A 57671-nucleotide genomic window follows, 5' to 3' on the forward strand; every position below is an offset into this window, starting at 1 on the left:
GTCGCCGCCCAGCTAAACCGCCGGCCCCGCAAGCGCCTCGACTGGCAGACACCAGCCGAGGCACTCGACCAACTACTATCCGAACAAGCAGCATAGAGCCGTGTTGCGCTAGCCTCTTGGATCCGCCTGCGGGTTCGCCCTCCATAACGGTGTTCAATCGGGAGTCGGTCAGTTGCCGGCGAGCTTCTTGTACATCTGCCCGACGATCGGGGCCATGATCGCGCGTGGCGTGTAGTGGCCGGCCATGGACATGCCCTTGGACAGCAGCCCGGGGACCACGCGCATCTTGTTCTTCTCGAGCGCGTCGAGCGTGACCCGCGCGGTGTACTCGGTGTTGACCCACAGGAACTCGGGAACGACCTTCTCCACCGTGGAGCGATCCTCGGGATCGGGGAGTTCGGTGCGCACGGGGCCGGGGGCGAGCAGGGTGACGTGCACGCCGGTGTTCTTGAGCTCGCCGCGCAGCGACTCGGAGAAGGTGTTGGCGAAGGCCTTCGACGCGGCGTAGGTGGCGTTGTTCGGGATGGGCATGTTGCCGGCCGCGGAGCCGGTGATCATGATGCCGCCGTTGCCGCGCGCGACCATCTGCGGCAACACCGCCAGGGTCAGGTCGTGGACGGCGTTCGCGTTGAGCTCCAGCTGCGCGCGCTCGTAGTCGAAGTCCAGGTCGATGACGCGGCCGAAGGTCGCGGTACCGGCGTTGTTGCACAGGATGGAGATCTCGCGCGAGGCGAGCTCCTCGCAGAGCACGGCGCGGGCGGCGTGGTCGGAGAGGTCGACGCCGCGGACCTCGGCCTCGACGCCGAACTCGGCGCGCAGCTTCGCGGCCAGCTCCTCCATGGGGCCGGTGCTGCGGGCGACGAGGATGACCGAGTGGCCGCGGCGGGCGAGCTCCGTGGCGAGGGCGACACCGATGCCGGAGGAGCCGCCGGTGACGACGGCGCGGGCGGACTGATGGGGTGCGGGTACTGGCATGGGTCAGATCGTACGGGAGGGCACCCGTGGGTCGACATCGCGAAGATCGCACTGTGACCACCGTGGTCGCGTAGTGGCGCCGGGCGACTTCGCGCACGCTGGACCTGCGGATATGTGTTTCGAGTGGCGCCCACGGCGTACTGCAATTAGGTTAGCCTCGCCATTGTCGTGAGCTGAAGGTGGAAGACATGAACCGTTATGCGGCAGAGTCTGCGGTATGACCGCAGACATTCCCGAAGCCGCCCGCGCACTCCTCGATCAGGCTCTCGTCGTCGACCTGGCGACGGTGCGCCCCGACGGCGGCCCGCAGGTCAACCCTATGTGGTTCCTCTTCGAGGACGGGCTGATCTGGTTCACGCACACCGACTTCCGGCAGAAGTTCCGGAACATCCAGCATGAGCCGCGAGTGGCGATCTCGATCCTGCCCGAGGGGAATCCGTACAACTACTTGGAGATCCGGGGCGAGCTCGACCGAATCGAGCCCGACCCGACGGGTTATCTGTACACGCGTCTCGCGGAGCGGTACGGCCAGGGCTCGGTCGTGCCGCCGGATGCGGCGGATCGCGTCAAGATCGCGATCCGCCCCACCCGATTCAGCGGTAACGCCCTGAAGTAGGGCGCTACAGCGCCGCGGCCACCTCGGTGCCCTGCCGGATCGCTCGCTTGGCGTCCAGCTCGGCGGCCAGGGCGGCGCCGCCGATCACGTGCGTCTTCACGCCGCGGTCCGCGAGCGCCTCGTCGAGGTCGCGCACCGACTCCTGGCCGGTGCACAGGATCACGGTCTCGACGTCGAGCACGCGCGCGTCCTTGCGCTCCTCGCCGAAGGTGATGTGCAGGCCGGCGTCGTCGACCTTCTCGTAGTTGACGCCCTTGAGCTGCTCCACCCCCTTCATCTTCACCGTGGCGCGGTGCACCCAGCCCGTGGTCTTGCCGAGGCCGATGCCCTGCGGGGTGCTCTTGCGCTGCAGCATGTACACCTTGGACCGGGTCGACGGTGCGGGGACGGGCTTGGTGATGAACCCGGGCACGTCGCCCTGGCGGGTGACGCCCCACTCGGCGTTCCACTCGTCGAGGTGCAGGGTGGGGGACTTGTCGGTGGTGACGAACTCGGCCACGTCGAAGCCGATGCCGCCGGCGCCCATGATGGCGACGGTGTCGCCGATCTCCTTGGCGCCGCTGATCGCTTCGGCGTACGTGATCACCTTCGGGTGGTCCACGCCGGGGAAGGACGGTACGCGCGGCACGACGCCGGTCGCGATGATCACCTCGTCGAACTTGCCGGCCAGCGCCTCGACGTCGGCGCGCGTGTTCAGATGCACGGTCACCTGGTTCCGGTCCAACATGGTGGTGTAGTACCGGATGGTCTCGTTGAACTCCTCCTTGCCGGGGATCTTCGCGGCGTACCCGAACTGTCCGCCGATCTTCTCCGAGGCCTCGAACAGCTCGACCCTGTGCCCGCACTCGGCGGCGCTGACGGCGGCGGCGAGGCCCGCCGGACCGGCGCCGACCACGGCCACGTGTTTCGCCGAACGGGTAGGCGCCAGAACGAGATCCGTTTCGCGACCCGCTCGGGGGTTCACCAGGCAGGAGACCTTCTTGTGCACGAAGGCGTGGTCCAGGCAGGCCTGGTTGCAGCCGATGCAGGTGTTGATCTCGTCGGCCCGCTCGTCGCGCGCCTTGTTCGCCCACTCGGGGTCGGCGAGGAGGGGGCGGGCGATCTGGACCAGCTGCGCGTCGCCGCGCTCGAGCAGTTCCTCGGCGGTGCCGGGCATGTTGATCCGGTTGGCGGCGCAGACGGGGATGTTCACGGCGCGGGTCACATCCGCGGTGAACGCGGCGAACGCCGCCCGCGGTACCGAGGTCACGATGGTGGGCACCCGGGCCTCGTGCCAGCCGATGTCGGTGTTGAGGATGTCCACGCCGGCGGCCTCGAGCTTGTGCGCCAGGGAGAGGATCTCGTCGCGGGTCTGGCCGTCGGGAACGAAGTCCGCCATCGACAGCCGGAACACGACGATGAAGTCCTTACCGCACCGCTTCCGGATCTCCTTGACGATCTCGACCGGGAACCGCTGCCGGTTCTCGGCGGAGCCGCCCCACTCGTCGGTGCGCTTGTTGGTGTGTGCAGCGAGGAACTGGTTGATCAGGTAGCCCTCGCCGCCCATCACCTCGACGCCGTCGTAGCCGGCCTTCTGCGCGGTGCGCGCGGCGTTGCCGAAGTCGCGGATGGTCTTTCGGACCTCGAAGCCCGACATCGCGCGGGGCTTGAACGGGTTGATCGGCGCCTTGATCGCGCTGGCGGAGGCGCTGAGCGGGTTGTACGAGTAGCGGCCCGCGTGCAGCAGCTGCATCGCGATCTTGCCGCCCTCCTTGTGCACCGCGTCGGTCACCCGCTTGTGCAGGAGGGAATCGATCGGCGACGACATCTTCGCGCCGGCGGGCAGCAGCCAGCCGGTGATGTTGGGGGAGTAGCCGCCGGTGATGATGAGGCCGACGCCGCCCTTGGCGCGTGCCGCGAAGTAGGCCGCGAGCTTGCCGATGTCCCAGGGCATGTCCTCGAGCCCGGTGTGCATGGAGCCCATGACGACGCGGTTCTTGAGCGTCGTGTGGCCCAGGTCGAGCGGCTCGAACAGATGGGGGTACTTGGCTGACATGGCTGATCCTTAATCCGCTGATTCAGAGCTGTGGCTGGGCAGGGCACGGAGAACCTCGTCGAGCCAGTCGACGGTGCCCTGTTCGGAGAGCACGCCGCCGCGCAGTACGAGGTACTGCTGCAGCTGTGTGCCCGTGAGGGTGGCAGGGGTGGGGTAGTCGCGGGTCTCCAGGGTGCGGAAGAGTTCCGCCCGCTCGGCGTGCAGGTCCCGGACGCGCCGGACCTCGTTCGCCAGGTAGGGCAGGTCCGACGGTGCCGCACCCCGGATTCGGGTGGCCAGCTCGCGCCGGTCCGGCGAATCCTTGCCCGGCGTGCGGATCCATTCCGACAGGGCCTTCCGCCCGGTGTCGGTGATCGAGTAGACCTTCTTGTCCGGCTTGCCGTCCTGTGCCTGTTCGACGTAGGTGACGAGGCCGTCCTCGGTCATCCGCGCCAGCGTCTTGTAGATCTGCTGGTGCGAGGCCTGCCACCAGTGCCCGATCGAGCGGTCGAAGCGCCGGGTGAGCTGATATCCGGTGCCCGATCGTTCGCTCAGGGAGACGAGCAGTGCATGTTCGAGGGCCACGCCGCCGACGCTACCGTCGCCTCGGAACTTATGCAACTAATTGCAGTGCGTGTTGATGCACAGGTCAGCTCCACGTGACCTTGCCGATAGGATGACCACCGCACCACCAGCCTCCGTAGCTCAGTTGGATAGAGCAAGAGCCTTCTAATCTCTAGGTCGCAGGTTCGATTCCTGCCGGGGGCGCACAGGCTCACGTTCGGATCACCGTCGCGGTACGGCGCGAAACGCGCAGAAGTGCGACTAACACGCACAAGAGTGCGCTGTGAACCCCATCACCCCCATGCTTCTCGTGTTATCCCGATCACTCACTCACGAGGAGAAACCCCATGTTGACAGTCCTGGGACTGACCATGGTCGCGGCGTTCATGGTCGTCATCATGACCCGCCGCGCGACGCCCATCGTCGCGCTGATCGCCGTTCCGGTGGTCTTCGGCCTGCTCGCGGGGGCGGGCACGGGCATCGGCAAGATGATCACCGACGGCATCAAGGATCTCGCCCCCACCGCGGCCATGCTGTTCTTCGCGATCATCTTCTTCGGGGTGATGATCGACGTCGGCCTGTTCGACCCGGTCATCCGCGCCGTGGTCCGCGTCGTCGGCGAGGACCCGGCCAAGCTCGTACTCGGCACGGGTGTCCTGGCCGCCGTCGTCTCGCTCGACGGTGACGGCTCCACGACCTTCATCGTCACCACGACCGCGCTGCTTCCGTTGTACCTCAAGCTCGGCGTCAGCCCCGTCGTGCTCACGGTGGTGGCGGGCCTGGCGAACGGCACCATGAACATCCTCCCCTGGGGCGGCCCCACCGCCCGCGCCGCCGCCGCGCTGAAGATCTCACCGTCCGAGGTGTTCGTGCCGATGATCCCGTCGCTGATCGCGGGTATGGTCGTGGTTCTCGCCTTCGCCTGGCATCTCGGGCTCATGGAGCGCAAGCGTCTGGGCAGCATCGTGATCCGTGATCGGGTCCTCTCCGGCGTGGGCTCCGGGGGCGGGGGCGGCACCGTCGGCGGTGATGCGGGCACCGGCGGGCCCGACGAGGATTCCTCGGGCACCAAGGACGGCGCGCTGACGGCGGCCCTCGGCGTGCACGGCAACCCGAAGCTCCTGTGGTTCAACGCCGCGATCACCATCGCGCTGCTCGCGGTGCTCGCGCTGGACCTGCTGCCGATCCCGGTGCTGTTCATGATCGCCGCCGCGATCGCGCTGGCCGTGAACTTCCCCAGGGTGGCGGAGCAGCAGGAGGCCATCACGCGGCACTCGAAGTCGATCGTCTCGGTGGTCGGAATGGTCTTCGCCGCAGCAGTTCTGACCGGCGTCTTCAAGGGAACCGGCATGGTGGAGTCGGTGGCCGCCTGGGTCACGGGCATCATCCCCACGTCGATGGGGCCGCACCTGGCAGTGATCACCGGCATCCTCTCGATCCCGTTCACCTTCCTGATGTCCAACGACGCCTTCTACTTCGGTGTCCTGCCGGTGCTCTCGGAGACGGCGGGCCACTACGGGATCAGCGCCGCCGAGATGGCCCGGGCCTCGATCACCGGTCAGCCCTTCCACATGCAGAGCCCGTTGGTCCCGGCCATCCTGCTGCTCGTCGCGCTGGCGGGTGTCGGACTCGCCGATCACCACAAGAAGGTGCTGTGGCGCGCGGTCGTCGTCTCGCTCGTGATGCTGGTCGTCGGAGTCCTCGTCGGCCAGATCCCGTTCTGAGCACGGATCGGATGACTAGGCTGAGGCGATGCCCAGGATCCGGCTGCGGACGCAGATCCTCCTGCTTCAGGTGGTGATCATCATCGTCAGCCTGGCGGCCGGATTCGGCATCGTGCTGCACCGTGTGGACGCGAACACCCGTACCGAGTACGGGCACCGGGCGGAGGCGATCGCCGAGACGGTCGCCTCCGACACCGATGTCCGGGCCGGCGCCGCAGCGCAGTCCGCGGCCCGGCGCGCGGGCCGTCCGGCCACGCAGGCCGAACTCGCCGCCGCACCGCTGCAGCGCCAGGCGGTCGCGATCACCCAGCGCACGGGAGTGCTGTTCGTGGTCATCGCCGATGACGCCGGCTACCGGATCGCCCACCCCGACCCGTCCCAGCTGGGTGCGCCGCTCAGCACCGACCCGTCGACCGTGCTCGGCGGTGACGTCGAACTCACCCTGCAGCGCGGAACCCTCGGCGACTCGGTCCGCGCCAAGGCCCCGGTCCTCGGTCCCGACGGGAAGGTCGTGGGTCTGGTCAGTGTCGGGATCTCCACCGAGACGGTCGCCGAGGCGGCGCGCCGCACCCTGCTCCTGCTGGCGGCGGTCGCGGCTCTCGCGCTCGCCGTCGGGATCATCGGCTCGGGGCTGCTGGCCCGACGGTGGCGGCGCCTGACACTGGGACTCGAGCCGGAGGAGATGGCGGAGCTGATCCGGGAACAGAGCGCCGTCCTGTACTCGGGCTCGGAGGGCGTCATCGCCATCGACGCCACGGGGATCGTCCGCGTCATCAACGACCGCGCCCGCGAACTGCTCGGCGTGACCGCCGAGGCGGGCACTCCGCTACCGGAACTGGGCCTCTCGGAACGGGTCTCGGCCGTCGTGGCGGCTCCCACCGAGACGCCCGTCGCGGCCGCGGTGAACGAGCGCGTCGTCCTCGTCGCCGCTCGTCGTGTGCACCGCGGCGAGACGGATCTGGGCACCGTCCTCACCGCGGTCGACCGGACCGATGTCGAGGCGCTCACCCGCGAGCTGGACTCCGTGCAGGCCATGAGTTCCGCGCTGCGCGCGCAACGGCACGAGGCGGCCAATCGCGTGCACGTCGTCGCCGGGCTGCTCCGCGACGGCCGCACCGACGAGGCCATCGCCTATCTCGACGAGATCTCCGGTCCGGCCGGGGTCCTGCCGGTGTCCGGGCTCGATCGCCTCGACGAGCCGCACTTGCAGGCCTTCGTCTCGGCCAAGGCCGCGCGGGCCCGTGAGCGGGGCGTGGTGCTGCGGGTCGGCGCAGACACCGCACTGGTCGGCGTGCTCACGCACCCCGTCGACACCACCACCCTCGTGGGCAATCTGCTCGACAACGCCATCGACGCCGCCGCGGACGGCGGCGAGCCCCGGGAGGTGGAGATCGACGTGCTGCGCGACGGCGACGACCTCGCGATCATCGTCGCCGACAGCGGGCCGGGATTCACCGTCGACGATCCCTTCGTGGAGGGCGTCAGCACCCGCACCGATCCGACGGTGCCCGGCGGGCGCGGTCTCGGCCTGGCGATCGCGCGGCAGGTGGCGCGCGGGCACGGGGGAGAGGTCACCGTCGTCGGGCGCGGCGGCACCGCCGCGGACGAGCCCACCACCGTCATGGCGACCCTGCCGCAGGGGGTGCGCGACGATGCCTCGTGACCTACGGATCCTCGTGGTGGACGAAGACTTCCGGGTGGCCGCGTTGCACGCCAAGATCGTGGACACCATGGTCGGGCTCACCACGGTGGGCTCCGCTCGGACGCTGTCGGAGGCGCGCGCGATCCTGGAGCGCGAGCGGATCGACCTGGCGCTGGTCGACGTCTACCTCCCCGACGGCTCGGGCATCGACCTGGTCCGCGAGATGCGCTGCGACGCGTTCATCCTCGGTGCCGCCGACGATGCGGCCGGTGTGCGCGCGGGCTTCGCCGCGGGCGCCCTGCAGTACCTCATCAAGCCCTTTCCGGCGACGGAGCTCGCGCGACGGCTCGGCGCGTACACGGCCTACCGGCGGATTCTCGACGGTCCCGAGGTCACCCAGGACCAGGTCGACGCCGCCGCGTCGGTGCTGCGCAGCGACCGCCCGGCCCCGCGCCGCGACGACGGCGGCTCGGTCACCGAGCGGCGCATCGTCGAGGCGCTGCGGGCGGCGGAGGGGCCGCTGCTGGCCGACGACATCGCAGGCCAGGTGGGGATCTCACCGGCGACCGCGCGCCGCTACCTCGCCGACCTGGTGCGGGACGGGACGCTGACGATGGCGCTGCAGTACGGCGCCACCGGGCGCCCGCGGCAGCGATATGCGCTGAGCTGAGCCCGTTTCCGCCCAGTGCGAGGCCCCTCGCCGAACCCCTCGGCCGCGTATGGCTGACGCCTGAGCGTCAGTCCTTCGGGCGGTTGTCGACCAGCCGGCGTGCCTTGCCGACGGTGCGCTCGATGCCGCCCGGGGGGAGAACGTCGACCTCGACCGAGATGCCGATCGTGTCCTTGATGATCCTGGTCAGGGTGCTGCCGGCGGTCTCGTCGACGGGGCGGTCGTGACGGTTCTCGACCCGCACGGTGAGCCGGTCCATGCGCTCGGGACGGTCCAGCACGCACTGGAACTGGGGTGCGAGGGAATCGATCCCGAGGATCAGCTCCTCGATCTGGGTCGGGAACACGTTGACTCCGCGCAGGATCATCATGTCGTCGGTGCGGCCGGTGACCTTCTCCATCCGCCGCATGGTGCGGGCGGTCCCGGGGAGCAGGCGGGTGAGATCCCGCGTGCGGTACCGGATGATCGGCGTCGCCTGCTTGGTGAGCGAGGTGAAGACCAGCTCGCCGTGCTCGCCGTCCGGCAGCACCTCACCGGTCATCGGGTCGATGACCTCGGGGTAGAAGTGGTCCTCCCAGATGTGCAGGCCGTCCTTCGTCTCGACGCACTCCATCGCGACGCCCGGTCCGATCACCTCGGACAGGCCGTAGATGTCGACGGCGTCGATGCCCACCTCCTGCTCGAGCTCGGCGCGCATCCGGTCGGTCCACGGCTCGGCGCCGAAGACGCCTGTGCGCAGCGAGGTCGCGCGGGGATCGACGCCCATGGCCAGCATGGTGTCGACGATCGTGAGCATGTAGCTCGGGGTCACCATGATCGCGTCGGGCTCGAAGTCCTGGATCAGTTGGATCTGCTTCTCCGTCTGTCCGCCCGACATGGGGATCACCGTGGCGCCCAGCCGTTCGGCGCCGTAGTGCGCGCCGAGGCCTCCGGTGAACAGGCCGTAGCCATAGGCGACGTGGACCCGGTCGCCCGCGCGGACGCCGGCCGCGCGGAGCGATCTGGCGACCACGTCCGCCCACGTGCTGATGTCCTCGGCGGTGTAGCCCACCACGGTGGGGCGGCCGGTGGTGCCGGAGGAGGCATGGATCCGCGAGACCCGTTCGCGCGGCACGGCGAACATGCCGAACGGGTAGTTCTCGCGCAGGTCCGCCTTCGTCGTGAAGGGGAACTTGGCGAGGTCGGCGAGCTCCTTGAGGTCGGACGGGTGCACCCCCGCCTCGTCGAAGGCGCGGCGGTAGTGGGGCACGTTCTCGTAGGCGTGGGTGACCGACCACTGCATGCGCTCGAGCTGCAGGGCGGAGATCCGGTCGCGGGTGGCGAACTCGATGTCGTCGGTGGGAACGGTCGATGTCATGGTTGGCTTCCTCGGGCTGGAAAGGCGGGGAGGTCGGGCGTCAGGCGTCGAAGTCGACGGTGACGGTGTCGCTGGTCGGGTACGTCTGGCAGGTCAGGACGAAGCCGGCGGCCACCTCGTCGTCCTCGAGGGCGTAGTTGCGTCGCATGTCGACGGTGCCGCACAGCACCTTCGCGCGGCAGGTTCCGCACACGCCCCCCTTGCAGGCGAAGGGCAGGTCGGGGCGGAAGTTCTCGGCACCGTCGAGCAGGGTGTCGTCCTGGGCGATCGTGCCGGTGGCGCTCCGCCCGTCGAGGACGACGGTGACGGCGCTGCTCGGGCCGGTGATGCCCGGCTCGCGGTGCTTCTCCTGGGGCGGCGGGGTGCCGTCGTCGACGTAGAACAGCTCGCGATGGATCGCGCTGCGCGCCACACCGAGTTCGGCGAGCACGGCCTCCGAGTCGGTGACCATGCCGTGCGGGCCGCACAGCCAGAAGTGGTCGACATCGCCGGTCGGCACCACGGTGAGCAGCAGCTCGCGGAGCCGCTCGGCGTCGACCCGGCCGGTGAACAGCTCGACATCGCGGGGCTCGCGGGAGAGGACGTGGATCACGTCGAGTCGGTCGTGGTAGCGGTCCTTGAGATCGGCGATCTCGTCGGCGAACATCACCGACCGCGTGCGCCGGTTGCTGTAGATGAGGATCACGCGCGCAGCGGGATTGGCGAGGACGGTGCCGGCGATGGACAGCATCGGCGTGATGCCGGAGCCCGCCGCGATCAGCACGTGCACGCCACCCGCGTCGGGGTCGGCGGCGAAACTGCCGGTGGGGCCCTGCACCTCGATGGTGTCGCCGGCGCGGACCCGCCGAACCAGCCACGAGGAGAAGAGACCGTCGGTGACCTCGCGGACGCCGACCCGAGGCCGGTCGCCGACGGGTGCGCAGATCGAGTACGACCGGCGATGTTCGACCCCGTCGATCATCCGGCGCAGCGTGAGCGACTGCCCGGCGGCGAAGGCGAACTCGTCGGCCAGTTCGCCCGGGACGTCGAAGGTGACGGCCACCGCGTCGTCGCACAGTGGCTCGACGTCGGCGACGGTGAGCGCGTGGAACGCGCGACCCCGGGCGGGGGTGGGGGCGACGGCGGTCATCAGATCTCCTTGACGTGGTCGAAGGGCTCGTGGCAGTCCAGGCAGCGGTACAGCGCCTTGCAGGGGGTCGTGCTGAACTCGGAGTCGAGACGGGTGGCGTCGGATCCGCAGGCGGGGCAGGCGATCCGACGGGGACGGGCCCGCAGGGTCAGGGGGACGGGGCCGTCGCCGCGACGGGGCGCGGGGCCCGGCGTCGAATACCCGGCGGCGCGGAGCTTCGCACGGCCGGAGTCGGTGATCCAGTCGGTGGTCCAGGCCGGGGACAGGGCGGTGTCGATGACGACCTCCCCGTATCCGGCGGCGTGCAGCGCGTACTCGATGTCGGCCCGGATGGTCCCCATCGCGGGGCAGCCGGAGTAGGTGGGGGTGATGGTCACGCGGACGGCGCCGTCCGCGTTCTGGAACACCTCGCGGACGATGCCCAGGTCCGCGAGGGTGACCTGCGGCATCTCGGGGTCGAGCACCGCGCCCACCACGGCGAGCGGCGTGCGCGACTGCATGGCCTGCACGGTCACCACGTCCCTTCGGGATGTGCGCGGGCGACGGACTGCATCTCCGCGAGGATGCGGCTGAGCTCCTCGGTGTGCAGGCCCTGGCGGCCGGCTCGGCCGCCCACCCGGGCGACGCCCGGGGCATCGGGGATCGGTAGCCCGGCCGCGCCGAAGGTCAGCTCCATGACTGCGTCGAACTCGGCGCGCAGCTCGCGCGGGTCGATGCCGATCCCGGACGCGGCGAGCGCGAGCTCCTCGGCGGACGGCTCGAACAGCTCGGGGACGTAGGGCCAGACCCGGGCGATGGCCGCCTCGATGCGGCGGCGGGACTCGTCGGTGCCCTGCGCGAGGGTGAGCACCCACCGCGCGGCGTAGTCGCGGTGATAGGTGATCTCCTTGACCCCCTTGGCGGCCACAGCGGCGAGCACCGGGTCGCGGGAGCCGCGGAGGCGGTCGAACAGGGCCAGGCGGGCCGTCGCGAAGACCAGCAGGCGCACCGTCGACACGGCGAAATCGCCGTTGTCCAGCTCGACGAGCCGGACGTTGCGGAACGCCGAGTCGTCGCGGAAGAAGGCGAGCGCGTCCTCGGCGGGAACCGGCGAGGAGTCCGAGATGACCGGCACCACTGAGGGATCGGCGGCCGCGGCGCGGGCCAGCAGGAGCCGGGCCTGGCCGATCAGGTCGAGCCCGACGTTGGCGAGCGCGACCTCCTCCTCCAGCTCGGGTGCGCGGGTGCTCCATTCGGCCAGTCGCTGCGCGGAGATCAGCGCATCGTCGCCGAGCATGAGGCAGTACACCGCGAGAGTGTGCGGGTCGACGTCGTCGGGCACCGTCGTATCCACCCCGGCGAGGGGCTCGTCGAAGCTGGTGCCGAAGGCCCACTGTCCGTGGGAGTCCGAGTCGACGAGACTCTCGTAGGCGTTGTCGTGATCGATCATGGCTGTGAATCCTGTTCGCGGGCTGAGCGAGTGGGCTGCGGTGACCGGAGGTCGCGGGTCACATGTGGGGCACGTTCTCGGGGATCTCGTAGAAGGTCGGGTGGCGGTAGACCTTGTCGCCGCTGGGGGCGAAGAACGGATCCTTCTCGGACGGGCTGGAGGCCACCACATCGGTGGAGCGGACCACCCAGATGCTCACGCCCTCGTTGCGGCGGGTGTACACGTCGCGGGCGTTGCGCAACGCCATCTCGGCGTCGGCGGCGTGCAGGGAGCCTACGTGCACGTGGTTGAGTCCGCGCTTGCCGCGCAGGAACACCTCGTACAGCGGCCAGTCGATGCGGGTCTGCTCGGTCATGTCTACTCCTGCTCCGATGTGGTGGTGTCCGCTGCGGCGGTCCGGGCGGCGAAGGCCGCGGCGGCCTCCCGCACCCAGGCCCCGTTCTCGTGGGCGGCGCGACGGTTCGCGATCCGCTCGACGCTGGTGGCACCGTTGCCCTTGACGACCTGCATGAACTCGTCCCAGTCCGGCTCGCCGAAGTCGTGGGCGCCGCGCTCGGCGTTCCACCGCAGGTCCGGGTCCGGGAAGGTGACTCCGAGGATCTCGGCCTGCGGCACCGACATGTCGACGAAGCGCTGCCGCAGCTCGTCGTTCGTGTGCCGCTTGATCCGCCAGGCCATCGACTGCGCCGAGTTGGGGGAGCGGTCGTCGGGCGGGCCGAACATCATCAGCGCGGGCCACCACCAGCGGTTCACGGACTCCTGCACCATGTCCCGTTGCGCCTGTGTGCCGGACATCATCGTCATGAGCAGCTCGAAGCCCTGCCGCTGGTGGAAGGACTCCTCCTTGCACACCCGGATCATCGCGCGGCCGTACGGACCGTACGAGCTGCGGCACAGCGGCACCTGGTTGCAGATGGCGGCACCGTCGACCAGCCAGCCGATGACCCCCACGTCCGCGAAGGACAGGGTCGGGTAGTTGAAGATCGACGAGTACTTCTGGCGGCCCTCGATGAGGTTGTCGGTGAGCTCGGCGCGATCAACACCGAGGGTCTCCGTCGCGGAGTACAGGTAGAGCCCGTGGCCCGCCTCGTCCTGCACCTTCGCCATGAGGATCGCCTTGCGGCGCAGCGACGGTGCGCGGGTGAGCCAGTTGCCCTCGGGCTGCATGCCGATGATCTCGGAGTGCGCGTGCTGGGCGATCTGCCGGATCAGGGTCTTGCGGTACCCGTCCGGCATCCAGTCCCGCGGCTCGATGCGCTGGTCGGACTGGATGATCCGCTCGAACTCGGTCTCCAGTTCGATGATGGTCTCCGTCATGGCTGTACCTTCCGTGCGGCCGGGTCAGCGACCGGTGAACTCGGGGCGGCGCTTGGCGAGGAAGGCCTCGACCGCGCCGCGGTGGTCGGAGGTGGTGGCGAGCGGCCCGGCGGCTGCGCGCTCGCGCTCGAGGGCATCGTCGAGCGGTGGGAGCGAGGCGGCGACGAGCGACTTCACCGCTGCGAACGCCGCGGTGGGTCCGGCGGCGAGCCGGCGCGCGACGGCCTCGGCGGTGGCTGCGGCCTCGTCGTCGGCCGCGACCTGGGCGATGAGGCCCCAGTCGAGGGCCTGCGCGGCCGAGATCTTGGTGCCGAGCAGGATGAACGCCCGCGTGCGGACGGCGCCGATGGCGTCGACGAGCGTGCGGGTCAGGCCCGAGTCGGACGCCAGGCCGATGGCGGTGAAGGCCGTCGCGAAGCTCGCACTCTCGGCGGCGACGACCACGTCGGCGGCGAGCGCGAGGCCGAGGCCCGCACCGACGCACGCGCCCTGCACGGCGGCGACGACGGGGACCTCGAGCCCGGCGATGCCGGAGATCAGGGGGTTGTAGTGCTCGGCGACGGTGTCCATGGCCCGGTCCGGCGCGGTGCCGAGCGCGTCCGCGTGCTCGCCGAGGTCCTGTCCGACGCAGAAGTTGCGGCCCTCGGCCCGGATCAGCACGGCCCGGACGGTGTCGTCGGCGGCGATCGCCCGGACACCGTCGAGCAGCGCGGTCTTGAGCGGGAGGTCCAGCGCGTTGGCGGCCTGCGGGCGGTTCAGCGTGAGCACGGCGAGGCCGTCGGTCACGGTGACGGTGGCGGAATCCATGCCTACTCCTTCGATGTCGGGTTTCGGTGGGTCAGGACCAGGTGTGGAAGCCGCGGCCGGTCTTACGGCCGAGGTCACCGCGGGCGACCATGTCGCGCAGCAACTGCGGCGGTTCGAACCGCTGGCCCAGAGTGGCGGCGAGGTGCTCCGCGATGGCGAGCCGCACGTCCAGGCCGACCAGGTCGGTGGAGCGCAGCGGGCCCATCGGGTGGCGGTAGCCCAGCTCCATGGCCCGGTCGATGGACTCCGCATCGGCGACGCCGTCCTCGAGCATGCGGATCGCCTCCAGGCCCAGGCACACTCCGAGCCGGCTGGTGGCGAAGCCGGGGGAGTCGTTGACGAGCACCTCCTGCTTCCCCAGGAGTCGCACCCACTCGCGGACCCGCTCGACCACGGTGTCGTCGGTGGCATCGGTGCGGATGACCTCGACCAGGGTCGACGCCGGCACCGGGTTGAAGAAGTGCATGCCCACCAGGCGTGTCGGGTCGTCGAGCGCCGCCGCGAGGGAGGCGATCGACAGGGAGCTCGTGTTGCTGGCGATGACGCAGCCGCCGTGCACCGCGTCCTGGACTCGGTGCAGCACGCCGAGCTTGAGATCGATGATCTCGGGGACGGCCTCGACGACGAGGTCGGCGTCCGCGGGCAGGTCCTCGATCGCGGCGACGACGGTGACCCGCGCGGCCACGTCCTCCGGGGTCCGACCGCCCAGCTTGTCGCGCTCGGCCGCGCGCTGCAGGCCGGTGGTGACCCGGGTCAGCGCGGCATCCCGGTCGCCGCTCTCGGCGATCGTGACGGAGGCGCCGAGTGCGGCGAAGACCTGTGCGATGCCCGCGCCCATCCGGCCCCCGCCGATGACGCCGACCTTCGACGGTGTTGCGGTCATCGGCGGTTCCTCTTCTCCAGGAAGGCGGTCATGCGGTCACGCTTGTCCGCCGTCTCGAACAGGACGGCCTGGGCGATGTCCTCGATCCGGGCGGTCCCGTCCACGACGGCCTTGGTCAGGCGCAGGGCCAACGGCGCGGACGCGACGATGCGATCGATCACGCGGTGGGCGGCCGCGAGGTGCTCGCCCGCGGGGACGACGTCCATGACGAGTCCGTAGCGGCGCGCGGCCTCCGCGTCGAGCGTGCGTCCCGCGAGGAGCACCTGCTTGGCCACCGACTGTCCGATCAGGGACGGGAGGCGGTACGTGGCCCCGGCGGCCGCGAGGATGCCGAGCCCGGGCTCGGGGTTGCCGAACACCGCGGTCTCGGTGGCGATCCGGATGTCACAGGCGTAGGCGAGCTCGGCTCCGCCGCCGAGCGCGTAGCCGCTGATCGCGGCGACGGTCGGCAGGGGGAGTGCGGCGAACCGGTCGAACAGGGTGCGGTTGATGCCCGAGAGGGCCTCGTCGCGGCCGCGTTCGCGGAGCTCGCCGATGTCCGCGCCGCCGGCGAAGTGCTCTCCCGCGCCGGTGAGCAGCACGGGTGCCGGGGCCGCCTCGACGATGCCGCAGACGGTGTGCAGCTCGGCGATCATGGCCGCGTCGATGGCATTGCGTGCCGCGGGGCGGTCGAGTGTCACGACGTACCGGTCGTCGGTGCGCTCGACGGTGACGGTCTGCAGGTCGGTGGCGACCGGCGGAAGGGTCTCGCTCATGCAACTCCCTCGGGCTGGGCTGTGGCGAAATAATAACCGATCGTTCGGTAGGTAACAAGGTCTTGATGCGACCGCGGGGCGGGGTGGGAGAATCTGCGCATGAGCGCAACGCCTGTTCGACGCCGCACCGGCTCGCCGGGGCGCCCCGGCTACGACCTGGACTCCCTGCTGGCGGTCGCCGTCCGGGTGTTCAACGAGCGCGGCTACGACGCGACCAGCATGGACGTGCTGGCCAAGAACCTCGGCCTGACGAAGTCGTCGATCTATCATCACGTCGCCGGCAAGGAGGAACTGCTCGAGCTCGCCCTCAACCGCGCCCTCAGCGGTCTGTTCGCGGTCACCACTGAGGCCGGCGCCACGACGGGGCGCGCCGTCGACCGTCTCGAACACGTGCTGCGGCGCAGCGTGGACGTGCTGGTGGCGGAGCTGCCCTATGTCACGCTGCTGTTGCGGGTGCGCGGCAATTCCGAGGTCGAACGCCGGGCGCTCGCGCGGCGCCGTGAGTTCGACGCCGTCGTCGCGGAGCTGGTGACCGGAGCCGTCGCCGAGGGCGATGTGCGCGCGGACGCCGATCCGTCGGTGACCAGCCGCCTGCTGTTCGGCATGGTCAACTCGCTGGTCGAGTGGTATCGCCCCAAGCCGGATCATCCGGTCGGGGAGGTCGCGGACGCGCTCGTCGCGATCGCGTTCGACGGGCTGCGCCGGAGCTGAGCCGCCCGACGCCGGGGGCTTGACACGGACGGCCGTCCCGGGCCACCCTGATTACCGACCGAACATACGGTAATAGGGAGCGTGTCATGGACAGCAGGATGGTGGAGAGCTACGCGCTCGGACGGTGGCACCGCGCCACGGACGAGGGCCGCGCGGTGGTCAGCCCCGTCGACGGTGCCGAGGTCGCACGGGTCTCGTCGACGGGGCTCGACGTCTCCGCGATGGCCGCGTACGCCCGGGAGACGGGCGGGCCCGCGCTCGCCGCGCTCACCTTCCACGAGCGGGCCGCCGCCCTCAAGGCGCTGGGCCTGACGCTCATGGCCGGCAAGGCCGAGTTCTACGCCGAGTCGGCGCGGACCGGCGCGACGGAGCGGGACTCCGGTGTCGACATCGACGGCGGCTTCGGCACCCTGCTCAGCTACGCCAGTAAGGCCAAGCGCGAGCTGCCGAACGCCACCGTGCACCTGGACGGTCCCGTCGAGCAGCTCGGCAAGAAGGGCACCTTCCTCGCCCGCCACGTGTTCACATCGCGGCGCGGTGTCGCGGTGCAGATCAATGCCTACAACTTCCCCGTATGGGGCTTCCTCGAGAAGCTCGCGCCCGCCTTCCTGGCCGGCGTCCCGAGCATCGTCAAGCCCGCCACCCAGACCGCCTACCTCACCGAGTCGGTGTTCCGCCGGATCATCGAATCCGGGCTCCTGCCCGAAGGATCCGTGCAGCTGCTGTGCGGTGACCCGGCCCCGCTGCTCGACAGCCTGGGCGGGCAGGACTCCGTCGCCTTCACCGGGTCCGCGCACACCGCGGCGAAGCTCCGCGCGCATCCCGTCCTCGTCGAGCGCAGCGTGCACTTCACCGCCGAGGCGGACTCGCTCAACGCCTCCGTCCTCGGCGCCGACGTCACCACCGACGCCCCCGAGTTCGATCTGTACATCAAGCAGCTCACCACTGAGATGACCGTCAAGGCCGGCCAGAAGTGCACCGCCATCCGTCGCGCGCTCGTGCCCGAGTCGATGGTCGACGCCGTCGTCGAGGCGGCCCGCGCCCGGCTCGAGCGCGTCGTCGTCGGCGCGCCGGGCGCCGAGGGCGTCACCATGGGCCCGGTCGTCTCCCTCTCCCAACGCACCGATGTGCTCGCCGCCGTGGACAAGCTCCGCGGCGCCGCCGAGCTGGTGGTGGGTGACCCGGACGATTTCGCCGTGGTCGGCGGTGACGCGGAGACGGGTGCGTACCTGCCGCCGATGCTGCTGCGCAGCACCGACCCCGAGGCCCCCGGCGTGCACGAGATCGAGGCCTTCGGTCCGGTGGCCACCGTCATCGGCTACCGCGACACCGCACACGCGGTCGAGCTGGTCGCCCGCGGCGGCGGCAGTCTCGTCGCCTCGCTCGTCACCGCGGACCCGCAGCTGGCCCGCGAGGTCCTGCTCGGCATCGCCCCGTTCCACGGGCGGCTCCTGGTGCTCAACGCCGAGGACGCGCGGGAGTCCACCGGCCACGGTTCGCCGCTGCCCGTACTCGTGCACGGCGGTCCCGGCCGTGCCGGGGGCGGCGAGGAACTCGGTGGCATCCGCGGCGTCCTGCACCACATGCAGCGCACCGCGATCCAGGGCACCCCGGCCGTGCTCGCCGCGACCACCGGGCAATGGGTCACCGGAGCGCCCCGGACCGAGGGCGACGAGCACCCGTTCCGTAAGTCCCTGGCGGAGCTGAAGATCGGTGACACCATCGTCGGCGGGCCGCGTACCGTCCGCCTGGCGGACATCGGCCACTTCGCGGAGTTCACCGGCGACACCTTCTACGCCCACACCGATCCTGAGGCGGCCGCCGCCAACCCGTTGTTCGGCGGCATCGTCGCGCACGGCTACCTCGTGGTCTCCCTCGCCGCCGGCCTGTTCGTCGACCCCGCGCCGGGCCCCGTGCTGGCGAACTTCGGCGTCGACTCCCTGCGCTTTCTGACCCCGGTGCGTGCGGACGACTCGCTCACGGTGACCCTGACGGCGAAGCAGATCACCCCGCGCAGTGGCGCCGACTACGGCGAGGTGCGCTGGGACGCCGTGGTCACCAACCAGGACGATTCGCCGGTCGCCACTTACGACGTGCTCACGCTGGTGGCCAAGACCCGGGACGGCGGCGAGCCGGCATGAGTGCGGCGGTGGTGGGCGGCGATTGCGAGCCCGCGCGTTCGATGTTCGCCGCGGACAACGCCTCCCGGGCCCTCGGGATCGAGATCGTGGACCTGCACCCAGGAGTCGCGACCACGACGGTGACGGTGGGGGAGACGATGGTCAACGGCCACGGGATCACCCACGGCGGCTATGTCTTCCTGCTCGCGGACACCACCTTCGCCCTCGCCTGCAATTCACGGGGCGATGCCGCCGTCGCCGCGCGGGCGGACATCCGGTTCCTGCGCGCGACGCGGCTCGGCGACGTGCTGACCGCGACGGCGGTCGAACGGGAGCGGTTCGGCCGCAACGGTCTCTACGACGTGACGGTGCGCCGCGGTGGCGAGGTGATCGCGGAGTTCCGCGGCGACAGCCGGACCATCCCGTCCGGCGGCTGACCGAAGAACTCAGCCGGCGGCGGTGCCGGGGTTCGCCCCGTCGATCAGCTGACGATGTCCTTGGTCCGGAAGCCGCGGACGGCGAGGGCGAACAGGACGATGGCGATGCTCACCGACAGGGAGATCCCCTGCGCCATCGCGGCCCACTCGATGTGCGGCTGTAGCAGGTCCGTCCACGCGAACTGCCAGTGCGCGGGGAGCGCCGCCCGCAGGCCGCCGAGTGCGGTCACCTGGTCGAGCACGCTGCCGATCACCGTCAGGCCGACGGCCCCGCCCACCGCGGCCAGGGGCGCGTCGGTGCGGGTCGAGAGCCACAGCGCGAGACCGGCGGTGGCCAGCTCGGAGCCGATGATGAAGGCCGCCGCCAGCAGCAGCCGCCACAGTGCCTCCCCGGCGGGCATCGCCGGCCCCGTCGGGGCCTGCAGCGGTCCCCAGCCGTAGGCGAGGGTGCCCGCGCCGAGCGCCACGGCCACGAGGAGGGCGACCGAACCGACGGACAGGATCAGTGCGACGATCGCCTTCGTGACCAACAGGCGCGTGCGGGGCACGGGAGCGGCCAACAGGTACCGCAGCGAGGACCAGTCCGCCTCGGACGCCACGGCATCGCCGAAGAACAGGGCCACGGGGATGACCAGCAGGAACCCGGTTCCGGCTGCGAGTACCGTCGCGGTGAGGTTCAGTCCCGATGCGGTCGCGACGTCGAACATCGAGGGACGCCCGCTGCTGCGGCCGTTGTCGTCGGAGCCCACGGCGAGGGCGACGATCAGGATGATCGGCAGCGCCGCGAGCAACCCGGCCATCACCAGGGTGCGCCGGCGTCGCACCTGCCGGGCGAGCTCGACGCGCACCGTCAGCGTGCGTGCCGGGGAGTAGGCCGGGGCCGCACCGTGATCGGCTCGCGCCCGCGAGGTCGCCGGATCGTTCGTGGTCGTCATTCGTCGCCGCCCGTCAGCTGGAGGAACGCGTCTTCGAGGGTGCGGGAGGCCCCGCCGTCGCCGGTCTGGACGATCTCGTCGACCGTGCCGGCGGCGATCAATCGGCCCCGCCTCAGCACCACGACGTGGGTGCAGGTCTGCTCGACCTCGGCCAGGAGGTGGCTCGAGACGATCACGGTGCGCCCGGTCGCCCCGTACCGGACGATGGCATCGCGCATCTCCCGGATCTGCGAGGGGTCGAGGCCGTTCGTCGGCTCGTCGAGCACCAGCACGTCGGGCAGGCCGAGCATGGCCTGCGCGATCGCGAGCCGCTGGCGCATGCCCTGCGAATAGGTGCGCACCGAGCGGTCGAGGGCGGAACCGAGATCGGCGATCGCGAGCGCCTCCTCGATGTGCGCGTCGTCGGCGGGGCGGCCGGTGGCCCGCCAGTACAGGTCGAGGTTGGCCCGGCCGGACAGGTGCGGCAGGAAGCCGGCGCCCTCCACGAACGCGCCGACCCGGGAGAGCACCGGTGCACCCGGCCTGATCGGGTGGCCGAACACCTGGATCGTGCCCTCGTCGGGCGTGATCAGGCCCATCAGCATCCGCAGCGTCGTCGTCTTGCCGGCGCCGTTCGGCCCGAGCAGGCCGAGGACCTGACCCCGTTCGACGCGGAAGGTCACGTCCTGCACGCTGTAGCCGTCGCCGCCGGCGTACTTCTTGGACAGGCCCGTCACCTGGAGGGCCACGTCGGCGAGCTCCGGATCGGCGGGCCCGACGGTGCGCCGCCGCCGCACGGTCAGCAGCGCTGCCGCGACGACGAGCGCCACGATCGGCAGCAACCACACCCACGTGGGCAGGGGCAGCGGCGCGGTCCTCAGGCCCGGCACCTCGGGCACCGTCAGCGGGCTCGTGGCCGCGATCGTGTAGGTCGCGGGCGCGGACGGAGAGAGGTAGGCGAGGTCGGTGGTCGCGAGCGCGACGCGCATCCGGTGCCCGGCCGCGAACTCGTGGTCGATCGTGGGCAGGCGGACGGTCGTCGTGGCGGTGCCACCGGAGAGTGGGATGCGGATCGGGGCGGCGAGCTGCTGGGGCAGCACCTGCGACCCGTCGGGGCCCACGTCGTAGAGCTTGGCGAAGAGCACTGCGTCGGGCGCGGGGGAGTCGACCTTGATCGTCACCGTCGGGGTTCCGGTGACGGTGACCGGGTCGGCGAGCGGAGCGGAGTCGAACACCGCGGCCTGCGTCGGCAGGTCCCGGGAGAGCCCGCCCGACCCGAGTGCTGCGGCGGTGGACGCGAGGGCCCCGAGCCCGGGGACTCCGGAGATCGACGGCGGCGTGCCGCCGGCCGGGTTCTCGGCGGTCCGCGGCGCACCGTCGAGCCCGATGGTGCGTGTGAGGCTCCCGGAGAGCCCGGGGTAGGAGTCGGTGCTCGACGAGCGCACCGTGCGCTCGCCGGTCTCGGTGTCGACGCCGCCGGCGCGCGAGACCTGGAAGGCGGGAAGGGCGGGCGCGTCCGCGCCCTTGAGGTATCGGTCGAACCACTCCACGGTGCGGGCGTCGACCCGCGCGTCCTCGGCGCTGCCGGCGTCGTGCCCGCCCGCGATCCAGTCGACCGCGACCGGGGCGCCGTTGGCGGAGATGCGTTTCGCGGCCTCGTCGGCGTGTTCCAGCGGGAAGAGCGAGTCCAGCTCGCCCTGCGCGAGGTAGGTGGGTACGCGGATGTCCGCCCCGACCGATACGGGGCTGCGTGCGGCGAGCAGGGCGCGGTCGGCGTCGGTGAGCGCGCCGCCCTGCGCGATCCGCGTGTACATCTCGCAGACCGCGGGCTCGAACCGCGCGCAGCCGCCGCCCGTCGTGAACAGGATTCCCGCCCACTGCTTCTTGTAGACCCCGCCCGGGAACAGCGCCTGCTCGAGGTTCCAGTACGTGATCCGCGGGGCGATCGCGTCGACCCGCCTGTCGTGGCCGGCCAGCAACAGGGCCAGCGCGCCGCCGTAGCTGCCGCCCGCGACGCCCACGCGCGGGTCGCCGGGTGCGTCCCGGCGCACCTCGGAGCGCGTCGCGAGCCAGTCGAGGAGCTTGCGCGCGTCCGCTACCTCGGAGTCGGGGGAGTCGAGTCCCACGAGCCCCGTCGACTTCCCGAATCCGCGGGCCGTGTACGTCAGGACGGCGTAGCCGTGCCGGGCCAGCTGTTCGGCCTCGCCGCGCACGTCGTCCTTGGACCCGCCGAAGCCGTGGGCGAGGAGCACCGCCGGCGCGGGCCCGCCACCGTCGGGCCGGAAGAAGGAGGTGTCCAGGCGCACCCCCGCCCCGTCGAGCATCTGGTCCGTCCGCTGGACCGACGGTGCGCCGCTCCGTCCGGCGAGGCCCCATGCGGCGAACGCGGCCAGGATGATCACGACGGCGGCGAGGGCCGCTCCGATGAGGAGGGGGCGCGCGGCGGCGCCGCGCAGAGCGCGAGGTGGGGGCACCCGACCAGAATATGTGCGCTCGTCCGTCGCCGCCGCTGCCGGGATTCCGCCCGCGGCGAAACAGCGTCAGTCGCTGAGCATGTCCGTGACGAGGGGGACGACCTTCTCGCCGTAGAGCTCGATCGACCGCATCAGGTCGGCGTGCGTGACGGGTTGGTCGTACTTGAGGTCGAACCGGTCCACGCCGAGCGCGCGGATCGTGGCCGCGATCCGTCGCGCGACCGTCTCAGGAGAGCCGATGTACAGCGAGCCCGTCTCGACCTCCCGCTCGAAGTCGCCGACGGAGGGCGGCGGCCAGCCCCGGTCGCGGACCATCCGCTGCCGCATCGCCATCCAGCCGTCGAAGACGAGGGCACGGGCCTGCTGGTCCGTCTCCGCGACGAGGCCGGGGGAGTGCACCGCGACCGGCTGGTGGGGTACGCCGTACTCGTCCTGGGCCCGCTCGAACAGGTCGACGTAGGCCGTGAACCGGTCCGCGGGGCCGCCGATGATCGCCAGGAAGAGGCCGAGGCCGTAGCGCGCCGTGTGGACGACGGACTCGGGGCTGCCCCCGACGCCCACCCAGCCGCGGATGCCCTCGGCCGTGGTCGGGAACACGCGCTGCTCGTGCAGCGACGCGCGGGTGGTGCCGGACCACGTGACCGGCTCCTCCTTCAGGAGCGCCGCGAGCAGCTCCAGCTTCTCCTCGAAGAGCACCTCGTAGTCCTGCAGGTCGTAACCGAACAGGGGGAAGGACTCGGTGAAGGAGCCGCGCCCGGCGACGATCTCGGCGCGGCCGTTCGACACCGCGTCGAGCGTCGCGAACCGCTCGTACACCCGGACCGGGTCATCGGAGCTGAGCACGGTCACCGTCGAACCGAGGCGGATCGACGTCGTGCGCGAGGCGATCGCCGCGAGCACCATCTCCGGGCTCGACACGGCGAAGTCCTCGCGGTGGTGCTCGCCGACGCCGAAGAAGTCCAGTCCCACGGCATCGGCCGTCGCGGCCTCCTCGCCGAGATCGCGGATCACCTGCGCGTGCGGCAGGGGCTCGCCCTGCGCGTCCTTCGTCACTCCGCCGAACGTGTCCACACCGAACTCGGGAACCTTCATGGAACCCAGCGTACACCAATAATCGGACTGTGGTCCGAATCCGTTCGGGCTGGTCAGACCACCCCGTGCAGCGGAGGCGGCTCCTGATTCAGGGTGAACCGGCCCAGGTGCCACAGCTTGTAGCGCACCGGGTCGTGCAGGGTGTGGGTCCGGGCGTCCCGCCAGTACCGGTCCAAGCCCGTCTCGCCCCCTGCGCTCCGGGTGCCGCCGACCTCGAACAGTGCCGAGGGCACCTCGGTCGCCGCCCGGTCGGCGAGCACCTTCGCCGTCGCGACGGCGAGCGAGGCCTCCGCCGCCGTCTCGGGGCTCGGCGCGGAGAAGGCGCCGTCGACCGCGGCGCCCGCGACGGTGAGCGCGGCCTCCGCGGCGCGGACGGTGACGGTGAGCTCGCCGAAGCGCTGGACCGTGAGCGGATCGTCCTGCGCCCGGTCCACGCCCGCCTCGAACCAGGGGCGCGACCTCGTGCGGACGAAGTCGGCTGCGGCCGCGAGCGCACCGCGGGCGATACCGGCGTCGATGGCGACGTGCAGCAACTGCGCGAACGCCCCGTAGCCGGTGGGCTCGGAGACGACGGGGGAGCGGGTGATGACGGCATCGGGCGGCACCGCCACATCCTGGAACCGCACGGTGCCGCTGCCGGTGGTCCGCTGGCCCAGACCGTTCCAGTCGTCGACGATCGTGATGCCCGGCGTGTCCGCCGGGACGAACGCGATGACTTGCTCCCCGGAATCCGGGTCGCGGGCGAGCACGGCGAGCAGGTGCGCGTAGGGCGAGCCCGTGCAGTAGAACTTCTCCCCGTTCAGACGCGCGCCCTCCGGGGTGCGCGTCAGCGTGGTGGCGACATCGGCCACCGTCGGCCCGCTGCGCTCGGACTGTGCGTTGGCGATCCTGGCACCGTCGAGAACCTGCTCGAAGACCCTGCGCTGCAGCTGTTCCGAACCGGCCAGTCGCAACGCCGTCAGGTACACGTAGTGGCTGTGCGGGATCTGCGCGAGGGAGGCGTCCGCGGTCGCGAGGATGCGGAAGACCTCGGCCACGACCGACGGCGGCAGGTCGGGCCCGCCGAATCGGGTGGGTACCGTCAGCGCGAACAGGCCTGCGTCGGAGAGGCGTTCGACCTCCGCGTGCGGGAGGCGCCGGTCCCGGTCCCGGCCGGCGGCACCGTCGGCCAGGCGGACCGCGAGCTCGCTCGCCGCCCGGACGGCGGCCTCGGCGGAGTCGATCGCGGAGGCGAGAGTCACACCAGTGCCCCGGCGCGGCTCGCCTCGATCTCGCGGACCAGCGGCAGCACCTTCTCGCCGAAGTACTCGATCTCCTCCTGGAAGTGCAGGAAGCCGCCAAGGATGAGGTCCACGCCCAGCTCCTTGTAGGCGACGATCCGCTCCGCGACCTCTTCGGGCGTGCCGATCAGCTGGGTGCGGAAGCCGTCGTTGTACTGCACCAGGTCCTCGAACGACGAGTCCGCCCACATGCCGCGGCCGTCCGCGGTGGACTTGCCGGCCTGCTGCACGGCGTCCCGGAAGCCCTCGACCGCAGGCTTGTTCGCCTTCTCGACGATCTCACGGAGGGTATCGCGCGCCTCCTTCTCCGTGTCGCGGGCGATGATGAAGCCGTTGAGCCCGAACTTGACCTCGCGCTGCGCCTCCCGAGCCACGCGGCGCAGGTCGTCGAGCTGATCGGTGACGCCGTCGAAGTCCTTGCCGTTGGAGAAGTACCAGTCGGCGTACTTGCCCCCGTTGATCCGCGCCGCGGAGGAGTTGCCGCCCTGGAACAGCTCGGGATTCGGGCGCTCGGCGGTGTTGAGCGGCTTGGGCTTGAGGGTGAAATCGCGGATCCGGTAGAAGTCGCCGCCGAAGTCGACGTTGTCCTCCGTCCAGATCTTCCGGATCACGTCGAGGAACTCGGCGCTGCGCCGGTAGCGCTCGTCGTGCTCGAGCCAGGGCTCGCCGAGCGCCTTGAACTCGCCCGCGAACCAGCCCGAGACCACGTTGATCGCGAACCGCCCGTTCGACAGGTGATCGGCGGTGGCGCCGAACTTGGCCAGCACGGCGGGGTGCCACAGCCCGGGATGCACGGCGGCGATCACCTTGAGCTTCTCCGTCGCCCCGAGCAGTGCGAGGCTGAAGGAGGTGGACTCGTGCTGGTACTCGGCGCCGTAGCTGGCCATGTACCGCACCTGCGAGAGCGCGTACTCGAAGCCTACGCGTTCGGCCGTCTGCGCCAGCTTCTTGTTGTACTCGAAGTCCCAGTTCGTGCGCTGCTCGATGTCGCTGGTGACCAGGCCGCCCGAGACATTGGGCACCCAGTAGGCGAACTTGATCCGGTCGGCGATCTTCTCGGTCGTCATCAGTGTGGTCCTTCGGGACTAGGAGGTGGGGGAGAGGTCGGGCAGGAAGGCGCCGCGCACGGGCTCCGACGGTGCGCGCCCGTCGTCGACCAGGCCGCGCGCCGCGAGGCGGGGACGCACGCCCTCGCCGAAGTGGTAGGCCTCCTCCAGGTGCGGGTACCCGGAGAGGATGAAGTGATCGAGGCCGAGGGCGGCGTACTCGGCGATGAGATCGGCGACCTCGTCGTGCGAGCCGACGAGCGCGGTTCCCGCACCACCTCGGACCAGGCCGACGCCGGTCCACAGCCCGGGGTACACCTGCAGCGACCGGGCATCCGCGGCCTCGTCGAACGCGGCTCCGCCGCCGTGCAGTTCACGCATGAGGCGCTGCCCCTCGGACTCGCTCCTCGCGAGGCTCGCCTGCGCGGCGCGGACTGTGGCGGGGTCGAGGTTGCCCAGCAGTCGGTTGGCCTCGGCCCAGGCCTCTTCCGTGGTGTCCCGGGAGATGACGTGCAGGCGGATGCCGTAGGTCAGGCTCCGGCCCTGCGCGGCGGCGAGTCCACGGATCCAGTCGAGCTTCTTGGCGACCTGCGCGGGCGGCTCGCCCCACGTGAGATAGGTGTCCGCGTACCTCGCCGCGACCTCGCCGGCCGCGGGGGAGCTGCCGCCGAAGAAGACCGGCGGCGCCGGGTCGGGGCGGCGGGCGAGCACGGCGCCCTCCGTCGACAGGTGCTTGCCGTGCACGGTGACCGGCGCATCGGACGTCCAGAGCTTGCGGGTGATGTCGAGGAACTCGCCGCAGCGCTCGTACCGCTCGTCCTTGCTGAGGGTGTCGCCGAAGGCGCGCTGCTCGGAGGACTCGCCGCCGGTGACGACGTTGAGCAGGACGCGCCCGCCGGACTGCCACTGCAGGGTGCTGGCCATCTGCGCCGAGAGCAGGGGGCTGACGAGGCCGGGGCGGAGGGCGACCAGGAACTTCAGGTCCCGGGTCGCCTCGGTGAGGAGGGCGGCGGTCAGCCAGGCGTCCTCGCACCACAGTCCTGTCGGGATGAGGACGGCCTCGAACCTGTTCGCCTCGGCGGCGAGCGCCAACTGCTTGAGGTAGTGCAGGTCCGCGGGCCGATCGCCGCTCATCGAGCTGCCGTGTCCGCCGGCCATGAGGTTCCGCGAGTCGCCGTAGGTGGGCAGGAACCAGTGCAGATGCAGGGGATTGACGGCGCTCACGGCTGCCTTTCGATCGGACTCGGCGGGTACGGTTCGCCAGTTCACCACTCTGCGAACAGACGGTGAAGGTTTCGGATCGCGATGCGCGGAACGTGCGTTCCTACTCCCCAGTAGCTACAGTGAGACCAAGTTAGTTAGAGTCCCGTATTGATTGGGGTGTTGCTCATGTCCGTCGAGATCGTCGAGTCGACCGAACCGAACACGGCCACAGGCGCCGCGTCCGGCGCCGGGGGATCGCCCGGTCACCTGGCCGATGTCATTACGTCGGCCTTCACCCGGTTCGCGGACAGCCCCGCGTTCGCGACCCGCGACGGCGGCCCCGACGGTCCGTACCGCACCATCACCTACGGCCGGGTGTGGCAGCGCATCACGGCCCTGCGCACCGCCTGGCACGAGGAACTGCGACCGGGGGACTTCGTGGCCGTCCTCGGCTTCACCAGCCCGGATTTCGTGGTCGTGGACCTCGCCACCACACTGCTCGGCGCGCCCAACGTGCCCCTGCAGGCCGGCGCCCCCGCGGCCCGCATCGCGGCCATCCTCGACGAGACCACGCCCAAGATCCTCGCCGTCAGCGCCGAGCAGCTCCCGCTCGCCCGCGCCGCGATCGCTGAGTCCGGCACTGCCCCGCGCATCGTCGTGTTCGACGGTGCCGTGCCCGGCGAGGCGAATCTCGAGGACGAGATCTCCCGCGGCGCGGCGCTTCCCGTCCCGGAACCCTACCGCGCCGCCGAACCCGACGGCGACCGGGTCGTGACCCTGATCTACACCTCCGGCAGCACCGGAACGCCGAAGGGCGCGATCTACACCGAACATCTCGTCGTGCACTCTTGGCTCAAGATCGAGAGCATCATCGACGACGACATCCCCACCGGCGTGCTCCTGCACTTCCTTCCGATGAGTCACATGTACGGGCGGAACTGGCTGATCGCGGGCCTCGCGGCCGGAGGCGTCGGCTACTTCGCCTCCGCCGCCGACATGTCCAGCCTGTTCGACGACCTCGCCGCGGCACGCCCGACGGCGATCGCCCTCGTCCCGCGCGTCTGCGAGCTGGTGCACCAGCGGTTCCTCGCCCTGGAGGGGGAGACCGACGCCGAGACCGCGCGCACGCATCTGCGGGACGAGGTGCTCGGTGGCAACATCGTGGCCGCGGTCTGCGGCAGCGCCGCACTCTCCGCCGATCTGCAGGCGTTCATGGAGCAACTCCTCGGCGTGAGCATCCAGATCGGGTACGGCTCCACCGAGGCCGGCGGGGTCATCGTCGACGGCGTCGTCGCGCGCCCGCCCGTGATCGACTACAAGCTCATCGACGTGCCCGAGTCGGGTTACCTCACCACGGATCTGCCGCATCCGCGGGGTGAGCTCCTGGTGAAGTCCAGCCAGCTGATCCCCGGCTACTACCGCTCGGACAAACAGGTCCTCGACGGCGACGGCTACTACCACACGGGCGACGTGATGGCGGAGCTCGGACCGGACCGGCTCGAGTACGTCGACCGGCGCAGCAACGTGATCAAACTCGCGCAGGGCGAGTTCGTGCCGATCGCCCGGCTCGAGGCGACCTACGCCGCGAATCCCGCGGTGCACCAGATCTTCCTGCACGGCACCAGTGAGCGCTCGTACCTGCTCGCCGTCGTCGTCCCGGCGCCCGGTCCGGAGGACGAGACCGACGAGCAGGCCCGGGTCCGCGTCCTCGACGCCCTCGCCACCGTCGCCCGCGAGAACGAGCTCGCCGGGTACGAGCTGCCGCGCGACGTGATCATCGAGCGCGAGCCCTTCTCCGCGGAGAACGGGTTGCGCTCGGGCATCGGCAAACTGGTGCGCCCCGCTCTGACCGCCCGCTACGGCGACCGGCTGGCAGCGCGCTACGCCGCCGCCGAGGAACGCCGCCGTGACGGACTCCGGGGACTCGACGCCGACGGTCCGGTCGCCGACACCGTCGTGCGCGCCGCCGCCCTGACCCTCGGCGTGCTCCCCGAGGAGCTCGACGGCGACACGCGGTTCGTCGACCTCGGGGGCGACTCGCTGTCAGCCCTCTCGCTCGCCACCACGCTCGAGGGGCTCTACGACCTGTCGGTGCCGGTGCAGACCATCGTGGGCCCCACCGCCACCCTCGCCGGGGTGGTGGCGCACGTCGAGGCCGCGCGCGCGGGCGCCGTCCGGGCACCCAGCGCCGCATCGATCCACGGCGCCGGTGCGTCGATCGCCCGCGCCGCCGATCTGCGGCTGGATCGGTTCGTCGATGCGGAGCTGCTCGCGGCGGCACCGTCGAAGCCCGCGCCGCACGGGGAGCCGACGACGGTCCTGCTGACCGGCGCGACCGGCTACCTCGGCCGGTTCCTGCTGCTCGAATGGTTGCGCCGAGTGGCGCGCACCGACGGCACCGTCGTCGCCCTGGTGCGCGGCGCCGACGCCGACGACGCCCGGCGGCGGGTGTTCGACGCGATCGGCACCGCCGACCCCGCCCTGACCGCGGAATTCGCGGGCCTCGCCGCGCGGCACTTGGAGGTCGTGCCCGGCGATTTCGGCAGCCCCGCACTGGGCCTCGACGAGGCTACCTGGGAGCGCCTCGCGCACGCCGTCGACCATGTCGTGCACTGCGGCGCGCTCGTCAACCACGTGCTGCCCTACGACCAGTTGTTCGGCCCGAACGTGGTGGCGACCGCCGAGATCGTCCGCCTCGCCGTCACGGAACGGCGCAAGTCGATCGACTACGTCTCGACGGTGGCCGTGGTCCCGCAGGACGACGGCCGCCTGCTCGTCGAGGACGACGATGTCCGCGTGCTCGGCGCCGAGCGCCGGATCGGCGCCGACGACTACGCCAACGGCTACGCCGTGAGCAAGTGGGCCGGCGAGGTGCTGCTGCACGAGGCGGCCGATCTCGCGGGCCTGCCGGTGCGCGTGTTCCGGTCCGACATGATCCTGGCGCACAGCCGGTTCCGCGGCCAGTACAACCCCGTCGACCAGTTCACCCGCCTGCTGCTGAGCATCGCACGGACGGGGCTCGCGCCCCTGTCCTTCTACGAGCCCGACGGTTCCGGACGCAGCCCGCACTACGACGGTCTGCCCGTGGACTTCACCGCGGAATCGATCGTCACCCTCGGATCGGCGGCGCGCGAGGGCTTCCGGACCTTCCACCTGCTCAACGTCAACGACGACGCGGTGAGCCTCGACAGCTTCGTGGACTGGATCGCGCAGGAGCGCACCGTCGAGCGGATCGCGGACTACGACGAGTGGTTCGAGCGGTTCGAGCGCGCGCTGCGGGCGCTGCCCGACGCGGATCGCCAGCGCTCCGTGCTGCCGCTGTTGCACTCGTTCGCCCGGCGCACCCCGGCCGGCGCCGGCGGGGCATTCACGGCGGACCGGTTCCGGGAGGCCGTGCGCGCCGAGAACGTGGGCCCGGGCGACATCCCGCACCTGGACCGCGCGCTCGCCGACCGATACCTGCGCGGCTTCGAGGATGCCGGATGGCTCTCCCTGGACGGTGCCCTCTGACGCCGTTGTCCACAGATGAGGGTATGTAACCTTTTTCCTCCACAGGCCCCGCCGCGACCGCCGTTCGCGGTGGGGCCCGCGGTTCAGACTCGTCGGTGACGGCCGGACACCGCCGGCCGCACGGCAGACGAGGAGGGCGCCATGCCCGGGGTACTTGTTTTCGCAGCAGGCAATGTCACGAACGACCTCACCTACCGGGAGTCCGCCCGCGATCAGCGGCACGACTTCCTGAGCTTCACCATGGCCGCCAACAACGGCTACCTCGACGACAACGGGGAGTGGAAGCAGACCAGCACACTGTGGCTCAACGTCAAGGCCTTCGGGGCGCTGGCGCGCAATGCGCGCGCCGTGATCGCCAAGGGCCGCCCGGTGATCGTGCACGGCGAGCTCAAGCACGAGACCTTCGACGGTGCGGACGGCAACCGGCACAGCTCGCTCGACCTCAAGGCCGACGCGATCGGGCTGAACCTGCGGATGTGCGCCAGCCAGTACGTCGGTAAGGGGGAGCCGTACCGCGAGATGCCACCGCAGGCCGGCGTGGAGGCGCTGGCCGGGGAGCGCGCCGCCGAGACCGGCGAGGGCGGCACGGACGGTGAGGTCGTCGTGGTCGGGGACTTCGAGGGCCGGGGCGCGGGGGATGGCGTCGGGACGGAGCGCGAGCCGGCGGCGGTGGGCGGTGCGCCGGACTTCTGACGGACCGATGACCGGCCGGCTCGACGGTGCTGGCCGCGGTCGATCACGGCCGGTCGATCACGGCCGGAGGCGGGCCCGCCGATCGTGATTCGCGACCGCGACCGGGGCACCGACGGTGTGCACCACGACGCTGCCCAACACCACGAGCACCGCGACCGACAGCGTCAGATCGGCGACCGGCCCGTCCGGCAGCGTGTTGAACGCTATGAGCGCGAACACGATCGTGGAGGTGCCGCGGGGCCGCAGCCAGCCGAGGGCGAGGACCTCCCTGCGGGGCAGACGACTGCCCAGCATCGCGATCCCGGTGGGCAACACGCGGATCACGGTGAGCGCCGCCGCCACGAACACGAGTGTGCGCCAGCCGAACCCGTCGAACAGGCCGACGACGGCCGCTGCGCCGAAGACGAACCACATCGCGGCGGTGAGCAGGAAGCCCACGTCCTCGGTGAGACGCACGTCGTCCCCCGTCCGGGTCTCGCGCCGCAATCGGTAGACGATGCCGCACACGAACGCCGCGACGAAGCCGTTCCCGCCCAGGCCGACCGCGGCGGCGTAGGTGACGAGCGGCGTCGCCGCGAGCGCGAGCCGCCGGCCGCTGTCCGTCGAGAGGCCGCGCCGTTCGGTGTACGTCACGCCCGCCGAGATCGCCCCTCCCAGTGCCGCGCCCACGGCCAGGGCGATCAGCGCCTGCGGTGCGGCGGCGAGCAGGGCGCGTGCGGGGTCGTCGTCGCCGTGCGCGGGGCCCGCCCAGTACAGCGCGAACAGGAAGACCGGCGTCACCAGGCCGTCGGTGTAGCCGGACTCCACCGTGAGCACGTCGCGCACGCGCGGGCTCACGTGCCGGTCCCGCAGCAACGACGGTGCCGAGGCGAAGTCGATGGGCGCGATGACGCACGCGACGAGCACCAGCACCGGCCACCCGAGGTGGGGGAGGAGGAGCCAGCCGATGGCGGCGGCGAGCAGGAGGCTCACCGGGAGGCCGATCAGCAGCGAGCGCAGCACGAGCCGCGGGTGGCGGCCGAGCAGGGAACCCCGGACATGCGTGGCGTCCACGAACAGCAGCACGGCCAGGATGATCTCGGCGGCACGCTGCGCGGCCCCGGTGTTGAGCGCTTCGGCGATCGCGCCGTGGGCACCGATGCCCAGCGCCGCGCCGGCGAGGACCATCACCAGCGGCGCCGAGACGCCCCAGCGGTCCATGCGCCCCGAAAGGAGGCACCATACGACGAAGGCTCCCGCCCCGATCACGATCGCCGGAATCACCCCGAGATCATCCCACCCCGCTCCTCACGACCGCGGTGGCGGCGGCGTGCGGTCGAGTTCATCCGGCGGACATCGAGTGAATCGGTGCCGCAACACGGTTCTCCTACCTTCGACGTCGACAGCACATCGTCCAGGCACCGGAGGTCGAAATGACGCGAGCGCGCACCATCACCGAGTGGGATCCGGAGGACCGGCAGCAGTGGGAGTCGGGCGGTGAGCGGATCGCGAAGCGGAACCTGCTGTGGTCGGTGATCGCCGAACACGTGGGGTTCTCGGTGTGGTCCCTGTGGTCGGTGATGGTCCTCTTCATGCCGCAGGCCGTGTACGGCCTGAGCACCGCGGACAAGTTCCTCATCGGCGCGACGGCCACCCTGGTCGGATCGTGCCTACGGATTCCGTACACCCTTGCGACGGCGCGTTTCGGCGGCCGGAACTGGACGATCTTCAGCGCGTTCGTGCTGGCGGTGCCCGTGGTGGCGACGATGGTGATCCTCGCGAATCCGGGGCAGCCGTTGTGGGTGTACCTGGTGTGCGCGGCGCTGACCGGCTTCGGCGGCGGCAACTTCGCCTCGTCGATGACCAACATCAACGCCTTCTTCCCCCAGCGGCTCAAGGGGTGGGCGCTCGGTCTCAACGCGGGCGGCGGCAATGTCGGCGTGCCGGCCGTGCAGCTCGTGGGCCTCCTGGTCATCGCGACGGTCGGCGACCGCCAGCCCTACTGGGTGTGCGCGGTGTACCTCGTGCTGCTCGCCGGCGCGGGTGTCGGCGCTGCGCTGTTCATGGACAACCTGCAGGTCCCGACCGTCGACACCGCCGCGATGCGGGCCGCGACCCGGGATCGCGACACGTGGATCGTCGCGCTGCTCTACATCGGTACCTTCGGATCGTTCATCGGCTTCTCCTTCGCCTTCGGGCAGGTCCTGCAGGCCACCTTCAAGGCCGGTGGCGAGACCGCCGCGCAGGCCTCGCTGCACGCCGCGCAGATCGCCTTCCTGGGCCCCCTGCTCGGGTCGGTCGCCCGCGTCTACGGTGGCAAGATGGCGGACCGGCTCGGTGGCGGCCGAGTCACTCTCTACGTCTTCGCCGGGATGGTCGCCGCGGGCGGTGTGCTCATCGCGGCGGCGACGACGGCGGGCTCCGGCGCACCATCGGGCGGGGTGCTCGCGGCGTACATCGTCGGCTTCATCGCGCTGTTTCTGCTCAGCGGTCTGGGCAACGGGTCCGTCTACAAGATGATCCCGTCGATCTTCGAGGCGAAGGCCCGCTCGATCGACGCCGACGAGGCCACCCGCACGCACTACTCGCGCGCGATGTCGGGGGCTGTGATCGGCATCGCGGGCGCGATCGGTGGCCTGGGCGGGGTGGGCATCAACCTGGTCCTGCGCTCGTCGTACCAGTCGTACGGCACGGCGACGGTCGCGTTCTGGGTGTTCGGCGTGTTCTACGTGCTGGCCGCCGTGGTCACCTGGACGGTGTACGTGCGTACGCCCGCGCCGCGCGGGCATGGGACCATCGCGGGGACGCATCACGTCGACGCCCTCAGCAGCGCCGACACCCGATGACCACCTGCGTGGAAGGACGGATCTGACGATGACCGAGGCGCCGCAACGCCCCCTCCTCGGATTCACCGTGGCAGTGACGGCCGCGCGCCGCGCCGACGAGCAGACCACCCTGCTCGAGCGGCGCGGCGCAGCCGTGATCGCTGCACCGGCGATCGCCATGGTCCCGCTGTCCGACGACGAGCGGCTCCGCGCCGCGACCGATGAGCTGCTCGAGAGCCCGCCGGACCTGCTGGTCGCGACCACGGGCATCGGTTTCCGCGGCTGGCTGGAGGCGGCCGAGGGATGGGGCGTCGCCGAGCGACTGCTCGCGGCACTCGGGACGGGGCGCGTCATCTCCCGTGGCCCCAAGGCCACGGGTGCCCTCCGTGCCGCGGGCCTGCGGGAGGAGTGGTCGCCGCCGTCGGAGTCCTCCGCCGAGGTCCTCAGTCACCTCAGCGGGACGGACCTCACCGGTCAGCGGGTGGCCGTTCAGTTGCACGGCGCCACCGACGAGTGGGATCCGAATCCCGGTCTCCTCGAAGGCCTGCGGGCGCTGGGCGCCGAGATCGTCCCGGTGCCCGTCTACCGGTGGGAACAGCCCGCCGACCTCACCGGACTGGACCGCGTGGTGGAAGCCATCGCGACCTGCGCCGTCGACGCCGTCACGTTCACCTCCGCGCCCGCCGCCGCGTCGGTCCTCGAGCGCGCGGACGAGCTGGGCCTCGGGACCGCGCTGCGGGGGGCGCTGAACGGCGCCGTGGTGCCGTACTGCGTGGGGCCGGTCACCGCCACGCCGCTCGACCGTTCCGGGATCGCCTCGGTCATGCCGGAGCGGATGCGGCTTGGCGCCCTCGCGCGGCTCGTGGAGCACGACCTCCCCGAACGTCGGCCGGACCTCACCGTCGCGGACCATGCGCTCGGGATCCGTGCGCGCGGCGCGGTCGTCGACGGCGCGGACCGCGAGCTCACCCCCACGTCGATCGTCCTGCTCCGGCTCCTGGCGCGCGAGCCGGGCACCGTCGTCTCCCGGGAGGATCTGCTGGCCGCGCTGGGCGGCGACGACCCGCACGCCGTCGAGGCCGCCGTTGCGCGGTTGCGGGCGGGGCTGGGCCACAAGGAGATCGTCGCCACGGTGGTCAAGCGCGGCTACCGGCTCGCGATCGACGAGGAGCATTGAGATGGGGACCCTCCTCGTGGCGCACGGTACTCGGAGCGAGCACGGCGTGGCGATGATCGGCGACCTCGCCGCCGCCATGGCCGACCGGCTCCGGGAAACCGTGCGGGTGGCGTTCGTGGACGTCCTCGGGCCGACCCCGTGCGAGGTGCTCGCGCAGTACCGCGATGAGCCGACGGTGGTGGTCCCGGCGTTCCTCTCGAGCGGGTACCACGTGCGCCACGACCTCCCGCGGGAGGTCGCCGAGTCCGGTCACCGATCCGTCACCGCCACACCCGCACTCGGCCCCTCGCCCGAGCTGGCGCGCGCCATGCTCGGTCGTCTGCTCGAAGCCGGTTGGCGGCGTGGGGATGCCGTGGTCATGGCCGCCGCCGGCACCCGCGACGTGCAGGCGCAGGGCCAACTGCGGCGCACCGCCGCCGCCCTCTCCGCCCTGACGGGCGCCCGCGTCTCGATCGCCTTCGCCGCCCCGAGCCAGCAGAGCGAGGGCTACCCCTCGGTCCCCGAGGTCGTCTCCCGCCTGCGGTCCGACGGTGCGCGGTCCGTCGCCGTCGCGTCGTACCTCCTGGCGGAGGGGCTGTTCCAGCAGCGCCTGCGCGACTCCGGCGCCGATGTCGTCGCCGCGCCCCTCGGCCTGCACCCGTCCGTCGTGCGCGTCGCCTGCCTGCGCCGCAGCCATGCCGGCATCGCGGTCCCGAGGTCGATGTCGTCCGTCGAGGCGCATCCCTGACGGAGGCCCGCGCCGAGCGAGCCGGCCCTCAGACGATCAGGAACAGCGACAGGCAGCCCGCGCCGATCAGGATCACGAGGAACAGGAGCGCGATCGTGAGCGCGGCCTCGGAGACCTCGAATCGGCTACCGGCGCGCTGCGCGGGCGGATTCGTGGGCCTCGGGCCCGCCGCCGGGGAGGGATCGACGGGTTCAGCGAGGGCCGAGGGCCCCGTCGGTGCTGCGTCGGGGGCCGGCGCGGCACCGGTCTCGGCCGCCCGGATCGGCTCCGCGGGCACTCCGAGGGCGGCTTCGAGTGCCTCCGCGAAGGCGGTCACCGTCGGGAAGCGGAACTCCGGGCCGCGCGCCGTCGCCTGGGCCAGCACACCGTCGACGCGCGGATCGAGATCGGGGCGGGCCCGCCGCACCGTCGCGAAGCCGTACGGGTTCGGCGGGTGGCCGGTGAGAAGGGTGTAGCTGGTGCTGGCCAGGGAGAAGACCTCGGAACGGGCGGTGGGTTCTGCGCCGCCGAGCACCTCGGGCGCCGCGTGCGCGTCGGCGTCCACGGCACTCGGCGCGGCGGCGAGATGCACCGATCCATCGATGCCGATCTGCAGCGCCGCCGGGCTGAGGCGTCCGTAGGGACGGCCCGCGGCGGCGCGCGCATCCAGTTCGGGCGCAGTCGATCCGATCAGGAATCCGACCCGTCCCGCCGGGAGCCGGCCCTGCTCGGGCGGCCGAACCGATGCGTCGCCGTGACTCGACATGGGCCTGACTCCTTCACCTCGTCCGGAGCAGAGACTAGCGTCGATGCGATCACAACGCGACGGCGCCGCGGCGGAAGCCGAACGCCACCTCGGGGGAGTTGGCCACGAACACCGTGCCGTCCAGCGAGATCCTGGTGTCGTACACGGGTATCGACACGTCGGGCGCGTCCAGGCAGCGGCCGTCGAGGAGGCTGAACGCCTGCTTCTTCAGTGGCGAATGCACCACGGGGAAGCCGCCGCGGTCACCGACGATGCCGCGCGAGAGCACCGCGGCCCGCCCGATCGGGTCGATGTTGCCGACCGCGCGGATGCTGTCATCGGCCAGGCGGAACAGCGCGACCTGGGCCCCGTCGGGCAGCAGGACGGCGACGCCGCGCAGTCGCTCGAGGCGGGCGGCGGGACACGCGGCGGTCCAGTCCCGGGTCCACCGGTGCAGGTCGAAGGGAGTGGTACTCACGCGTGGTCCTTTCGCAGGGGCATCGACGGGCTGGCGCCGAGCAGGACGGGCACCTTGCGTCCGTTCTTCTCGCCGAAGTCGACGGTGGGGTCCGGGGCCCCGGGGGCGTTGACGAAGGAGACGAACCGGGCGAGCTTGTCGGGGTCGTCCAGCACGCCCTTCCACTCGCAGCCGTAGCCGTCGACGTGGCGGGCGACCGTGGCCTCGAAGTCGGCGGCCAGCCCCAACGCGTCGTCGATCACGACCTCGCGCAGCCGGTCCATGCCACCGTCGAGGCTCTCGACCCACGGAGCGGTGCGTTGCAGCCGATCGGCGGTGCGGATGTAGTACATCAGGAACCGGTCGACGTAGCGGATCAGCGTCTCGGAGTCGAGATCGCCGGCCAGCAGTTGTGCGTGCTTGGGCGTCATGCCGCCGTTGCCGCCCACGTAGAGGTTCCAGCCGGATTCGGTGGCGATGACGCCGACGTCCTTGCCGCGGGCCTCGGCGCACTCGCGGGCGCAGCCCGACACGCCCATCTTGATCTTGTGCGGGGAGCGCAGTCCGCGGTACCGGAGTTCGAGGTCGATGGCCATCTGCACCGAGTCCTGCTGCCCGTACCGGCACCAGTCGCTGCCCACGCAGCTCTTGACCGTGCGCAGCGACTTGCCGTAGGCCTGGCCCGATTCCATCCCGGCGTCGACCAGTCGCCGCCAGATCAACGGCAGCTGGTCGACCGTCGCGCCGAACATGTCGATCCGCTGTCCGCCGGTGATCTTGGTGTACAGCCCGAAGTCCCGGGCGACCTCGCCGATCACGATGAGCTGCTCGGCGGTCACGTCGCCCCCGGGCATGCGGGGCACCACCGAGTACGTGCCGTTGCGTTGGATGTTGGCGAGGAAGTGGTCGTTGCTGTCCTGCAGCGATGCCTGCTCGCCCTCGAGGATGTGGTCGGAGCTCGTCGAGGCGAGGATCGATGCCACCGTCGGCTTGCACAGGTCGCAGCCGGTGCCGGTGCCGAACCGCTCGATGAGTCCCGAGAAGGTGCGGATCCCGCTCGCCTGGACCAGCTCGAACAGCTCGGCACGGGACTGGGAGAAGTGCTCGCACAGGGACTTCGAGACGGTGACGCCCTCGGACTCCAACAGCTGGGAGAGCAGGGGTACGCAGGATCCGCAGGAGGTACCGGCGTTGGTGCAGCCCTTGAGCTCGGCGACGGTGCACGCACCGTCGGCGATCGCGCCGCACAGCACGCCCTTGGAGACATCGTTGCAGGAACAGATCTGGGCGTCGTCCGGCAGGGAACCGACGCCGATGGCGGGCGCACCGTCGCCGACGGGCGCGATCAGCGAGACGGGGTCGCCCGGCAGCGCCGATCCGACCAACGGCCGCAGCACGCCGTACTGCGAGGCGTCGCCGACGAGCACGCCGCCGAGGAGCGTCGAGGCGTCGTCGGACAGCACGAGTTTGGCGTAGGTGCCGCCGATGGGATCGCTGACCACCACGTCCAACGCACCCGGGGTGGCGCCGTGCGCATCGCCGAAGGACGCGACATCCACCCCGAGCAACTTGAGCTTGGTGGACATGTCGGCGCCCGGGAACAGCGCGTCACCGCCGAGCAGCCGGTCGGCGACCACCTCGGCCGTCGCGTAGCCGGGCCCGACGAGGCCGTAGCAGCGGCCCTCGACCGCGGCCACCTCGCCGATCGCGTGGATCGCCGGATCGGAGGTGACGCAGCCGAGGTCGGTGAGCACGCCGCCGCGCTCGGCCAGGTCGAGGCCCGCGGCGCGCGCCAGCTCGTCGCGGGGGCGGACACCGGCCGCGAACACGACGACCGCCGCGTCGACGACCGACTCGTCCTTGAGCGTGACGGCCAGGCCGTGGTCCGCGGGGCGGATGTCGGCGGTGCCGGAGCTGAGCGTGATGTCGATGCCCAGGGCGCCGATCATCCGCGCCAGGTGTTCGCCACCTCCGGTGTCGACCTGCTGCGGCATCAGGCGCGGATTGACCTCCACGACATGCGGCTTGAGCCCCAGCGAGCGGAGCGCGTTCGCCGCCTCCAGCCCGAGCAGGCCGCCACCGACGACCACGCCGACGGCGTCGGAGCCGCGCTCGAGCGCGGCGTCCGCGTCCGCCCGGATGGCGTCGAGGTCGTCCAGGGTGCGGTAGACGTGGCAGCCGGGGAGGTCGTGGCCGGGCACCGGCGGCACGAAGGCGTAGGACCCCGTGGCCAGAACCAGGGCGTCGTAGGCCACCGATTCTCGGTCCGTGACGACCGTGCGCGTGGCCCGGTCGATGCCGGTCACGCGCTCGCCGACGCGCAGCTCGACCAGGTCGTCGCCGGCGTAGTCGTTGCCCGCGAGCGCGAGCTGCGCGCGGTCCCACACACCCACGTACGCCGACAGTCCGACGCGATCGTAGGCGGCGTCCGCCTCCTCGCCGATGACGACGATGCGCCAGGAGCCCGCGTCGTCCCGCGCCCGCAGCGCCTCGACGAACCGGTGTCCGACCATGCCGTGGCCGATCACGACGACGGTGCGGGGTGCGGTCATGTCCGTCTCCTCTGCGTTGGGAACCCGTTGCCATGAACGGTAAGGAGGCGGTGTTGCCGCGACGTGCCCTCGCGTTGCGGCCCCGTCACGGGATCCTCACGGCGCGCACGGCCCGGAGGTGAGGCGAGGGACCCGCCGGGTCAAGCGAGGCGTTCGACCAGGTCGCCGGTCCGGGCGAGCGGCGGCACCAGCAGGATCGCGCGGTGATCCACCGCGCCTCGGAGGTGTCCGGTCGCCACGGAACCCGGGACGTGCCAGCGTCCGGCGCCGTCCGGCTCCGCGGGCAGCATCCGCCAGCGGGGGTCGGGATTCGGGTCGGCGAGTGAAACGAGGTCCTCCGGCCGGGACACCGCCCCGGTCATCGTCTCGCACACCGGGCGACCGAGTAGTGCGGTGCCGAGGAGCGCCGCCATCGGGTCGCCGCCGAGACCGAGCACGACGGCACCACCGGGCACGGTCGCCACGAGGATCGATCCGCCGGGACGCACGTCGACGCCGTCGACGAGCAGCGTGGCCCCGGCCTCTGCGAGGGCCTCACGCAGCCGGCCCGCCGCGCCGCGGCCCGTGGCACCGATGATCGCCACGACGTCCGCCTCGTCCTGCCGGAGCGCGGCGGCGAAGGCCTCCGGGGTGTCCGCGAGGTGCGGCCCGCGCGCGACGTGCGCGCCGACGCCGGCGAGGAGCGCGGCGACCGGACCGGCGGCGGTCTCGTCCCCGGACGGATGCAGCGCGACTCGTACCGGACCGCGCAGGAGCGTCCTCGCACCGTCGACGGTGGGGCCGGGCCTCGCCGGCAGGACCGGGAGAGCGCGGCGCAGCGTTCGTCGGACGGCCGCCGGGGAGTGGCGCGCGATCCGCAGGTCCTCGGGGGTGTCGACGTCCGTGACCGCGGAGCGCAGACGGGGTGCGTCGGCGCCGACGATCGTTCGGAGCGGTCGCCCGGTGGGATCGCCGACCCCCGCGAGGGCGGAGCGCAGGGCCCGCGCGTCCCATACGGCGAGCAGGTACTGGATGCGCCCGGCGGGGTCCTCCGCGAGGGCGACCGGGGCGCCCGTTCGCGCCCGCAGCGCGGCCAGCGCACCGACGGTGCCGCGGTCCACCTCCGGCAGGTCCGCGGCGAGCACGGCGATCGTCCGCGCGGCCGCGGGAAGGGCGTCGAGCCCGGCGGCCACCGCCGCGAGCGGGCCTGCGCCGCCGGGGCTCTCGCGGGTGAGCAGGACACCGGGTGGAACGGTGCGCGGGGGCCCGACGACTACGACCGCGGCGCCCGCGACCGCATCGAGGGCGGCGTCCAACAGGCGGCGTCCGCCGACGGTCTGCTCCGGCTTGTCCAGCCCGAGGCGGCGGCCCTCGCCACCGGCCACGATAATCGCCGCGTCGATCCGAGCGGCGGGGTCGTCGTGGTCAGTAGACGTCACGCACGTATCTCCGTTCGGCCGAGAGCGCTGCCACGTAGGCGTCCGCGCTGCGCGGCGCCATGTGACCGTGTTCGGCGACGATACCGCGCAGCGCCTCGTCGACGTCGCGGGCCATTCGCGCGGCGTCGCCGCACACGTAGATGTGTGCGCCCCGCCGGATCCAGTCCCACAGTTCGGCCGCGTGTTCGCGCATGCGGTCCTGGACGTAGACCTTCTCCGCGCTGTCGCGGGAGAACGCGGTGTCCAGCCGGGTCAAGCCGCCGGACTCCTGCAGGTCCGCCAGTTCCTCGCGGTAGTAGAAGTCGGTGGCCTCGTGCTGCTCGCCGAAGAACAGCCAGTTCGGCCCGTCGTGGCCGGCCATCGCGCGGTCGTGGAGGAATCCTCGGAACGGCGCGATGCCCGTGCCGGGCCCGATCATCACGGCCGCGACGTGGGGATCCTCCGGCGGGAGGAACGCCCGGGTGCGCTGGACGAAGACGTCGACCTCCGCGCCCGGAGCGAGCGTCGCCAGATGCGAGGAGCACACCCCGGACCGGCGGACGCCCGCGTGCTCGAACCCGACCACGGACACCGTCACCGACACCGATGCGGGATCCTCCCGCGGGCTCGACGAGATCGAGTACAGGCGCGGCGCCAGTGGCCGGAGCAATTCCAGCCAGCGCGCGGGATCGGCCTCGACGGGGTGCGCCGTCAGCAGGTCGGAGAGCTGGCGCCCCCAGGCCCAGTCCGCGAAGTGCGTGGGCTCGTCGATGATCGCCCGCAGATCGTCGGCGTGCGGGGAGTTCTCGGCCACGAAGCGCAGGACCTCGGGCGTGATCTGCGTGAGGTTCTTCTCGGCGAGGCCGTCGGTCTCGGGGTCGACACCCGTGCGGGCGCAGAACTCCTCGACCACGGCGCCCGAGTTCACGGGCCACACGCCGAGCGCGTCGCCGGCGCGGTAGGACAGTGTGCCCTCCGGCACCGCGAAGGTGAAGCGCCGCACGTCCTTCGCGGATCCACGACCGGACAGTGCCTGCGACTCGCGCAGCACGGTGCGGAGCGGGCTGTTCCTCGAATAGGCCGGCGCGGATCCGGTGCCCGCGGGTCCCGCGGATGTGGTGGCGTCGATCGTGGCGTCGGCCGGGTCGAGAGCGGCGGTCACCGTCGCGAGCCAGGCGGCGGCGACGGTGGCGTAGTCGGGATCGCACGACGCGCGGGGCGCGATGCGCTGGGCGCCCAGATGCTCCAGCCGCGCGTCCAGCTTGCGCGCGAAGCCGCAGAAGTCGGCGTAGGAGGGGTCGCCGAAGCCGAGCACCGAGTAGTCGAGGTCGCCGAGGTCGCCGGGTTCGGCCGCCGCCAGCGCGTCCCACATCGCGACGCCGTTGTCGGGGGCCTCGCCGTCGCCGGTGCTGGCCACCAGGAACAGGACCGTGCCGGTCAATCGAGAGGGGGAGATCTGCTCCGCGCCGAGGACCTGCGGCGCCATCCCGGCCTCGGTCAGCGCGGCGGCGCATTCGTCCGCGTATCCCTCGGCGGTACCGGTCTGCGAGGACCACACCAGGGTGATCGTGCGCGCGGCCGCGGGCGTCGACTCCGTGCCGGACGGCGGCGGGAAGGCCGCGGGCGCAGCGTAGACGCCGGCGAGGACCCCTTCGAGCCAGGCCCGCGCGATCGGCCCGAGCGGGGCGGTCGGCGGGACGGGTGGTACGCCGCTCGGCGGTGCGGCGTTCAGCCCGGCCAGCAGGCCACCGAGAAACCCGGACTCCGCCGGGGTCAGCTCGCCGGGGCCGCTCGCGTACGCCCCGAGTGCCGCGGAGATCGGGGATCCCGTGGAGACGGCGGGGGTTCCGTCGGCGACGGAGGTGGGGGATTCCATGGGGACGGGGGTCAGTGCGACGGCGCTGACCTTGAACTCCGGTTGCAGGGACTCGGGGTCGACGGCGTCGTTGGTGATCGCGTTCACGGCGCTCTCCTCTCCGAACGTGTCGTTGAAGTGCATGGGGGCGAAGCAGACTCCGGGTCGGACGCCGTCGTCGACCTGCACCGGCAGCGTCGCACCGCCGCGTCGACTCGACACCCGTACCCGCGATCCCGTGCCGACGCCGAGGCGCTCGGCGTCGACGGGGTGCACCTGGAGAAACGGGCCGGGGTTGAGTTTGTTGAGCTTGGCCACCTTGCCGGTCTTGGTCATCGTGTGCCACTGGTGCGCGAGGCGGCCGGTGGTGAGGATCAGGGGGTACTCGTCGTCCGGCAGCTCCGCCGGGGGCAGGTACGGCCGGGGGAGGAACTGCGCCCGGCCCGACGGGGTGGCGAACCGCAGCCCCCGATCGGGGTCCAGGTAGCGGATCGGGTTGCGGTCGTCGCAGCCGGGCGCGGCGGGCCACTGCACCGGGCCGCGCTCGAGTCGCGCGTGGTCGACACCGCGCAGGTCCCACCCCGTGTGGGGATTGTGGAACCGCTTGAGCTCCTCGAACACGGCTGCCGCATCGGGGAAGTCGAAGGCGTCGCCGTAGCCGAGTTCGGCGGCGACGAGGCAGATGAGCTTCCAGTCCGGTAGCGCGTCGCCGGGCGGCGCCGTCACCTCGGCCGTGCGGGTGAGGTTGCGCTCGGAGTTGATCATCACGCCGGAGGTCTCGGCCCAATGGGCAGCGGGCAGAACGATATCGGCGTACCGGGCGCTTTCGCTCCCGGTGAAGGCCTCCTGCACGATCACCAGCTCCGCGGTCTTGAACGCGTCGATCACGGTGGAGCGGTTGGCCATCGACGCCACGGGGTTGGTGCAGATCACCCACGCGGCCTTGACCGAGCCGTCGGCCATCTGCCGGTACATATCGACGGTGCCCTGCCCGACCTCGGTGCGGATGGACTCGGCCGGCAGCCCCCATGCCTGCTCGGCGAACGCCCGGTCACCGTCGACGAGCACGCTCCGCTGGCCGGGCAGGCCGGGGCCCATGTAGCCCATCTCGCGGCCGCCCATGGCGTTCGGCTGGCCGGTGAGCGAGAACGGGCCGGAGCCGGTGCGGCAGATCGCGCCGGTGGCGAGGTGCAGGTTGCACAGCGCAATGGTGTTCCAGGTGCCGTGGATCGACTGGTTCAGGCCCATGGTCCACAGGCTGGTCCAGTTCTCGGCCCCGCCGAGCAGCTCGGCGACCCGGGTGACGTCGGCCGGGTCGAGGCCGGTGATCTCGGCGACGCGGTCGAGGGGGTAGTCCTCGAGGAACGAGGGCATCGCCTCCCAGCCCTCGGTGTGCGCATCGATGAAGCCCTCGTCGATGTGGCCCCGCTCGACCAGCAACGCGAGGAGACCGTTGAGCAGCGCGAGATCGGTACCCGGCCGGATCGGCAGATGCAGGTCTGCCTTCGCCGCCGTGGCGGTGCGCCTGGGGTCGACCACGATCAGTTTCGCGCCGGCCCTGACCCGATCCATGAGCCGCAGGAACAGGATCGGGTGGCAGTCGGCCATGTTGGCGCCCATCACTAGGAACACGTCCGCGTGGTCGAGGTCGTCGTAACTGCCGGGCGGGCCGTCCGCGCCGAGCGACTGCTTGTAGCCGGTTCCCGCGCTGGCCATGCACAGCCGCGAGTTCGACTCGATCCACCGCGTGCGCAGGTAGCCCTTGGCGAGCTTCGTCGCCAGGTACTGGGCCTCCAGCGTCATCTGTCCGCTCACGTACAGCGCGATGGCGTCCGGACCGTGCTCGTCGCGGATCCGGCGCAGGCGCCGCCCGGTGGCCGCGATCGCGTCCTGCAGTTCGACGGTGCCGCGCGCCGCCTCCCGGTTCTCGCGCAGCTCGGCCCGGGTCTGCCGGCCGCCCGCCGTGAGCAGGTCGACGGTGGTGCTGCCCTTGGTGCACAGCCGCCCCCGGTTCGCGGGGTGGTCCTTCGTACCGAAGGACCTCGTCACGGCGCCGTCCGCGACCTGCAGCGTGAGCCCGCAGCCCACCCCGCAGTACCCGCACACAGTCTCGACGTCCATGCCGCCACGGTGCCCGCGCGGTGTTTCCGGGGTCGCGCCGGCTTGTTACGCGCGTGTCACCGGGTTCGCGTTCGAGGGGGGCGACGGTCGTGAGGCGCCGGGTGATCGTGGGCGCGCTCCCGGCGGCGACCGCTCAGCCGAGCCTGCGGCCGATGCGCCAGGCACCGAGCGCCACGAACACCGCGAACAGCGCCGCGAACACCAGCCACAGGACCCATTCCGAGACCTGGGCGGTGGCGAGGTGGGGGAGGAGCCCGTACTCGTCGCGGACGGTAGCGCGCGCCTGTTCGGACGATCCGGTGAGCGCGTCGAGCGGGGCGCGCGTGAACGGTGCCCGCATGAGCGTCGCGGCCTGATTGAGCGGGAGCAGGTTCATGAAGGTCACGACGCCGCTGGGCAGGGCCCCGACGGTGATGTACGCGCCCGCCAGGAAGCCGCCCGCGGTGCCCACGATCGTCGCGACCGAGGTGAACACGCCGTTGGAGGCGATGAAGGTCACCACGAGGCTCCAGATCGCGGAGAACACCAGGCAGAAGCCGACCAACTGCGCCAGGGCCTGCACGAAGGCGCCCGCCGACAGCGCGGCCGAGTAGACGATCCCGAGGTAGACCTCCGCGAGGACCAGGACCGCCGCGCTGAGCGCGACCGAGACGACGAACGCGCCGAGGAGATAGCTCAGGATCATCTGCAGCCTGCTGATCGGCGAGACCAGGAAGTCGCGGAAGACGTTCCCCACCCGATCGTTGACGAACACCACCAGCGCGGACAGGCTGGTCGTCGCGGTGGTGATCATGACCAGGTTGGCGATCACCCAGGAGTAGACGAAGGCGTCGACGTCGTCGCCGTGGGCGCCGGGCAGGGACTTCTGCAGGGCGTCGGTCTGGACGCCGCCGAGGAAGGCGGAGAACAGGACGAACAGGATGATCGGCGACAGCAGCGAGAAGAACACCGCGGGCGGATCCCGGAAGAACACGACGACATTGCGCCGGGTCAGGTGGTACAGCATCATCGCCCCCCGCCTCGTGTGATGTTCAGGAAGACGTCGTCCATCGTTCCGTGCCGGAACTCGAAATCGGCGATGTCGGCGTCGAACTCGCGCAGCAGGGCCATGGCCTCCCGGCTCGATTTGACGACGATCCGACGTTCCGCCCCGGCACGTGCGGCGCGCGATCCGAACCGCTCGTCGAACCGCCGGGGATCGCGCAGAGTCACCCGCAGCTCGTCCTTCGCGTGCGCGGCGCGCAGTTCCGTCGGCGTACCCGAGGTCACGATCCGACCGTGGTCGATGATCGCGATCCGGTCGGCTCGTTCGGCCTCCTCCATGTAGTGCGTGGTGAGGAAGACGGTGAGCCGCAGCCGCTTCTGCAGGTCCAGGATCGTCGACCAGACGCGGTCGCGCGAGTCCGGATCGAGGCCGGTCGTCGGCTCGTCGAGGAACAGGATGCGGGGCTGGTGGATGAGCGCCCGGGCGATGTCCGCGCGGCGCTTCTGCCCGCCGGACAGCGTCTTGTACCGGCGCCCCAGGAACTCCTCCAGATCGAGCAGCGACGACAGCCCCGCGATCCGCTCCTTCGCGGTGTTCCGGTCGACGCCGTAGAACGTGGCGCGCAGTGCCAGGTTCTCGCGGACGGACAGGGCGGGGTCCAGTAGGGACTCCTGGAAGACCACGCCGATCGACCGGCGGATGTCGAGGTCCTGCGCGCCCACCTCCATTCCGGCGACGTGGATCGTGCCGGACGTGGTCGACTTCAATGTCGTGATGCAGCTGATCGTGGTCGACTTGCCGGCGCCGTTCGTGCCGAGGAAGGCGAACGTGCTCCCGCCGGCGACGTCGAACGACACGCCGTCCACGGCCCGGACGTCGCCGTAACTCTTGACCAGGTTCCGGACGCTGATCACCGGTGGCCCCGCCGGCCCGGGCGCCGGTCCGCGCACGGGTGCGGGGGGTGCGGCGGGAGCCGGAGCGGGCAGGGGTACCGGGGCCGGGGGACGGGCGGCCGGGGGCGCCTGGACAGCCGGCCGGGCCGCGGGGGCTGCCGGTGCTGCCGGGCGGGCCGCTGGGGTCGCCGGCCGGGCCGCCGGGAGTGCCGGCCTCGCCGCGGGCAGCGACGGGCGGGAGGCCCGGGTACGGATCGGCTGCGAGACGTTCGGGTCGACCTGCTGCACGGGCGTCCTGCGGCGCCGTTCCCGGAGCGTGGTCGGCGTCCGCTCCACGGGGCCGCGAGGTGTCGTTGCGCTCATGACGCGACGCTATCCGGCAGGTCCCGGGACGGCGGCGGCGGGAGGTATCCGCGGTCGATGAACCACTCGAAGTAGCGCCGGAGGAGCGCATCGTCGATCGGCGGGCACGTGATCGCGGTGCCCGCCAGCCCTTCCCGCACGTTGGCGTCGTCGAATCGCGCATCGGGCATGTTGTCCAACGGGGTCGCGGACAGGAACGGGGCCAGCGCGGCGGCGGTCTCGTCGCCCTCGCGCTCGGCGAGTTCGGCGGCGCGCTCGCACCACTGCCCGAAGGGCAGCTGCTCGCCGTCGTATCCGAAGTCGGACATCCAGCGCACGAGGTCCCCCACCGCGACGGTCTCGGGCGAGACGACGTGGAAGGTGCGGCCGGCGAGGTCCTGGCGGCCGGCGAGGCGCGCGATGGCGCCCACCACGTAGTCGACGGGGGTGATGTCGGTCGACATGTCCATGACCGGCGCCGCGCCCAGCGCGACGCCCAGTTTGATGGTCTGCCACAGGAAGTCCGACTGCTGGCAGGCGCCGGTGCGGCTGTGACCGGCGACGCGGCCGGTGCGGTAGACGTAGGTGGGGACGCCGCGCGAGCGCGCCTCGAAGACCAGCTGCTCGCCGACCCACTTGGACTGGGTGTAGCCGAAGGTGAACCGCGGATCCTGGACGGGGCTGCGATCGTCCTCCGCGAAGACCGTGTCCTGCGGGTAGGAGAACCGCGAGAAGACATAGGTCGTCGAGACGAAGTGCACGGGCTTGACCGGGCCGTCGCAGGCCAGGGCGAGCACGTGCACCGTGCCGTCGACGTTCGCGGACTTCAGCGTGGAATAGGGGCGCAGGAAGTTCACGTCGGCACCGCAGTGCATGATGCCGTCCGCGGTTTCGGCCAGCTCGGCCCAGACCTCCTCGCTCAGCCCGAGTCGCTCGCGCGTCAGGTCGCCCGGCACCGCGACGATCCGGGCCGCGTAGGCATCGTCCCAGATCCCGTAGCCGCGCATCGCCTCCCGGATCCGCGCCGAGCCCTCCTCGCGGGACTCGGCACGGACCAGGCAGTGCATGGTCGCCGCGGAGGTCTGCAGCAGCTCGGCCAGGAGGAACGATCCGACGAATCCGGTGGCACCGGTGACGAACAGGTTCCGCGGGTCGGTCGCGCTGCGCACGGGTGCGCCCGGCGTGGGCCGGATCTCCTCGGGGAGGACCACCTCGTCGGCCAGCAGGAGCGGGCTCTCGAAGCCGGCGCCGCCGTGCTCGAGGATCGCGGCGAGCCGCTCGATCGTGAGCTCACCGGCGAACAGTGCCGGCAGCGGCACCACCCGGCCGAGCTTCTCCCGCACGCGGAAGACCAGCTTGGTCGCGAGGAGCGAGTGGCCGCCGAGCAGGAAGAAATCGTCGCGGACGCCCGGTGCCGCCTCCAGCGACAGCAGATCCGACCAGATCGCGACGAGGTCGCGCTCCAGGTCGGTGCGGGGGGCGACGTACTCGACGCCGCTCGCGGCCGCCAGCGCGACCGGTGCGCCGCCGCGGGCCGCGAGTGCCTTGCGATCGATCTTGCGGTTCGGGGTGAGGGGGAAGGCGTCCACCACTGCGATCGCGGTCGGGACCATGTACGGCGGCAGGGTCTCCCGCAGTCCGCCCAGCAGGGCGCCGGTGTCGCCGAGTTCCTCGGCCGCGCACTCGAGGTAGGCGGTGATGGCGGTCCCGGCGGCGTCGACCGTGGCGATCGCGCGCACGCCCGGCAGCGCCGTCTCCAGCGCGCTCTCGATCTCGCCCAGCTCGACGCGGAAGCCGCGAACCTTGACCTGGGTGTCGATGCGGCCGCCGAACTCGATCCGGCCGTCGCGGAACCGGCGCACGAGATCGCCGGTGCGGTAGGCCCGGATCGGATGTGCTCCGGACAGTTCCACGAATCGGTCGGCGGTCAGATCGGGCCGCTCGTGGTACCCGAGCGTCACGCCGTCGCCGGTGATGCACAGCTCGCCGAAGACACCATCGGGGACGGGTGCGGCGGCGGCGTCGGCGACCACGATCCCGGTGCCGCGGATCGGGTGGCCGATCGGGATCGCGCCCGCCGAGACATCGTCGCGGCTGACGCGGTGCACCGTCGACCAGATGGTGGTCTCGGTGGGGCCGTACATGTTCCACAGCTCGTCCGTGCAGTCCAGGAGGCGGCCCGCGAGGACGGCGGGCATCGCCTCACCTCCGCACAGTGCTCGGAGCCCGCGCGTTCCGGTCCACCCCGCGTCGAGCAGCAGGTGCCAGGTGGTGGGCGTGGCCTGCATGACCGTCACGGCGTGCTCGTCGAGGAGCGCCGCGAGCCGGTCGCCGTCGCGGGCGTCGTCACCGTCGGCGATCACGACCCGCGCCCCGGCGGCGAGCGGGAGCAACAGCTCGAGGATCGCGATGTCGAACGACGGGCTCGTGACGGCCAGCAGCGTGTCCGAGGGGGCCAGGCCCGGCTCGGCGCGCATCGCCTCGAGGAAGGTGACCACGTTGCGGTGCGAGACGCGAACGCCCTTCGGGCGTCCCGTGGATCCGGAGGTGTAGAGCAGGTACGCCGTCCGGGTCGCGGGATCGAGGCCCGACGGTGCCGGGGCCGGCCCGGCGGGCGCGTCGGTCACGTCGATCCAGGGCAGGTCGAGGCCCGGTACCTCGGCCAGGTGCTCGGCGGTGGTGATCAGCGCGGGGACGCCCGCGTCCGCGCAGATGAAGGCGAGGCGCTCGGCCGGGTAGGCGGGGTCGAGCGGCACGAAGGAGAATCCCGCGCGCAGGGTGGCGAGCATGGCGACGACCACCTCCGCCGACCGGGGCAGGAGCAGGCCCACCGGGGTCTGCGGCGGGGCGTCGATCCGCTCGGCGATCCGGGCGGCGAGGCGCTCGACGCGGGCCGCCAACTCCGCGTGGGTGATCCGCTCGGTCGCCGTGACGATCGCGGTGCGGTCCGCGCCGTCGGTCCCCGCGGCGAGCACGTACTCGTCGAGCGCGGTCGTCGCCGGCTGGGGCGCCGGCGCGGCGACGGCGAGCGGGGTGGTGCTCAGTGGCAAGGTCGCGAGCTCGCCGCCCCCCGCGGTTCCGGTGCCCGTGAACGCGTCCAGCACCGCGAGGAAGCCGTCGATCAGTGCATCGGCGCTCTCCTGGTCGAACAGGTCGGCTGCGACGTCGAGCGTGCCGGTCATCGTCGTCGGCGTCGTGGTGATGTTGAGCAGCACCTCGAACTTGGCGCAGCCGTTGTACAGGTCGCGCATCCGCATCTCGGGCGCGCTGCGATCCTCCTGCATGTTCAGGACCGCCTGGAACAGTGGCGGGCGGGCGGGGTCGCGGCCGAGGTCGAGCGCCGCCAGCACCCGGTCGAAGCGCGCGTCCTGGTGCCGGAAGCCCTCGCGGACCTCTCCGTTCACCTGTGCCAGCAGCCCCTCGACGGTCTCGCCCTCGCGGAGCGCGATCGGCAGCGCGAGCGTGTTGAGGAACGGTCCGATCACCTGCTCGGTGCCCGGCTGGGAGCGCTGCGCCACGGGGACGCCGATCACGACGCCGTCCTGCGCCGACCACCGGGACAGGACGGTCGCGTACGCGCTGAGCACCGTGACGAACGGCGTGACACCGTGCTCGGCGCTGAACGCGCGCACGGCGGCGGCGCGGTCGGCGGTGAGCGTGAACTCGGTGCGGCGCCCGCGGTAACTCTGGCGGGCGGGGCGGGGCCGGTCGGTCGGCAGGGTCAGAGCGGCGGGCGCACCGTCGAGCCGCTCCGTCCAGTAGGCGATGTCCGCAGCATCGGCGTCCTCCTCCTCGCGTTCGCGCTCCCACAGCGCCACATCGGCGTACTGGAAGGGGAGTTCGGGGAGCTGCTGGAGCCGGCCGACGAGCCTGCCGGTCGCGAGTCGGCCCAGCTCGGCGAAGAGGATGCCGGTGGAGTAGCCGTCGGCCACCATGTGGTGCAGCGTGATCTGCACCCAGGTATCGCCGGATTCGGTGCGCGCGAGCGTCGCCCGCAGCAGTGGGTCCCGCGTGATGTCGAAGGGAGTGCGGGCGTCCTCGGCGAACCGCGCCCACATCCGCTGCTCGTCCACGCCGTCGAGCAGCGCGACCTCGGGCCGAACGGCCGGGTCGATCCGCCCCACCGGCTCACCGTCCTCGATGCCGAACCGGGTGCGCAGCACCGGATGCCGCTCGATCACCTCGGCCAGGCAGTCGGTGAAGACCGAGTGCGGGACGTCGATCGGGAGCCGTGCCACGCCGGACATCACATGCATGCTCGTGCCGGGGTGGAACTGCTCGAGGAACCACATGTTCTCCTGGGTGGCGGAGAGCGGGACCGCGTCCGCGTCCTGCACGCGGGGCCTGATCGGCGGTGCCGCGGGCTCCGTCGACGGTGCCCGTCCCAGGCGTGCCAGGAGGGCGTTCCGCTGCGCGGGGCTCAGCGCCGCGAGGCGGTCTTCGATCTCGGTCATCGGGGGCCTCCGGCATTCGGTTCGGTGGTCTCTGACTGGGCGAGCAGGGCGGCGACGGCGTCGTCGTCGAGGTCTGCGAGGAGCGCGGCGAGGTCGTCGACCTCGGCCTCCTCCTCCGCATCGATCCCCGCGTCCTCGGCGTCGAGGCCGAGCACGGAGAGGAGCTCGGCGGCGATCGTCGCCACCGTCGCGTTGTCGAGGAGGAAGGCGATCGACGGTGCCGCCCCGAACTGCTGTTCCACACGGATCCGCAGCTCGGTGGCGAGCATCGAGTCGACGCCGAGGCGGCCGAGCGGCTCGTCGTCCGGGATGTGCTCCTCCGCCATCCGCAGTACGCGGGAGACGGTCAGCCGCACCCCGTCGACGGCGATCGGCGCGCGGTCGCCCGCGGGAACGGCATCGAGCCGGTCGAGGATCGACTCCCCGTCGTGGTCGCCGACGTCCTCGCCGCCGCCGAGGTGGGCGACGAGGAGCGGGGTGAGCGCGTAGCTCTCGATCACGGTGGGCCAGTGGGCCGAGACCACGCCCTGTTGGACCTCGCCGGATCCGAGGAGCTCGGCGAGCAGGGTCATGCCCGTCTCCGGGTCGATGAGGTCGATGCCGCGCTGCCCGTACAGCTCGCGCAGGCCCAGGCTCGCGATCATCCCGGCGTCCCACGGGCCCCAGTTGATCGACAGCGCGGGCAGGCCCTGCGCCCGGCGGTAGTGCGCGAGCGTGTCGAGGAACGCGTTCCCGGCGGCGTAGTTGCCCTGCCCGGGCGACGGGATCACCGCCGAGATCGACGAGAACAGGGTGAAGAAGTCGAGCGGCTCGCCGGCCGTAGCGCGGTGCAGTGCCCAGGCGCCCAGCACCTTGGGCCGCACCACGCGGTCGACCTGCTCCGGCGTCATCCGCACCAGGATCTGGTCCTCCACCGCGCCGGCGGAGTGGATCACGCCGCGGATCGCGGGGACGCCGTGCGCCCGCAGCTCCGCGATGCTCGCCGCCAGGGCGGAGGCGTCCGTCACGTCGACGGTCACGATGTGCACCGTCGCGCCCGCCGCCTCCGCGGCGCGTACGGCCGCCACCGCATCACGCTGCGCGGCGTCGGTCAGCGCGTCCCAGGTCTCCCGGGGCGGCAGCCCTGCGCGGCTGGTCACGATCAGGTGCCCCGCGCCCCGTTCGGCGAGCGCGACCAGCACCAGCCGGCCGAGCGCGCCGAGGCCGCCGGTGACGATGTACGCGCCGTCGGCGCGCATCCGGGCGGGGATCCGCCCGCCGGAGCGGGCCGACGGGTGGAGCCGGGCGACCAGCCGCGCACCGTCGCGGAACGCCACCTGGTCCTCCTCCGAGCCCGTCACGCCGAGCTCGTCGAAGAGCAGCTCCGCGCTTCCGTCGGGGTCCCGCGGGTCGAGGTCGACGAGGCGCGAGTGCAGCGCCATCAGCTCGTGATGCAGGACCCGTCCGACGCCGAGCAGGGTGGATTGCAGCAACCCCGCCTCGGACACGCCGCCCGCGACGGGCTGCGCGCCGTTCGTGACCAGGAAGGTCGGCGCCGCGATACCGCGGCGGTCGAGCTCGGCGGCCAGGTGCACCACGGACAGGACGGCGTCGTGCGCGGTCCACCGCAGCGGATCGGTCCCGTCGGTCCGGGCATCGAGCGAGCGGAGGTGGACGATGCCGCGCAGCCCGTCCGCGGGCACCGCACGGTCCAGCGCCGCGGCGAGGGCCTCCCGGTCGGCGGGCGCCGGCCCGCCGTCGACGGTGTCCTCCCGCAGCAGGACCGGTGTGCCGCCGGCCGCGGTCAGGCGGGCGGCGAGACGGTCCGCGACGCCCGTGCCGTCCGCGAGGAGCAACCAGGTGCCCTCGACGGATCCGCGGTCCACGGCGTCGACGACCTGGGGCTCCCACGCCTGCTCGTAGACCCAGTCCGTACCCACGCGCTGCGGCGTCGCGCCGTCGTCGAGGATCCGGACCGTGAAGCCCTCGACCTCGGCCACGACGCGGCCGGAATCGTCGGCCAGCACCACGTCGCCGGCGATCGAGTCGGTGCCGGACGAGGGCCGCGCCGTCGCGCGCGCGACGAGCGGGCCGAGCGGGGCGTCCGGGCGCGCGTGGATCACGACGCGGTCGACACCGACGGGGATGAGCTTGGCGTCCGCGGCGCCCTGCAGTGCCAGCGGCAGCAGCAGCTGGAAGGCGGCGTCGAGGACGCTCGGCTCGAGGATCGGTGCCCGGTCCGCGACCGGCTCGGCGGCGACCGCGCGGACCCGGGCGGTCGCGACCCCGTCGCCGATCGTAACGTCGTGCAGCAGGCGGTAGGCGGGCCCGTACGCGAAGCCGGCCTCGTCGAAGGCCCGGTACAGCGCGTCCTCGCTCGTCGGCGTTCCCGCGACGGGCGCGTCGTCGAGGTGTGGAGCGATCGACGGCGCGGGGCGCAGGGTCGCCGTCGCGTGCCGCGCCCACCGCCCGGCCCCGGGGACCTTGCCGTGGATCGTGATCCGGCCGGCATCGGCGTCGAGGGCGGTGTCCACGAGGTAGGTCCCACCGCCGCCGTGCACGAGGGCCGTCTCGAAGGCGACCTCCTCCAGCGTGCAGGCCGTGGCGCCGTACTCGTCGCGCGCGACCTCGGCCGCGATCTCCAGGAAACCCGCGCCCGGGAACAGGACGGAGCCGTGCACGACGTGATCGCGGAGGGAGCGCGGCGCGGTGCCGTCGAGCAGACGGCGCCACGCGGGCGTGGCACCGTCGGACCGGTTACCGAGGTAGGGCTCGACCGTGTCGGCGAGGCGCTCCCGACGGCCGACGGCGCTCTCGGCCCAGAACCGGTCGGCCTGCCACGGGTACGCGGGCAGCGACCGCATGGGCGCGCGGGGACTGAGCGGCGAGAGATCGACCTCGACGCCGCGGACCCAGAGGTCCGCGAGCGCGCCCGCGAAGGACTCGGAGTCGGCGCCGTCGCGGCGCAGCGAGGCGGTCGTCCCGACGCTCCGCTCCTGAGCGGCGGCGGCGTCCGTGATCGCCCGGCCCAGCACCGCGGTCGGGCCGATCTCGAGGAAGGTGACGGCGCCGTCGTCGAGCATCGCCTCGGTCGCGGCCCCGAACAGGACGGGTCGGCGGATGTTGCGCCACCAGTACTCGGCGTCGTGCGGCTGCGAGCCGTCCGCCGGGACCCGGGCCCCGGTCACCGTCGAATAGAGCGGGACCGTGGGCGCCGCGGGGGCGAGTCCGGACAGGCACGTGCGGACCTCGGCTTCGAGGGGGTCCATGGCGCTGCTGTGGTACGGGACATCGCCCGGGACCAGGCGCGCGAAGACACCGTCGGCGGTGAGCCGGGCGGCGAGCGCCTCCAGGACCTGCAGCGCGCCCACCAGCGCGATCGACTCGGGAGCGTTGAGGGCGGCGAACTCGAGCTCGCCGCGCTGGACCTCGGGGAGCGCGCGGGCGTCCGCCTCGCCGAGCGCGACGGCCAGCAACCGGCCCCGGCCGCTCGCGGTGTGCTGCAACCGTGCCCGATGGGCGATCACGGTGACCGCATCGTCGAAGGTCAGGGCGCCCGCCTCCAGCACGGCTGCGACCTCGCCCGCGCTGTGTCCGACGATCAGGTCGGGGCGGACCCCGAACGACTCCCACAGCCGGGAGAGCGCGTACTGCACGGCGAAGTTCGCGATCTGCGCGACCTCGGACTCGGCCATGCGGGAGTCCGCCTCGGAGGCGAGCAGCGCGTCGGTGAGCGACCAGCCGGTGAGCGGGAGCAGAGCCGCGTCGCAGCGGTCGATCGCGGTGCGGAACACCGAGTTGTGCTGCAGCAGACCGCGGGCCATGCCCCACCACTGCGGGCCCATCCCGGTGTAGACGAAGGCGAGCGGCCTCGCGTCCGCGAGCGCGGAACCGGTCCGCACGGACGGATGCGGCGCGCCCTCGGCAGCGGCGCGCAGTGCCTCCGCGGCGCGCGCGGCGTCCCCGGCGACCAGTGCGAGCCGCGCGGACCGGTGGGCACTCCGACGGTGCGCCAGTGCCTGCGCCAGCGGCGCGACCCCGTCGGACTCGACGAGCCCGGCGTAGGCGCCGGCGAGGGTCGCGAGGGAGGCGTCGCTGCGGGCCGCGATCGGGAGCAGCAGGGCGATGCCGTCGCGCTCCGGGGCGTCGCCGCCGGTGGGGGCGGACTCTGCGGTGGGGGCGGGCCCCGCGGTCGGTGCGGGCGCCGATTCGAGGATCGCATGGGCGTTGGTGCCGCCGAAGCCGAACGAGTTCACGCCCGCCCGGAGGACGCCGTCGGGGCGCAGCGCCGCGGGCTCCGTGGCGATCCGGACCCGGAGATCGTCGAGGTCGATGGCCGGGTTGAGGGTCTCCAGGTGCAGGTGTCGGGGGACTCGGCGGTGGGCCAGGGTGAGTGCGGACTTGATGAAGCCGACGACGCCCGCGGCGGCCTCCAGATGCCCGAGGTTCGTCTTCACCGAGCCGATGACCAAGGGCTGGGCGGCGGGGCGCTCGCCCCGGTAGACCCGGCCGATCGCGTTCGCCTCGATCGGGTCGCCGACGGGCGTGCCCGTACCGTGCGCCTCGACGTAGTCGACGCTCTCCGGGGCGACTCCGGCACCGGCCAGCGCGGCCTCGATGGCGCGCTCCTGGCTGTCGCCGTTCGGCACGGTGATGCCGTTCGTCCGTCCGTCCTGGCTCACGGCCGTGCCGAGCACCGTGGCGTAGACCCGATCGCCGTCCGCGAGGGCGCGGGAGAGCGGCTTGAGCACGACCAGCGCCGCGCCCTCGCCGCGGACGTACCCGTTGGCCGCCGCGTCGAACGCGCGGGACGTGCTGGTGGGGGAGAGGAAGCCGCCCGTGGACGCGGCGACGGTGAAGTTCGGGCTGAGCATCAGGTTGACGCCGCCGGCGAGCGCCAGCTCACTCTCGCCGCTCCAGATCGACTGGCATGCAAGATGAATCGCGACCAGTGAGGACGAGCACGCCGTGTCGATCGACATGCTCGGCCCGAGCAGGTCGAAGGCGTGCGAGATGCGGTTGGACAGCATCGTCATCACCACGCCGGTCGCGGTGTGCGCGACCACCGTCGGCGGCTCCGCGGCGGAGGAGGAGAACTGCAGTTGGCTGTAGTCGAGGGTGAATCCGCCGGTGAACACGGAGGTCCGTGAACCCGCGAGGTCCTCGGCGCGCAGTCCGGCGTCCTCGAAGGACTCCCACGCGACCTCCAGCAGGAGCCGCTGCTGCGGGTCCATCGAGTGCGCCTCGATGGGGGAGATCCCGAAGAACGCGGGGTCGAACTCGTCGACCGGGTCGGTCAGGAAGCCGCCGCGGCGGACGCGGCTCTTGCCCGGGGTGCGGTCGGCCTCGTAATAGCGATCCGCGCTCCAGCGCTCCGCGGGGATGTCGACGATGGCATCGCGGCCCTCGTCGAGCAGGTCCCAGAAGTCCTCGGCGGAGCGCACCCCGCCCGGAAGGCGGCAACCGATGCCCACGATCGCGATCGGCTCGCGCCGGTCCGTTCCCCGCGGACCGCTGCTGTTCACTGAAGCGTCTCTCACCGCTGTACTCCCTTGAATGTCCCCTCGCCGGCGCCGGCGGCTTCTTCGCCGTGCCCGGTCCTCATGGTGGATGTCGCTTCTTAAGCCCCACCTGTTTCACGCTTGGCGCAGCGGTCCGGTCGGGGGGCTGCGCCGGATAACGCCGGTTCACGTGCGCGAGATCATGATATCCGCTCGATGAAGAAGGGGTGATGTGATGGTCTGGATCTTATGGGTGGATGTCCGGTGATAATAATTGTGCCAGTACGGTAAATCGCGGCACCGGGTGGCTTACATGTCGCGTCGATAGTCTTACAGGCAGT

The 57671-nt window shown here is 71.8% G+C and carries 40 protein-coding genes and 1 tRNA gene; 13 read left to right on the forward strand and 28 right to left on the reverse strand.

All coding sequences use genetic code 11. The annotated features are described in order from the left end of the window. Nucleotides 1–168: 168 nt before the first annotated feature. On the reverse strand, nt 169–975 hold the full coding sequence (gene cmrA / locus HF999_RS04895; RefSeq protein ID WP_168544794.1) for a mycolate reductase: 807 nt from the start codon (nt 973–975) through the stop codon (nt 169–171). Between the two features lie 217 nt (nt 976–1192). On the opposite strand from cmrA, the gene HF999_RS04900 reads away from it, so the two are divergent. After that, on the forward strand, nt 1193–1591 hold the full coding sequence (locus HF999_RS04900) for a PPOX class F420-dependent oxidoreductase (protein WP_168544795.1): 399 nt from the start codon (nt 1193–1195) through the stop codon (nt 1589–1591). A gap of 4 nt (nt 1592–1595) precedes the next feature. Here the strand turns inward: HF999_RS04900 and HF999_RS04905 are convergent, their stop codons facing one another. Further along, complete coding sequence (locus HF999_RS04905; RefSeq protein WP_168544796.1) at nt 1596–3626, reverse strand: NADPH-dependent 2,4-dienoyl-CoA reductase; 2031 nt, start codon at nt 3624–3626, stop codon at nt 1596–1598. A 9-nt stretch (nt 3627–3635) separates the two neighbouring features. Next, on the reverse strand, nt 3636–4190 hold the full coding sequence (locus HF999_RS04910; protein ID WP_168544797.1) for a PadR family transcriptional regulator: 555 nt from the start codon (nt 4188–4190) through the stop codon (nt 3636–3638). 109 nt (nt 4191–4299) lie between these two features. Between HF999_RS04910 and HF999_RS04915 the strand changes: the two genes are divergently transcribed. The 4 genes from HF999_RS04915 (at nt 4300) to HF999_RS04930 (ending at nt 8205) form a co-directional block, all read left to right on the forward strand. After that, nucleotides 4300–4373 (forward strand) — tRNA-Arg (locus HF999_RS04915). 143 nt (nt 4374–4516) lie between these two features. Continuing rightward, the gene (locus HF999_RS04920; protein WP_168544798.1) at nt 4517–5893 is read left to right on the forward strand and encodes a CitMHS family transporter; all 1377 of its coding nucleotides are present in this window, start codon (nt 4517–4519) and stop codon (nt 5891–5893) included. Between the two features lie 28 nt (nt 5894–5921). Then, the gene (locus HF999_RS04925; protein ID WP_168544799.1) at nt 5922–7556 is read left to right on the forward strand and encodes a sensor histidine kinase; all 1635 of its coding nucleotides are present in this window, start codon (nt 5922–5924) and stop codon (nt 7554–7556) included. After that, nucleotides 7546–8205 carry a response regulator gene (locus HF999_RS04930; RefSeq protein ID WP_168544800.1) on the forward strand — a complete coding sequence of 220 codons (660 nt, stop codon included), beginning with the start codon at nt 7546–7548 and terminating at the stop codon, nt 8203–8205. Before HF999_RS04925 ends, HF999_RS04930 begins: the two co-directional genes overlap by 11 nt. Nucleotides 8206–8272: 67 nt before the next feature. Here the strand turns inward: HF999_RS04930 and paaK are convergent, their stop codons facing one another. From paaK to HF999_RS04975, 9 genes are read right to left on the reverse strand one after another with little or no spacing between them, the layout of a single operon-like run. Then, entirely contained in the window at nt 8273–9562 is a 1290-nt protein-coding gene (gene paaK / locus HF999_RS04935; protein ID WP_168544801.1) for a phenylacetate--CoA ligase PaaK, read from the reverse strand. A gap of 40 nt (nt 9563–9602) precedes the next feature. After that, nucleotides 9603–10694, reverse strand: coding sequence for a 1,2-phenylacetyl-CoA epoxidase subunit PaaE (gene paaE / locus HF999_RS04940; RefSeq protein ID WP_246207295.1), 1092 nt, complete (start codon nt 10692–10694; stop codon nt 9603–9605). Next, nucleotides 10691–11191, reverse strand: a complete 501-nt coding sequence (gene paaD, locus HF999_RS04945; protein ID WP_168544944.1) for a 1,2-phenylacetyl-CoA epoxidase subunit PaaD — start codon at nt 11189–11191, stop codon at nt 10691–10693. The genes paaE and paaD overlap by 4 nt, the downstream gene beginning before the upstream one ends. Before the next feature lie 11 nt (nt 11192–11202). Next, a complete protein-coding gene (gene paaC, locus HF999_RS04950; protein ID WP_168544803.1) occupies nt 11203–12120 on the reverse strand; it encodes a 1,2-phenylacetyl-CoA epoxidase subunit PaaC in 918 nt (305 codons plus the stop codon). Between the two features lie 58 nt (nt 12121–12178). Next, entirely contained in the window at nt 12179–12475 is a 297-nt protein-coding gene (gene paaB / locus HF999_RS04955; protein WP_168544804.1) for a 1,2-phenylacetyl-CoA epoxidase subunit PaaB, read from the reverse strand. A gap of 2 nt (nt 12476–12477) precedes the next feature. After that, nucleotides 12478–13437, reverse strand: coding sequence for a 1,2-phenylacetyl-CoA epoxidase subunit PaaA (gene paaA, locus HF999_RS04960; RefSeq protein ID WP_168544805.1), 960 nt, complete (start codon nt 13435–13437; stop codon nt 12478–12480). 24 nt (nt 13438–13461) lie between these two features. Further along, nucleotides 13462–14244 (reverse strand): enoyl-CoA hydratase-related protein, encoded by a 783-nt coding sequence (locus HF999_RS04965; RefSeq protein ID WP_168544806.1) that lies wholly within the window; start codon nt 14242–14244, stop codon nt 13462–13464. Between the two features lie 31 nt (nt 14245–14275). Continuing rightward, nucleotides 14276–15127 carry a 3-hydroxyacyl-CoA dehydrogenase family protein gene (locus HF999_RS04970; RefSeq protein WP_168544807.1) on the reverse strand — a complete coding sequence of 284 codons (852 nt, stop codon included), beginning with the start codon at nt 15125–15127 and terminating at the stop codon, nt 14276–14278. Next, nucleotides 15124–15882: an enoyl-CoA hydratase/isomerase family protein gene (locus tag HF999_RS04975; RefSeq protein ID WP_376766476.1), complete on the reverse strand. Its 759-nt coding sequence runs from the start codon at nt 15880–15882 to the stop codon at nt 15124–15126. Before HF999_RS04975 ends, HF999_RS04970 begins: the two co-directional genes overlap by 4 nt. A gap of 99 nt (nt 15883–15981) precedes the next feature. Between HF999_RS04975 and HF999_RS04980 the strand changes: the two genes are divergently transcribed. The 3 genes from HF999_RS04980 to paaI all read left to right on the forward strand — a co-directional run bounded on the left by HF999_RS04980 (nt 15982) and on the right by paaI (nt 19150). Beyond that, entirely contained in the window at nt 15982–16593 is a 612-nt protein-coding gene (locus HF999_RS04980; protein WP_168544808.1) for a TetR/AcrR family transcriptional regulator, read from the forward strand. Nucleotides 16594–16679: 86 nt separating this feature from the next. Beyond that, entirely contained in the window at nt 16680–18734 is a 2055-nt protein-coding gene (paaZ, locus tag HF999_RS04985) for a phenylacetic acid degradation bifunctional protein PaaZ (protein WP_168544809.1), read from the forward strand. Then, nucleotides 18731–19150 carry a hydroxyphenylacetyl-CoA thioesterase PaaI gene (gene paaI, locus HF999_RS04990; RefSeq protein ID WP_246207276.1) on the forward strand — a complete coding sequence of 140 codons (420 nt, stop codon included), beginning with the start codon at nt 18731–18733 and terminating at the stop codon, nt 19148–19150. The genes paaZ and paaI overlap by 4 nt, the downstream gene beginning before the upstream one ends. Before the next feature lie 44 nt (nt 19151–19194). Here paaI and HF999_RS04995 read toward each other — a convergent pair whose 3' ends face one another. The 6 genes from HF999_RS04995 to HF999_RS05020 form a co-directional block, all read right to left on the reverse strand. Further along, entirely contained in the window at nt 19195–20085 is an 891-nt protein-coding gene (locus HF999_RS04995; protein WP_168544810.1) for an ABC transporter permease, read from the reverse strand. Further along, on the reverse strand, nt 20082–22538 hold the full coding sequence (locus HF999_RS05000; RefSeq protein ID WP_312854020.1) for an alpha/beta fold hydrolase: 2457 nt from the start codon (nt 22536–22538) through the stop codon (nt 20082–20084). The genes HF999_RS04995 and HF999_RS05000 overlap by 4 nt, the downstream gene beginning before the upstream one ends. A 66-nt stretch (nt 22539–22604) precedes the next feature. Continuing rightward, a complete protein-coding gene (locus HF999_RS05005; protein ID WP_168544811.1) occupies nt 22605–23630 on the reverse strand; it encodes an Atu2307/SP_0267 family LLM class monooxygenase in 1026 nt (341 codons plus the stop codon). A 53-nt stretch (nt 23631–23683) separates the two neighbouring features. Further along, the gene (locus tag HF999_RS05010) at nt 23684–24871 is read right to left on the reverse strand and encodes an SfnB family sulfur acquisition oxidoreductase (RefSeq protein WP_168544812.1); all 1188 of its coding nucleotides are present in this window, start codon (nt 24869–24871) and stop codon (nt 23684–23686) included. Then, on the reverse strand, nt 24868–25977 hold the full coding sequence (sfnG, locus tag HF999_RS05015) for a dimethylsulfone monooxygenase SfnG (RefSeq protein WP_168544813.1): 1110 nt from the start codon (nt 25975–25977) through the stop codon (nt 24868–24870). The genes HF999_RS05010 and sfnG overlap by 4 nt, the downstream gene beginning before the upstream one ends. A gap of 18 nt (nt 25978–25995) precedes the next feature. Continuing rightward, entirely contained in the window at nt 25996–27114 is a 1119-nt protein-coding gene (locus HF999_RS05020; protein WP_246207300.1) for an LLM class flavin-dependent oxidoreductase, read from the reverse strand. A 231-nt stretch (nt 27115–27345) separates the two neighbouring features. Between HF999_RS05020 and car the strand changes: the two genes are divergently transcribed. Both car and HF999_RS05030 read left to right on the forward strand, forming a co-directional pair. Beyond that, nucleotides 27346–30669, forward strand: a complete 3324-nt coding sequence (gene car, locus HF999_RS05025; RefSeq protein WP_168544814.1) for a carboxylic acid reductase — start codon at nt 27346–27348, stop codon at nt 30667–30669. Nucleotides 30670–30810: 141 nt separating this feature from the next. Next, nucleotides 30811–31362, forward strand: a complete 552-nt coding sequence (locus tag HF999_RS05030) for a single-stranded DNA-binding protein (protein WP_168544815.1) — start codon at nt 30811–30813, stop codon at nt 31360–31362. 57 nt (nt 31363–31419) lie between these two features. Here HF999_RS05030 and HF999_RS05035 read toward each other — a convergent pair whose 3' ends face one another. After that, complete coding sequence (locus HF999_RS05035; RefSeq protein ID WP_168544816.1) at nt 31420–32625, reverse strand: cation:proton antiporter; 1206 nt, start codon at nt 32623–32625, stop codon at nt 31420–31422. A gap of 149 nt (nt 32626–32774) precedes the next feature. Between HF999_RS05035 and HF999_RS05040 the strand changes: the two genes are divergently transcribed. From HF999_RS05040 to HF999_RS05050, 3 genes are read left to right on the forward strand one after another with little or no spacing between them, the layout of a single operon-like run. Then, on the forward strand, nt 32775–34187 hold the full coding sequence (locus tag HF999_RS05040; RefSeq protein ID WP_168544817.1) for a nitrate/nitrite transporter: 1413 nt from the start codon (nt 32775–32777) through the stop codon (nt 34185–34187). 28 nt (nt 34188–34215) lie between these two features. Next, entirely contained in the window at nt 34216–35343 is a 1128-nt protein-coding gene (locus HF999_RS05045) for a uroporphyrinogen-III synthase (protein ID WP_168544818.1), read from the forward strand. Between the two features lies 1 nt (nt 35344). After that, nucleotides 35345–36070: a sirohydrochlorin chelatase gene (locus tag HF999_RS05050; protein WP_168544819.1), complete on the forward strand. Its 726-nt coding sequence runs from the start codon at nt 35345–35347 to the stop codon at nt 36068–36070. Nucleotides 36071–36098: 28 nt separating this feature from the next. Here HF999_RS05050 and HF999_RS05055 read toward each other — a convergent pair whose 3' ends face one another. From HF999_RS05055 to HF999_RS22955, 9 genes are all read right to left on the reverse strand, one after another. Then, entirely contained in the window at nt 36099–36815 is a 717-nt protein-coding gene (locus HF999_RS05055) for a protein kinase family protein (protein WP_168544820.1), read from the reverse strand. 49 nt (nt 36816–36864) lie between these two features. Then, entirely contained in the window at nt 36865–37272 is a 408-nt protein-coding gene (gene nirD / locus HF999_RS05060) for a nitrite reductase small subunit NirD (RefSeq protein WP_168544821.1), read from the reverse strand. Then, nucleotides 37269–39803, reverse strand: a complete 2535-nt coding sequence (gene nirB, locus HF999_RS05065; RefSeq protein ID WP_168544822.1) for a nitrite reductase large subunit NirB — start codon at nt 39801–39803, stop codon at nt 37269–37271. The genes nirD and nirB overlap by 4 nt, the downstream gene beginning before the upstream one ends. A gap of 140 nt (nt 39804–39943) precedes the next feature. Then, entirely contained in the window at nt 39944–41221 is a 1278-nt protein-coding gene (locus tag HF999_RS05070; RefSeq protein WP_168544823.1) for an NTP transferase domain-containing protein, read from the reverse strand. Continuing rightward, a complete protein-coding gene (locus HF999_RS05075) occupies nt 41208–45176 on the reverse strand; it encodes a bifunctional nitrate reductase/sulfite reductase flavoprotein subunit alpha (RefSeq protein WP_168544824.1) in 3969 nt (1322 codons plus the stop codon). The genes HF999_RS05070 and HF999_RS05075 overlap by 14 nt, the downstream gene beginning before the upstream one ends. Nucleotides 45177–45309: 133 nt before the next feature. Then, nucleotides 45310–46185, reverse strand: coding sequence for an ABC transporter permease (locus HF999_RS05080; RefSeq protein WP_168544825.1), 876 nt, complete (start codon nt 46183–46185; stop codon nt 45310–45312). Beyond that, nucleotides 46182–47417, reverse strand: coding sequence for an ABC transporter ATP-binding protein (locus HF999_RS05085; protein WP_168544826.1), 1236 nt, complete (start codon nt 47415–47417; stop codon nt 46182–46184). The genes HF999_RS05080 and HF999_RS05085 overlap by 4 nt, the downstream gene beginning before the upstream one ends. Continuing rightward, nucleotides 47414–51850 (reverse strand): non-ribosomal peptide synthetase, encoded by a 4437-nt coding sequence (locus tag HF999_RS05090; protein WP_168544827.1) that lies wholly within the window; start codon nt 51848–51850, stop codon nt 47414–47416. The genes HF999_RS05085 and HF999_RS05090 overlap by 4 nt, the downstream gene beginning before the upstream one ends. Beyond that, complete coding sequence (locus HF999_RS22955; RefSeq protein ID WP_168544828.1) at nt 51847–57369, reverse strand: type I polyketide synthase; 5523 nt, start codon at nt 57367–57369, stop codon at nt 51847–51849. The genes HF999_RS05090 and HF999_RS22955 overlap by 4 nt, the downstream gene beginning before the upstream one ends. Between the last annotated feature and the right edge of the window lie 302 nt (nt 57370–57671).

The organism is Tsukamurella spumae (assembly GCF_012396015.1).
Classification (GTDB): Bacteria; Actinomycetota; Actinomycetes; order Mycobacteriales; family Mycobacteriaceae; genus Tsukamurella; species Tsukamurella spumae.

Excerpts from the sequence above, each read along its gene's own strand:
- cmrA (WP_168544794.1), bottom strand. The coding sequence starts at position 975 with ATGCCAGTACCCGCACCCCATCAGTCCGCCCGCGCCGTCGTCACCGGC.
- HF999_RS04900 (WP_168544795.1), top strand. The coding sequence starts at position 1,193 with ATGACCGCAGACATTCCCGAAGCCGCCCGCGCACTCCTCGATCAGGCT.
- HF999_RS04905 (WP_168544796.1), bottom strand. The coding sequence starts at position 3,626 with ATGTCAGCCAAGTACCCCCATCTGTTCGAGCCGCTCGACCTGGGCCAC.
- HF999_RS04920 (WP_168544798.1), top strand. The coding sequence starts at position 4,517 with ATGTTGACAGTCCTGGGACTGACCATGGTCGCGGCGTTCATGGTCGTC.
- HF999_RS04925 (WP_168544799.1), top strand. The coding sequence starts at position 5,922 with ATGCCCAGGATCCGGCTGCGGACGCAGATCCTCCTGCTTCAGGTGGTG.
- HF999_RS04930 (WP_168544800.1), top strand. The coding sequence starts at position 7,546 with ATGCCTCGTGACCTACGGATCCTCGTGGTGGACGAAGACTTCCGGGTG.
- paaK (WP_168544801.1), bottom strand. The coding sequence starts at position 9,562 with ATGACATCGACCGTTCCCACCGACGACATCGAGTTCGCCACCCGCGAC.
- paaD (WP_168544944.1), bottom strand. The coding sequence starts at position 11,191 with ATGCAGTCGCGCACGCCGCTCGCCGTGGTGGGCGCGGTGCTCGACCCC.
- paaC (WP_168544803.1), bottom strand. The coding sequence starts at position 12,120 with ATGATCGATCACGACAACGCCTACGAGAGTCTCGTCGACTCGGACTCC.
- paaB (WP_168544804.1), bottom strand. The coding sequence starts at position 12,475 with ATGACCGAGCAGACCCGCATCGACTGGCCGCTGTACGAGGTGTTCCTG.
- paaA (WP_168544805.1), bottom strand. The coding sequence starts at position 13,437 with ATGACGGAGACCATCATCGAACTGGAGACCGAGTTCGAGCGGATCATC.
- HF999_RS04965 (WP_168544806.1), bottom strand. The coding sequence starts at position 14,244 with ATGGATTCCGCCACCGTCACCGTGACCGACGGCCTCGCCGTGCTCACG.
- HF999_RS04970 (WP_168544807.1), bottom strand. The coding sequence starts at position 15,127 with ATGACCGCAACACCGTCGAAGGTCGGCGTCATCGGCGGGGGCCGGATG.
- HF999_RS04975 (WP_376766476.1), bottom strand. The coding sequence starts at position 15,882 with ATGAGCGAGACCCTTCCGCCGGTCGCCACCGACCTGCAGACCGTCACC.
- HF999_RS04980 (WP_168544808.1), top strand. The coding sequence starts at position 15,982 with ATGAGCGCAACGCCTGTTCGACGCCGCACCGGCTCGCCGGGGCGCCCC.
- paaZ (WP_168544809.1), top strand. The coding sequence starts at position 16,680 with ATGGACAGCAGGATGGTGGAGAGCTACGCGCTCGGACGGTGGCACCGC.
- paaI (WP_246207276.1), top strand. The coding sequence starts at position 18,731 with ATGAGTGCGGCGGTGGTGGGCGGCGATTGCGAGCCCGCGCGTTCGATG.
- HF999_RS04995 (WP_168544810.1), bottom strand. The coding sequence starts at position 20,085 with ATGACGACCACGAACGATCCGGCGACCTCGCGGGCGCGAGCCGATCAC.
- HF999_RS05005 (WP_168544811.1), bottom strand. The coding sequence starts at position 23,630 with ATGAAGGTTCCCGAGTTCGGTGTGGACACGTTCGGCGGAGTGACGAAG.
- sfnG (WP_168544813.1), bottom strand. The coding sequence starts at position 25,977 with ATGACGACCGAGAAGATCGCCGACCGGATCAAGTTCGCCTACTGGGTG.
- HF999_RS05020 (WP_246207300.1), bottom strand. The coding sequence starts at position 27,114 with ATGGCCGGCGGACACGGCAGCTCGATGAGCGGCGATCGGCCCGCGGAC.
- car (WP_168544814.1), top strand. The coding sequence starts at position 27,346 with ATGTCCGTCGAGATCGTCGAGTCGACCGAACCGAACACGGCCACAGGC.
- HF999_RS05030 (WP_168544815.1), top strand. The coding sequence starts at position 30,811 with ATGCCCGGGGTACTTGTTTTCGCAGCAGGCAATGTCACGAACGACCTC.
- HF999_RS05040 (WP_168544817.1), top strand. The coding sequence starts at position 32,775 with ATGACGCGAGCGCGCACCATCACCGAGTGGGATCCGGAGGACCGGCAG.
- HF999_RS05045 (WP_168544818.1), top strand. The coding sequence starts at position 34,216 with ATGACCGAGGCGCCGCAACGCCCCCTCCTCGGATTCACCGTGGCAGTG.
- HF999_RS05050 (WP_168544819.1), top strand. The coding sequence starts at position 35,345 with ATGGGGACCCTCCTCGTGGCGCACGGTACTCGGAGCGAGCACGGCGTG.
- HF999_RS05055 (WP_168544820.1), bottom strand. The coding sequence starts at position 36,815 with ATGTCGAGTCACGGCGACGCATCGGTTCGGCCGCCCGAGCAGGGCCGG.
- nirB (WP_168544822.1), bottom strand. The coding sequence starts at position 39,803 with ATGACCGCACCCCGCACCGTCGTCGTGATCGGCCACGGCATGGTCGGA.
- HF999_RS05075 (WP_168544824.1), bottom strand. The coding sequence starts at position 45,176 with ATGGACGTCGAGACTGTGTGCGGGTACTGCGGGGTGGGCTGCGGGCTC.
- HF999_RS05080 (WP_168544825.1), bottom strand. The coding sequence starts at position 46,185 with ATGATGCTGTACCACCTGACCCGGCGCAATGTCGTCGTGTTCTTCCGG.
- HF999_RS05085 (WP_168544826.1), bottom strand. The coding sequence starts at position 47,417 with ATGAGCGCAACGACACCTCGCGGCCCCGTGGAGCGGACGCCGACCACG.
- HF999_RS05090 (WP_168544827.1), bottom strand. The coding sequence starts at position 51,850 with ATGACCGAGATCGAAGACCGCCTCGCGGCGCTGAGCCCCGCGCAGCGG.